Source organism: uncultured Clostridium sp., from assembly GCF_963527835.1.
Lineage (GTDB): Bacteria > Bacillota > Clostridia > Clostridiales > Clostridiaceae > Clostridium.
Genome location: NZ_CAURTC010000004.1, coordinates 1 through 57671 on the forward strand (window position 1 = coordinate 1; position 57671 = coordinate 57671).

Consider the following 57671-nt stretch of genomic DNA (forward strand, 5'->3'; position numbering starts at 1 on the left):
GAAGAACTGTAGGATCAGGAGTTGTTACTAAGATTAACGCTTAATCTTAATAATAATTATAAATTCTAATTAGAATAATAAATAAGGTAGGGGAAAGACGTTTTCTCTACCTTATTTTTATATTTAAAGATAAAAAAATAAAAAGACTAATATAAATAATAAAATACAATAAATATATTGAAATTTATAAGAAATACTATTAGAATAATAAAAGAAACGGAAACGAAAAAAAGCAAAAATATTAAATGAGTAAAAACTTGAAGAAAAGTATAAAAAAAACTTGAAAAATATTTTTAATGATAGTATAATGAAGAAGTTGCATAGCATACAGCGATGAATCAAGAGGTTGCCGGACTTCCGGGTAATTCTTGATGAGTAGTTTGGATCTAGAATCCGACGACAGGGATTGTATAATTTTGTGGCGAGTGATGAAACACCCGGTGCAGTTTATAGAATGACCGCTGTTGTGCGTTAGAAGTAAAGCGTACATGAAAAGGAGGGAAACCATAATGTCAAAGCAAAAAATAAGAATCAGATTAAAAGCTTTTGATCATACAATATTAGATCAATCAGCTGAGAGAATTGTAGAAACTGCAAAAACATCAGGAGCTAAAGTAGTAGGACCAGTTCCACTACCAACTGAAAAAGATGTTGTTACAATATTAAGAGCGGTTCACAAATATAAAGATTCAAGAGAACAATTCGAAATAAGAACTCATAAGAGATTAATCGACATAGTTAATCCATCACCTAAGACTGTTGATGCGTTAATGAGATTAAATCTTCCAGCAGGTGTGGATATAGAAATTAAATTATAAGCTGGAAAATAAAAAGAATGAACTATTATGATTGGAAACAGTCCGCTAATTAGTTTGGGAGGTGTAAATACATGAAAAAAGCTATAATGGGTAAGAAAATAGGGATGACTCAAATCTTCAACGAAGCAGGAAAGGTTATTCCAGTTACAGTAGTAGAAGCTGGTCCATGTGTTGTTGTTCAAAAGAAAACTGTAGAAAAAGACGGTTATGAAGCAATACAAGTTGGTTTTGGTGATATAAGAGAAAAATTAGTTAACAAGCCAGCTAAAGGACATTTTGAAAAAGCAGGAGTTGTTTTAAAGAGAACTTTAAAAGAATTCAAACTTGAAGATGTAAGCCAATATGAAGTTGGTCAAGAAATCAAAGCTGATGTATTTGAAATTGGAGACAAAATTGATGTATCTGGAGTTTCTAAAGGTAAGGGATTCCAAGGTGTTATCAAGAGATGGAACCAACAAAGAGGACCAATGACTCATGGTTCTAAGTTCAAAAGAGCACCAGGTTCAATGGGAGCTTCATCAGATCCATCTAGAACATTCAAGAATAAGAGAATGCCTGGACATATGGGTTGCGTTAATACAACAGTAATGAACTTAGAAGTAGTTAAAGTAATAGCTGAAAAGAACTTATTATTAATCAAGGGTGGTATCCCAGGACCTAACAAAGGTACAGTAGTAATAAGAAACGCAGTTAAAGCTTAATTTCTAAAGGAAAGGAGGAGACATGATGCCTACAGTAGGGTTATTTAATCAAGAAGGAAAACAAGTTGGAGATATCCAATTAAATGCAAATATATTTGAAGTAGAAGTAAACAAACACGCATTACATCAAGTAGTAGTTGCTTTATTAGCTAATAAGAGACAAGGAACTCAATCAGCTAAGACTAGAACTGAGGTAAGAGGAGGCGGAATCAAACCTTGGAGACAAAAAGGTACTGGTAGAGCAAGACAAGGTTCTATTAGAGCACCTCAATGGATCAAAGGTGGTATTGTATTCGCACCAAAGCCAAGAGATTACAGAGTTTCAATTCCAAAGAGTATGAGAAGAGTTGCTATGAAGTCAGCATTAACTAGCAAAGTTAACGATGGACAAATGGTAGTTTTAGAATCATTATCTTTTGAAGCACCAAAGACTAAGCAATTTATAGAAATGTTAAATGCATTCAATGCAAAGAAAACATTAATAATAACTGCTGAATCAAATGAAGCTGTATACAAATCAGCAAGAAATATTCAAGGGGTTAGTGTTATCCCAGTAAACAACATCAACGTATATGATTTATTAAAGTTTGAAAAATTAATCATAACTAAAGATGCTGTATCAAAAATTGAGGAGGTGTACGCATAATGAAATTAACAAGCCATGATATAATAAGAAAGCCTGTTATCACTGAAAAGAGCATGGCCGCTATGGCAGAAAAGAAGTACACTTTCATAGTTCACGTAAATGCTAATAAGTCTCAAGTAAAGAGAGCTGTGGAAGAAGTTTTTGATGTTAAAGTTAAAGACGTTAACACTATAAACGGTTTAGGAAAAACTAAAAGAATGGGCGTACATGTAGGAAAGAGATCTGACTACAAAAAAGCTATTGTTACATTAACTGAAGAAAGCAAAGCTATAGAATTCTTCGACGGATTACAATAGTATATTAAGGCCATTATTGGTGAAATGCCAGAAAAGCTGAAAAAAAGGAGGGAATTGTAATGGCAGTTAAAAAGTTTAACCCTATTACACCATCAAGAAGACAAATGACTATGCCAACATTTGAAGAAATAACTTCACAACAACCGGAAAAGTCACTTCTTGTATCATTAAAGAGTAAAGCGGGTAGAAATGCTCAAGGTAAGATTACTGTAAGACACCGTGGCGGCGGAGTTAAGAGAAAATACAGAATCATAGACTTTAAAAGAAATAAAGATTCAATTCCAGCAAAGGTTGCAACTATAGAATATGATCCAAATAGATCAGCTTATATTGCACTTGTTGTTTATACAGATGGAGAAAAAAGATACATAATCGCTCCAGCAGGATTAAAAGTTGGTGATGTTATAGTATCAGGTCCAGATTCTGATATCAAACCAGGTAATGCTCTTCCATTAAAGAACATACCAGTTGGTACAGTTATTCATAATATCGAATTACAAAAAGGTAAAGGTGGTCAATTAGTTAGATCTGCTGGTAATTCAGCACAATTAATGGCTAAAGAAGGAAACTACGCAACTTTAAGATTACCTTCAGGCGAAATGAGATATGTAAGAATAGAATGTAGAGCAACAATCGGAACTGTTTCTAATCCAACAAACGATATAGTTAATATCGGTAAAGCTGGTAGAAAGAGACATATGGGATGGAGACCTACAGTTAGAGGATCTGTTATGAACCCTAACGATCACCCTCACGGTGGTGGTGAAGGTAAATCACCAGTTGGTAGACCAAGTCCAGTTACTCCTTGGGGTAAACCAGCACTTGGATACAAAACAAGAAAGAATAAGAAATATTCTGACAGATTTATTATCAAGGGTAGAAACGCTAAGTAGTTTGAAGAGAAATTTTTATTCTCTTCTAGCTTATTGTTACTAAGGTTTATGAAGGGAGGCAATATTAGTGAGTAGATCAACAAAAAAAGCACCTTTTGTGCATGAAGGACTTTTAAAGAAGATAGAAGAAATGAATGCAAGTGGAGATAAGAAAGTTGTTAAGACTTGGTCAAGAAGTTCAACAATCTATCCACAAATGATAGGTCATACAATTGCAGTTCATGACGGAAGAAAACATGTTCCAGTTTATTTATCAGAAGATATGGTTGGACACAAGTTAGGTGAGTTCGTATTAACTAGAACTTATAGAGGTCATGTGGCAGATAAAACATCAAAAAGAAAGTAGCCTGGAAAGGAGGAACATAAATGGAAGCTAGAGCTATAGCTAAATATATTAGAATGTCTCCAATGAAAGTTAGAGTAATTCTTGATTTAATAAGAGGAAAACAAGTTAAAGAAGCTTTTGCTATTTTAGAATATACTCCAAGAGAAGCAGCAGTAGTAATTAAAAAGGTTTTAAAATCAGCTGTTGCTAATGCAGAAAATAATTTAGAATTAAATGCTGACAACTTATATGTTTCAGAAGCTTATGTTGGTGAAGGTCCAATACTTAAGAGATTCAGACCAATGGATCACGGTAAGGCATTCAGAATCAACAAAAGAACTAGTCATGTAACAGTAGTTGTAAAAGAAAGAGCTTAAAGAAGGAGGGAAAGTTAAGTGGGTCAAAAAGTACATCCTCACGGTCTTAGAGTAGGCGTTATCAAGGGATGGGACGCAAAGTGGTATGCTAATAAAAAGGACTTTGCTGACAATCTTGTAGAAGATAACCAAATCAGAAAATTTGTTAAAAAAGAACTTTTCTCAGCTGGGATTTCTAAAATAGAAATCGAAAGAGCTGCTAAAAGAGTTAAATTAAATATATATACTGCTAAACCTGGTGTCGTAATAGGAAAAGGTGGATCAGGAATAGAAAGTTTAAAGAAGAAATTAACTAACTATATTAGTGGAAAAAACATACTAATAAATATAGTTGAAGTTAAAAGTGTAGAAGCTGAAGCACAATTAATGGCTGAAAATATAGCTGCACAATTAGAAAAGAGAATTTCATTCAGAAGAGCTATGAAGCAAACAATGCAAAGAGCTATGAGACATGGAATAAAAGGTGTAAAAACTGCTTGTTCTGGTAGATTAGGTGGAGCTGAAATAGCAAGAACTGAACACTATCATGAAGGAACAATCCCACTACAAACATTAAGAGCTGATATCGATTATGGATTTGCTGAAGCAAATACAACATATGGAAAAATCGGAGTTAAAGTTTGGGTTTATAAAGGTGAAGTTCTTCCAACAAAGAAAGTAGAAAAGGAAGAAGCTAACGCGTAAGAAAGGAGGAATAGATCATGTTAATGCCTAAAAGAGTAAAGCATCGTAAGGTACAACGTGGTAGAATGAAAGGTAGAGCTACAAGAGGTAACTTCTTAGCTTATGGAGATTTTGGTCTTCAAGCTACAACTTGTGGATGGATAACAAGTAATCAAATCGAAGCTGCCAGAATTGCTATCAACAGATATATAAAAAGAGGAGGAAAACTTTGGATAAAGATTTTCCCAGATAAACCAGTAACAGAAAAACCAGCTGAAACAAGAATGGGATCAGGTAAAGGATCACCAGAATATTGGGTAGCTGTTGTTAAACCTGATAGAGTAGTTTTTGAACTATCTGGAGTTACTGAAGATGTGGCAAGAGAAGCAATGAGACTTGCATCACATAAACTTCCTGTAAGAACTAAGTTTGTTACAAGAAGAGATTTTGAGGAAATGGGTGGTGAAAAATAATGAAGGCTAGAGAATTAAAAGAATTAAGATCAAGCAATCCTCAAGATTTAACATTAAAGTTAGGAGATCTTAAAGCAGAGTTATTCAATTTAAGATTTCAATTAGCTACAGGACAATTAGAAAATCCTATGAGAATTAGAGAAGTAAAGAAATCTATAGCCCAAATAAAGACCATCTTAAGAGAAGACGAAATGAGGGCATTAGAACAGTAAATCTGGAAGGAGGGTAAGCCCGAATGGAAAGAACGTTAAGAAAGAAAAGAACTGGTAGAGTTGTTTCAGATAAAATGGATAAAACAGTAGTAGTAGCTGTCGAAACTAAGGTTAGACATCCACTATACGGAAAAACAATTAACAAGACTACAAAGTTTAAGGTTCATGATGAAAAAAATGAAGCTAAAATTAATGATAGAGTATTAATAATGGAAACTAGACCTTTATCTAAAGATAAAAGATGGAGACTTGTTGAAATAGTAGAAAAAGCTAAATAGGCTGTAATACTGAAAGGAGGGTAATTGTATGATACAACCACAAACTTTACTTAAAGTTGCAGATAATTCAGGTGCAAAAGAAATTATGTGCATAAGAGTACTAGGTGGATCAAAAAGAAAATTTGGTAATATAAGTGACGTTATTGTAGCTAGCGTTAAAAGTGCAACACCAGGCGGAGTTGTTAAAAAAGGCGAGGTTGTTAAGGCTGTTATAGTTAGATCAGCAAAAGGATTAAGAAGAGCGGACGGTTCATATATTAAATTTGATGAAAATGCTGCAGTTATCATTAAAGACGATAAACAACCAAGAGGTACTCGTATCTTTGGACCTGTTGCTAGGGAGCTAAGAGATAAAGAATTTAATAAAATTCTATCATTAGCACCAGAAGTTCTATAAGAGGAGGTGTCTTACTTGAAGGTACATGTAAGAAAAAGTGATACAGTTGTAGTTATATCTGGTAAAGATAAAGGAAAAACTGGTGAAGTTTTAAAAGTATATCCAAAGACAGGAAAAGTTCTTGTTCAAGGAATTAACATAGTTAAAAAGCATCAAAAAGCTAATAAGAGCCAAGTTGAAAGTGCTATAATCGAAAGAGAAGCAGCTATCAACAGTTCTAAAGTTATGTTATATTGTAACAAATGTAAAAATGCTACAAGAATAGCTAACAAAATATTAGATGATGGTACTAAAGTTAGAGTATGTAAGAAATGTTCAGAAACATTCTAAATTCTGAAAGGAGGTAACTATAAATGACAAGACTTCAAGAAAAATATTCAAAAGAAGTAATTCCGGCGATGATTGAAAAGTTCGGATATAAGAACGTTATGGAAATTCCAAAGCTAGAAAAGATCGTGATCAACATGGGTGTTGGAGAAGCTAAGGAAAATCAAAAAGTTTTAGAATCAGCAGTTAGTGATTTAAGTTTAATAGCTGGTCAAAAGCCAATATTAACAAGAGCAAAAAAATCAGTTGCTAACTTTAAAATAAGAGAAAATATGGCTTTAGGATGTAAAGTTACATTAAGAAAAGCAAAGATGTATGAATTTGCTGATAAGTTAATGAGTATAGCATTACCTAGAGTAAGAGATTTCAGAGGAGTTTCAGCTAAAGCATTTGATGGTAGAGGAAACTATTCTTTAGGAATAAAAGAACAATTAATATTCCCAGAAATAGAATATGATAAGATTGATAAAGTTAGAGGGATGGATATAATCTTCGTTACAACAGCAAATACAGACGAAGAAGCAAGAGAATTACTTAGATTTCTTGGAATGCCATTCGCTCAATAATAAGGAGGGAAACATATTGGCACGTAAAGCTATTATTGAAAAGTGGAGTAAAGCTCCTAAATACAAAACTAGAGCTTATACAAGATGTAGAATATGTGGAAGACCACATGCTGTATTAAGAAAATACGGAGTATGTCGTATTTGTTTTAGAGAACTTGCTTATAAAGGCGAAATTCCTGGTTGCAGAAAAGCAAGCTGGTAATACATGATGTAATGAAAGGAGGCACAAAAAATGGTTATGACAGATCCAATAGCAGATCTACTTACACGTGTAAGAAATGCTAATGCTGTAAAACACGAAGTTGTAGAAGTACCTTCTTCAAATGTAAAGAAGGCAATTACAAATATATTATTACAAGAGGGTTATATTAAGAATATTGAAGAATATAACGACGGAGTAGTACCAATGTTAAGAATTAGTCTTAAATATGGTGCAAATAATGAAAGAGTTATAACTGGTATTAAGAGAATTTCTAAACCAGGATTAAGAGTATATTGTAAAAAAGATGAAGTACCAAAAGTTCTTAATGGATTAGGAGTTGCAGTAATTTCAACATCTAAAGGACTAATGGTTGATAGAGAAGCTAGAAAAGATGGTTTAGGTGGAGAAGTTCTTTGCTACGTTTGGTAGTATTTAAATTTTGAAAATAAACAAGAGATAGTTTCACATATAGAATTTAGAAATAATACAGGAGGTGTACTTATGTCAAGAGTTGGTAGATTACCAATAGCTGTTCCTGCTGGCATAACTGTAACTGTAACACCAGACAACGTTGTTACAGTTAAAGGTCCAAAAGGTGAATTAGTTAAAACTATGCATAAAGACATAAATATAGCAGTTGAAAACAATGAAGTAGTTGTTACTAGACCAAGTGATCAAAAAGCTCATAGAGCTCTTCATGGTTTAACAAGAGCGTTAATTAATAACATGGTAATCGGAGTTAATGAAGGTTACCAAAAGACTTTAGAATTAGTTGGTGTTGGTTATAGAGCTCAATTACAAGGCAAGAAACTTGTAATGAACCTTGGATATTCACATCCAGTTGAAATCGAACCTATTGATGGAATCACATTTGAAACTCCTGCTGCAACTAAAGTAATTGTTAAAGGTATCGACAAAGAAAAAGTTGGTGCTGCTGCAGCTGATATAAGAAAATGGAGATTACCAGAACCATATAAGGGTAAAGGTATCAAGTTCGAAAACGAAGTGATCAGACGTAAAGAAGGTAAGACTGGTAAGAAATAATAGGAAGGAGTGAGCTGTATGTTCAAAAAGGTAGACAAAAAAGCAAGCAGAACTAAGCGTCACCTTAGAGTTCGTAAGAAAGTTTTTGGTACTCCTGACAGACCAAGACTTTCAGTTTTCAGAAGTGAAAAGAATATATACGCACAAATTATAGATGACGTAAATGCTGTTACAATAGTAGCTGCTTCAAGTTTAGATAAAGAATTTTCAACTAATGGTGGAAATAAAGAAGGTGCTAAACTTGTAGGTGCAGCTGTAGCTAAGAAAGCTATAGAAAAAGGAATTACTGAAGTAGTATTCGACAGAGGTGGATATGTATACCACGGAAGAGTTCAAGAATTAGCAGAAGGCGCTAGAGAAGCAGGCTTAAAATTCTAATATACAAGGAGGGAAATACATGAGAATCGATCCTAGTACACTAGACCTTAAAGAAAAGGTTGTTGATATAAACAGAGTTACTAAGGTTGTTAAAGGTGGTAGAAACTTCAGATTCAGCGCTCTAGTTGTTGTTGGAGACGAAAACGGACACGTTGGCGTTGGAATGGGTAAATCTATCGAAATTCCTGAAGCAATCAAAAAAGGAATAGAAGATGCTAAGAAAAACTTAGTAGAAGTTGCGATGTTAGGAACTACTGTTCCTCATCAAATCAACGGAAAATTTGGAACAGGTAATGTTCTAATAATGCCAGCTAAACAAGGTACAGGAGTTATTGCTGGAGGTCCAGCAAGATCTGTATTAGAATTAGCAGGTTTAAAGGATGTAAGAGCTAAATCATTAGGTTCAAATAATCCTAAAAACATGGTTAAAGCTACAATAAACGGATTAGCAAGCTTAAGAACAGCTGAAGATATAGCTAAATTAAGAGGAAAATCTGTAGAAGAAATATTAGGTTAGGAGGTATTGCAATGGCTAAACTAAAAATTACTTTAGTAAAGAGTTTAATAGGTAGAAAAAAAGAACATATCGCTACTGCAAATGCTCTTGGACTTAGAAAGATTCGTGCTACAGTAGAACATGAGGGAACACCTCAAATTAAAGGTATGTTAAAGAAAATTGATTACCTGTTAAAGGTAGAAGAAATATAAGAAAATAAGGAGGTGTGCTTAAGATGAAACTTCATGAATTACAACCAGCAGCTGGAAGTAGGAAAGCTCCTAAAAGAGTTGGTAGAGGTACAGGTTCTGGTTTAGGAAGAAATGCTGGTAAAGGTGAAAAGGGTCAAAATGCAAGATCAGGCGGTGGAGTAAGACCGGGTTTTGAAGGAGGTCAAATGCCTTTATATAGAAGACTTCCAAAGAGAGGTTTTACAAATATATTTGCTAAAAAATACATTAGTATTAATGTTGATAGATTAAATATATTTGAAAATGGTACTGAGATAACTCCAGAAGTATTACTTGAAAGAAGAGTTGTAAGTAAGGTATTAGACGGAGTAAAAATACTTGGTAACGGAAATTTAGAAAAATCTTTAATAGTAAAAGGATGTAAGTTCTCAAAGTCTGCAATAGAAAAGATCGAAGCAGCTGGAGGAAAAGTTGAGGTGATTTAAAGTGCTTCAGACTTTACGTAACGCATTTAAGGTTTCTGAACTAAGGAAGAAATTTTTTTGGATAATCTTATTGGTTGCAGTTTTCAGGATGGGAAGTCATATTCCTGTTCCTGGAATCAATGCTGATTATCTAAAAAGCATATCCCAATCAGGCGGTTTACTAAGCTTTTATGATTTATTATCAGGAGGAGCTTTTAGTAGATTCAGTATATTTGCATTAGGTGTTATGCCTTATATTAATGCATCAATCATAATGCAATTATTAACTGTTGCCATTCCTCAATTAGAACAACTTTCTAAAGAGGGTGAAGATGGAAGAAAGAAAATTCAAAATGCTACTCGTTATGTATCACTTGGAATATCATTTATTCTAGCTTTTGGAATATATGCAACTATTTCTAATAGTGGAGCTACAGCAGGAATAAAGACTAGTGAAATGTTAGTTATAATATTCGCACTAGTTGTAGGATCAACTTTTTGTATGTGGTTAGGTGATCAATTAACTGTTAATGGAATTGGAAATGGAACTTCAATATTAATCTTTGTTAATATAGTTTCAAGAATTCCAATGACTATGGGTTCAATTGCTGCTTCTAAACAAGCAGGAAATGTGAGCATAATAGAAGTCGCATTATTTGCAGCATTCTTTGTTGCATTGTTAGCTATTGTACTTTATTTCTCATTAGCTGAAAGAAGAATACCTGTTCAATATGCTGGTAAAGCTGTTGGCGGAAGTAAAATGATGAGAAATCAAACAAGTCACATACCATTAAGTATTATAGGGTCAGCAGTTATTGCAATAATATTTGCAATGTCTGTTATGGATTTCCCTAGAACAATAGCTACTTTTGTTCCAAACAAAAGTTGGGCAATGTGGATTTTAACTAATAAAACATGTGTTTTTAATTCTGAAAGCTGGATGTATATAGTGTTATACGCTATACTTACATTATTCTTCACATGGTTCTATACACAAATAACGTTTAAGCCAGATGAAATGGCTGAAAACTTGCATAAATCTACAGGATTTATACCAGGTATAAGACCAGGAGAAGCTACAACAAGATATTTTGAAAGAATTCTTAATAGAGTTTCAGTAATAGGTGGAATATTGGCAGCTATTTTAGCTGTAACACCAACTATAGTTCAAAATTATACGGAATTTAAGAATATATCTTTCTCAGGAACGGCACTTTTAATCATTATAGGTGTAGCATTAGATTTCAACAGACAAGTTGAATCACAAATGACAATGCGTCACTATAAAGGATTTCTAAAATAGATTAAGTAAATGGAGATGAAGCCCGTGAAGATAGTATTACTAGGTCCTCCAGGAGCAGGAAAAGGAACACAGGCAAAATCAATTAGTAATAGATATTCAATACCACATATTTCTACTGGTGATATTTTTAGAAAAAATATTTCTGAAAATACTCCACTTGGTATGGAAGCAAGAAGCTATATGGATAAAGGTTTATTGGTTCCAGACGAAGTTACTATTAATATGGTTAAGGATAGATTACAACAAGATGATTGTTTATCAGGATATCTATTAGATGGTTTCCCAAGAACTGTAGCACAAGCTGAAGCTCTTAATGAGTTCCTTGAAAATAGAAACGAACAATTAGATACAGCATTATTAATTGATGTACCTAGTGAGTTTATATTAGAGAGAATGACAGGCAGAAGAGTTTGTACATCATGTGGAGGAAGTTTTCATATTAAATTTAACCCACCAAAAATTGATGGAAAATGTAACTTGTGTGGAAGTGATATTGTACAAAGAAAAGACGATACAGTTGAAACTGTAAAGGAAAGAATCGATGTATATGATAAACAAACACAACCACTAATTGAGTTTTACAAGAGTAAAAATTTACTTTCAATGGTAGATGGTACAAAAGTTATTAATCAAGTATTTGAAGAAATTTGCAAATTATTAGGAGAGCAATAAAACATGATTATTATCAAAAATAATGATGAAATTGCTTTAATGAGAAAAGCAGGTAGAATAGTAGCTGAAACATTATTACTATTGGAAGAAAATATAAAGCCTGGTATAACTACTGCAGAATTAGACAGGGTAGCAGAAGAATTTATAACTAAGCATGGAGCGAAACCTTCCTTTAAAGGATTATATGGTTTTCCTTCGTCACTATGTATTTCTGTGAATGAGCAAGTAGTTCATGGAATGCCAGGAAATTATAAAATAAAAGATGGTGACATAGTTAGTATTGACTGTGGAGCTTTCATTGATGGTTTCCATGGAGATGCAGCAAGAACCTTTCCAATTGGAGAAGTTACAAATGATGCTAAAAGATTAATAGATGTAACAAAAAAAAGTTTCTTTCAAGGTATAAAATATGCTAAAGAAGGAAATAGATTAGGTAATATATCACACGAAATACAAAACTACATTGAGGCAGCAAGTTTCTCAGTAGTAAGAGACTTCGTAGGTCATGGGATTGGAAGGAAACTTCATGAAGATCCCGAAGTGCCTAACTTTGGAAGAGAAGGCAAAGGAACTAAATTACTTAATGGAATGGTATTAGCCATAGAACCTATGGTTAATATGGGAAACTGTAAAGTTAAAACTTTAAGTAATGGATGGACAGTTGTAACGGCAGATGCTACTTTATCTGCACATTATGAAAATACAGTTGCAATTTTGCCAGATGGACCAGAGATATTAACACTTATTAAGTAGAAACAGAGTGTTGCTTAGTTATAAATTTGCATGATACCATTTAGTTAAGTGCTAATTTATTACTAAGGTAATCATCGAGGTGAAAATTTTGCAAAGCAATGACTTGATTGGGAAAATAGTACTTTCAAAAGCAGGAAGAGATATAGAACATTTATATGTTATTGTTAGGCAACTAGATGACGATTATGTTTTGTTATCTAATGGAAATACAAAAACAGTAAATAAGCCTAAGAAGAAAAAACTTAAGCATTTAAATATATTAGAAAAAGTAGATGAAGAACTTGAATCATCTATACAAGTATGCGATAAAAGTACTGATTTAAAAATTAAGAGATTTCTAAAACTTAGAAGCATTGTTAAGGAGGGTTGATTACCTTATGTCAAAAGATGATGTTATAGAAATGCAAGGTACAGTACTAGAATCTTTACCGAATGCCATGTTCCAAGTTGAACTTGAAAGCGGTCATAAAATTCTAGCACATATATCAGGAAAATTAAGAATGAACTTCATTAGAATTCTACCAGGCGATAAGGTTACAGTGGAGCTTTCTCCATATGACTTAACTAGAGGAAGAATTACATGGAGAGCAAAATAAGATAGAGATAATTAAATTATATCTATCATCAGAAATATGAGGAGGGTTAGCTATGAAAGTAAGACCATCAGTTAAGCCTATTTGCGAAAAGTGCAAAGTAATAAAAAGAAAAGGAAGAGTAATGGTTATCTGTGAAAATCCTAAGCACAAGCAAAAACAAGGTTAATGATCAATTTTACAATAAACTTACATTATAAGGTTAAATAATATTGACATTTTCTTAAAAGTCAAATATGATTATATAGTCGTTTAATTAATTGCAATAGATTTTTAGGAGCGGCTGCAATAGAGAAGTCTATTGGCCTAAAATTTTTATATAATTTTTAAATCAAACTTTTATGCATTTCAATTATCAGGAGGTGTAATTTTTAATGGCAAGAATATCAGGTGTTGACCTACCAAGAGAAAAAAGAGTTGAAATTGCTTTAACTTATATCTATGGGATAGGTTTATCAACTTCACAAAAAATCTTATCTACAACAGGAATTAGTCCTGATGCTAGAGTAAAAGATTTATCAGAAGACGAAGTAAATGAAATCAGAACTTATATAAATAAGAACTTAATGGTTGAAGGTGACTTAAGAAGAGATGTTGCTTTAAACATTAAGAGATTAGTTGAAATAGGATCATACAGAGGAATAAGACACAGAAGAGGTCTTCCAGTTAGAGGTCAAAAGACTAAAACTAACGCTAGAACTAGAAAAGGTCCTAAGAAAACAATGGCTAATAAAAAGAAATAGTAAGGAGGGAAAATAACTAATGGCTCAAAAAGTTAAGAAAACTAGAAGAAGAAAAGAAAGAAAAAATGTTGAGCATGGCGCAGCGCACATAAAGTCAACTTTCAATAATTCAATAGTTACTTTAACAGATGCAGTAGGTAATGCTTTATCATGGTCAAGTGCAGGTGCACTAGGCTTTAGAGGATCAAGAAAAAGCACTCCATTTGCAGCTCAAATGGCAGCTGAAACAGCAGCTAAATCAGCTATGGAACATGGATTAAAAAGTATAGAAGTTTATGTAAAAGGTCCAGGTTCAGGAAGAGAAGCAGCTATAAGATCTTTACAAGCAGCTGGGTTAGAAGTAACTTTAATAAAAGATGTTACTCCGATTCCACACAATGGTTGTAGACCACCAAAGAGAAGAAGAGTTTAATTTAACGTAATAGGAGGTGTAATTTAATGGCAAGATATACTGGAGCTACATGCAGATTATGTAGAAGAGAAGGTATGAAATTATTCCTTAAAGGGGATAGATGTTTTACAGATAAATGTGCTTTTGTTAGAAGAAGCTACGCACCAGGACAACATGGAGCAAGCAAGAAGAAAATGTCAAACTATGGCATTCAATTAAGAGAAAAACAAAAGGCAAGAAGAATATATGGAATTTTAGAAGGCCAATTCAGAACATATTATGAAAAGGCTGAACACATGAAGGGTATAACAGGTGAAAACCTACTTAAATTACTAGAAATGAGATTGGATAACGTAGTTTACAAACTAGGTTATGGTGCATCAAGAAATGAAGCTAGACAATTAGTTACTCATGGACATTTCTTAGTAAATGGTAAAAAGGTTGACATTTGTTCATATCATGTTTCAATTAATGATGTAATTACTGTATGCGAAAAAAGCAGATCAAGTGAAAAGTTTAAGACTTTCGTAGAAAATCCAAAAACTTTACCAAAATGGTTAGAAGCTAATGTTGATAACTATGAAGGAAAAGTTGTTGCAGAGCCATCAAGAGAAGATATAGATGTGCCTGTTAACGAAACACTTATTGTTGAGTTATATAGTAAATAATATATTGAATAAAGTTATATTTGTTAGGCAAATCTATCAAATGATATGCAAATATAGAATCAGTTGCCCTCAAAATAAGGTTGCCATTTATAATATAAGGAGGGTTCGTGGATGTTAGAAATCGAAAAGCCAATAATAGAATGTATCGAAGCTAGTGAAGACGGAACTTATGGAAAATACGTTGTTGAACCACTTGAAAGAGGATATGGTATTACATTAGGAAACGCCCTAAGAAGAATATTATTATCATCTCTTCCAGGAGTAGCAACTAGTTCTGTTAAGATCGATGGAGTTCTTCATGAGTTTTCTACTGTTCAAGGAGTTAAAGAAGATGTTACAGAATTAATTCTTAATATTAAATCTTTAGCTTTAAGAATGAATGGTGAAGGCCCTAAAGTTATCTATATTGATGCTAAAGGACCAGGAGAAGTTACTGGAGCAGATATAAAGACTGACGGAGATGTTGAAGTTGTTAATAAGGATTTACATATAGCAACTTTAGATGACAATGGAAGACTTTATATGGAGTTAACAGTTAATAGAGGAAGAGGATACGTTACTCAAAACAAAAATAAGAGTGATGAATTACCAATTTCATCAATAGCTATTGATTCAATTTATACACCAGTAAAAAAAGTTAATTTTACAGTTGACAATACGAGAGTAGGTCAAATTACTGATTATGATAAATTAACTTTAGAAATATGGACTAATGGTACTATAAAGATTGATGAAGCTATAAGTTTATCAGCTAAAATCCTTATAGAACATTTTAAATTATTCATGTCATTAACTAATAACACTAATGACGTTGAAATAATGATAGAAAAAGAAGAAGACAAAAAAGAAAAAGTACTAGAAATGACTGTAGAAGAACTTGATTTATCAGTTAGATCATATAACTGTTTAAAGAGAGCTGGAATTAACACAGTACAAGAACTTGCTACTAAATCAATGGATGATATGATGAAAGTCAGAAATCTAGGAAAGAAATCTTTAGAAGAAGTTGAGAGAAAACTTAAAGAGTTAGGTTTATGCTTAAAACTAAACGATGAGTAAGGAGGTAAATCCATGGCAGGTTATCGTAAGTTAGGTCTACCTACAGACCAAAGAAGAGCTATGCTAAGAAATCTTGTTACAAGTTTATTAAAACACGGCAAAATCGAAACAACTGTAACAAGAGCTAAGGAAACTAGATCTCTTGCAGAAAAAATGATTACTCTTGGAAAAAGAGGAGATCTTCATGCTAGAAGACAGGCATTAGCTTTTATACAAGAAGAATTAGTTGTTAAAAATTTATTTGATAACGTAGCTCCTAAATACGCTGAAAGAAATGGCGGATATACAAGAATGTATAAAAAAGGTCCTAGAAGAGGAGACGGAGCTGAAGTAGTAATACTTGAATTAGTATAACTAATAAGGGGATTAAGTTTAAACTTAGTCCCCATTTTAACATATAAAAATATAAACATAATATATTATAGAGCACTTTTTGTAAAATCATAGAAAAATTTCGGATTTTTTTATTGAACTTATAATATTTTATTATATAATTAACTTAGCTAATTTTATGTATATACACTGAGGTGTAATATTATGTAAAAATGATTATATTTAAAGTTTTGTATAATGTATTAGTAAGTATAATTTATGGAGGTTAAACAATGAATCAGGAAATGGTTAATTGCACTGATGTATCCTTCAAATATATCAGAAATGAAGAAGGTGCAAGAGAAGAAAAATATGCACTTAAAAATGTTAACCTTAAAGTTAAAAAAGGAGAATTTTTAGTAGTATTAGGTCATAACGGATCAGGAAAATCCACTATAGCTAAACATATGAATGCATTACTTACTCCAAGTAGTGGTACTGTAATTGTAGATAATTTAAGTACTAGTGATGAAAATAATCTATGGGAAATAAGATCTAGAGCAGGAATGGTTTTTCAAAATCCTGATAATCAATTAGTTGCAACAATTGTTGAAGAAGATGTAGCTTTTGGACCTGAAAATCTAGGAGTAGAATCAAAAGAAATAAGAAGAAGAGTGGATGAGAGCTTAGAAAAAGTTGGAATGAGTGAGTATAAAAGACATGCACCACATCTTTTATCAGGCGGTCAAAAACAAAGAATTGCAATAGCAGGAATATTAGCAATTCAGCCTAAATGTATAATTTTTGATGAGCCAACAGCTATGTTAGATCCATCTGGTAGAAAAGACGTTTTAAAAACTATAAAAGATATTAATAAGAATTATGGTATCACTATAGTTTTAATAACTCATTATATGGATGAAGCAGCTCAAGCAGACAGGATTGTAGTTATGGATGGTGGGGAAGTTAAAATGGAAGGAACACCTAAAGAAATTTTTCCACAAGTTGAAATGATGAAGAATATAGGATTGGATGTTCCACAAGTTACAGAGTTAACTTATGAACTTAGAAAAGAAGGAATAGACATTCCAAAAGAAATATTAAATGTAGATGAGATGGTGAATGCGATATGTCAATTAAAGTAGAAAATTTAACACATATATATATGCCTAAAACACCTTTTGAAAAAGTTGCTTTGGATAATGTTAACATAGAAATAAAAGATGGTGAATTTGTAGCATTAATTGGACATACAGGTTCTGGAAAATCTACTTTCATTCAACATTTAAATGGTTTATTAGAAGCTACAAGTGGAACTATAATTGTTGATGGACTTGATATAACAAAAAAACAAATAAATCTAACTGATGTAAGAAAAAAAGTTGGACTTGTATTTCAATATCCAGAATATCAAATATTTGAAGAAACTATAGCTAAAGATATAGCTTTTGGACCTAAAAATTTAGGATTAACTGAAGAAGAAATAAAAATTAGAGTAATTGAATCTATGAACATGGTAGGATTAGATTATGATACTTATAAAGATCAATCTCCATTTGATTTAAGTGGAGGACAAAAAAGAAGAGTAGCTATAGCTGGTGTTATTGCCATGAAGCCAACTACGTTAATATTAGATGAACCAACAGCTGGATTAGATCCTAAAGGAAGAGATGATATATTAGAACAAATTTCTAAACTTCATAAAGAATATAATATGACTATTATATTAGTTAGTCATAGTATGGAGGATGTAGCTAAGATAGCTCAAAGAATAGTTGTTATGAACCATGGTAAGGTTGAATTACAAGGTAAATCTTCAGAAGTATTTAAGGAAGTAGATAAATTAGAAAAGATAGGATTAGGAGTTCCTCAAGTTACATATTTAGTAAGAGAACTTAGAAAAAAAGGTTTTGAAATATCAGATGATATTTTTACAATAGAAGGAGCTAAAAAGGAATTACTAAGAATTTTGAAAGAAAAAAATTAAATATTTATAAATTAATATTACTCTTAAATTAAGAGGGGAGGAATTTTGCCAAAACACATATTAAGCAAGTGTTTGTTGGCAATAATTAAATTGTTATGTTAAAGGATATTACTATAGGACAATATATACCAGGGGAATCTTTTATTCATAAATTAGATCCAAGAACTAAAATAATGATATCAATGCTTTTTATTGTATGTTTATTTATAATAAATAAGTTTGTTGGATATACTTTTGTATTTTTATTTTTAGCATCAATAATATTAATTGCAAAAATTCCATTAAGATTCATTTTTAATGGATTAAAACCGGTATTTTTATTGATTGCATTAACAGCTGTTCTGAATGTTTTTATGATTAAAGGTACTCCGGAAACATTAATATTTAAAATGGGATTCTTATCTGTATATGTAGAGGGTCTTAGATTAGCAGGATTTATGGCATTAAGATTGATATTTTTAATAGTTGGAACATCAATTCTAACATTGACTACATCACCTATAGAACTAACTGATGGAATAGAAAAGTTAATAAGACCTATAGGAAAAGAAATGGCACATGAGCTTGCTATGATGATGACAATAGCATTGAGATTTATTCCAACACTTATGGATGAAACAGATAAAATAATGAAAGCACAAAAAGCTAGAGGTGCTGACTTTGAATCTGGAAATATAATAAATAAAGCTAAAAGCTTAGTTCCATTATTAGTTCCATTATTTATAAGTTCTTTTAGAAGAGCAGATGAATTAGCTATGGCTATGGAAGCTAGAGGATATAGAGGTGGAGCTGGAAGAACAAGAATGAAAGTATTAAAGTTTACTTCTAAGGATATAATAGCTTTTGTTGTATTTTCATTGCTTATATTATGGAGTATAGTTGTTAGGTTTATTTTATAATTTAAAGAGGAAACATATGAGAAATATAAAATTAATAATTGAATTTGATGGTACAAATTTTTGTGGCTGGCAAAGGCAAGTTAAAGATAGGACTGTACAAGGGTGCTTAGAAAATGCTATTTTGAAAATCACAGGAGAAAAGAGTTTAACTAATGGAAGCTCTAGAACTGATGGTGGAGTTCATGCCAAGGCTATGGTAGCTAATTTTTTTACTGATAGCAGTATACCAGGAGAAAAGTTTAGAGAAGCATTAAATACTAAATTACCAGATGATATTTCAATAATAAGATCTGAAGAAGTAGATATGGATTTTCATGCACGATATTCTTCTAAAGGAAAGATGTATTCTTATACTATTGTTAATCGATATGAAAAGTTATCTTTTGGAAAACAATATGTACATCATGTTAGAAAAGAATTGAATGTTGAAGATATGAAAAAAGCTTGTGAATGTTTCATAGGTAAACATGACTTTAAGGCTTTTATGTCGCCAGGCAGTTCAGCCAAAACAACAGTTAGAACTATAACTAATTTTTACATAGAAGAAAATAAAAATGTTATCAAAGTTTTTATAAGTGCTGATGGCTTTTTATATAATATGGTAAGAATAATAGTGGGTACATTAATTAATGTTGGAACAGGAAAAACAAAACTTGAAGATGTTGATAATATAATAAATGATGGAATCAGGAAGAATGCAGGAATGTGTGTACCACCTAATGGTTTAGTTTTAGAAAAAGTTTTTTATTAAATATTACAAAAAACATTGACACGCCCGTAAGCGTGTATTATAATAAGTTTGTTTGTTAAAAGATTTATGTATATAAGATCCACTAGCCCCGGGTCTTGACATAAAAGTGCATACTAAAAATAATAGTATGCCATAATGTAAGTTCAGGGAGGGAAAGAGATGAAATCATACATTGCGAAAGCACAAGAAGTTGAAAGAAAATGGTATGTTGTTGATGCTGCTGGTAAGCCACTAGGAAGAGTTGCTAGCCAAGTTGCTTCAATTTTAAGAGGAAAAAATAAACCAACATTTACACCAAATGTTGACTGCGGAGATTTCGTTATAGTAATCAATGCAGAAGAGGTGGTTTTAACTGGTAAGAAGTTAGATCAAAAAATGTTAAGAAAGCATAGTTTTTATCCAGGTGGATTAAAGGAAACTCCTTATAGAGAAGTATTAGCTAAGAAGCCTGAATTCGCTTTTGAAGAAGCAGTAAGAAGAATGCTTCCAAAGGGAGTACTAGGAAGACAAATGCTAAAGAAATTAAAAGTATACAGAGGTGCTGAACATGATCACGCAGCTCAAAAACCAGAAGTACTAGAATTAAAGTACTAATAAGATCTCGGGAGGAGGAAATAGAAAATGGCAAAAGTTCAATACATGGGTACTGGAAGAAGAAAGAAATCAGTTGCAAGAGTTAGACTTGTACCAGGAAATGGTAAAGTTGTTATAAATAAAAGAGAAATCGAAACATTCTTCGGTTTAGAAACTTTAAGAGTAATAGTTAACCAACCATTAGTTTTAACTGGAACTAAAGATAAGTTTGATGTTTTAGTAAATGTTCACGGTGGTGGATTTACAGGTCAAGCAGGAGCTATTAGACACGGTATAACTAGAGCATTAGTTAAATCTGATGAAACTCTAAGACCAGAATTAAAGAAGGCTGGATTCTTAACTAGAGATCCTAGAATGAAGGAAAGAAAGAAATACGGTCTTAAGAAAGCAAGAAGAGCTCCACAATTCTCAAAGAGATAGGAATTTATATCTTGCAAAAAGGGGGAGGAATTATTTCTCTTCCTTTTTTTTATCTTCATTAATAAATTATAAGTAAAATCTTACAATAAAATTTTATGGCAATAAAGTATATCATAGTATTTTATGATATACATAAAGATATCTTTGTTTGAAAATTCCAAAAAGATTCAATATTATATATAAATTTTAAATTTTATGCTAGTTTTAATAAAAAAATCAATTTTATATTAAAACTAGGTTAAAAATCACTCTAAAATATTAACATAATGTAAAAAATCATGTAAACTAAAAATGTTGATAAATAAAATAAGTGAAGGGGACAAATAATTTGGAATCTATAATAATGGTTATAATAAAATTAATGGGTGGCTTAGGCTTATTTATTTATGGTATGAAATTAATGGGCGACGGGTTAGAAAATGCAGCAGGAGATGGTCTTAAAAAGATTCTTGAAAAAGTAACAAGTAATCCAATGTCAGCTGTTCTTATTGGAGCAGTAGTTACTGCTGTAATTCAGAGTAGTAGTGCAACAACTGTTATGGTAGTTGGATTCGTTAATGCAGGACTTATGAACTTAGCTCAAGCAGCAGGAATTATAATGGGAGCTAACATAGGAACAACAATAACAGCTCAATTAGTATCATTCAAATTAGATGAAATAGCACCTATATTTGTATTTATTGGAGCCGCTATGGTTATGTTTGCAAGAGGGAAAAAGAGAAAAGATATTGGAAACATAGTTTTAGGATTTGGTATACTATTCACAGGAATGGGCATAATGAGTGCCTCTATGAAACCATTAACAAATACTCCTTTATTTTCAGATGCTATAGCATCTATTGGAGATAATTGGTTTATAGGAGTAATTGCGGGAACAGCAATAACAGCAATACTTCAAAGCTCATCAGCAACAACAGGAATATTAGTAGCATTAGCTGCTGCAAACGCTATAGATATAACAATAGCTTTACCTATTATATTTGGATGTAATATAGGAACATGTATAACAGCAATGATTGCAAGTGTTGGAACTAATAAGACAGCACATAAAGCTGCAATATTACATTTGATATTTAATATTGCAGGTACAATTATATTTCTACCGTTTTTAGGTGTACTTGGAAAATTTGTAACAACAACTAGTCCTGATGTAAGTAGACAAATTGCTAATGCACATACAGTTTTCAACTTAGTGAATACAGCAATACTATTACCACTTAATAAATACATAATAATGTTTATAAATAAAATAATACCAGGTGAAGATGAAATAGAGAAAAAAGGACCTAAATACATAGATAATAGACTTTTAGAAACTCCTGTTATTGCAGCAGGACAAGTTATAAAAGAAACTATAAGAATGGCTAATAAGGCTAGAAAAAATTTAGAATTATCTATGAAATCATTTATTGATAATGATGATACATTAGTTAAGCAAGTATATGAAAATGAAGAGATAATTAATATTTTGGAAGAAAGTATAACGGCATACTTAGTTAAACTTTCTAAGTGTGATTTATCAGACAAGGAAAAAGGTATAGTAGCATCTACTTTCCATGTAATTATAGATATAGAGAGAATAGGTGATCATGCTAGAAATATTGCAGAATTAGCTAATCAAAAAATACATAAAAAGCTTAAGTATAGTGAAGAAGCTATGGGAGAATTATACGATATATATAATACTACAGTTGAAGCATTAGAAATTGCAATTGATTCATATGCTTCAAGAGATTTCGAAAAAGCAAAAACTATTATTGAAGTTGAAAGAAAAATAGATACTTATCAAAAAACTTATAGAGATAAGCATATAAAGAGACTTTATGAAGAAAAATGTAATGCATATGCAGGAGCTATTTTCTTAGATTTAGTCAATAATTTTGAGCGTATAGGAGATCATTCGACTAATATTGCTGAAAGTGTAATAGAAAATTATAAATAATTTATAACACATCAAATAATAAACTTAAATATTATTTGATGTGTTTTTTTTATGCTATTTTTTAGAAGAATATTCATATATGTATAAATAGAGTGGAGTGAGTAATTGAATTTAAAAATACTAATTAGAAATTCTTAAAGTCAAATTAAAATACCAATTTACCTATTAAATATATCAATATGTTTAAAGCATATATTAAAATAAAAGCATTAACACAAAACTATTAGGGTATAAATTTTATATATTACTTGAATAAATAAAATTCATGTAACAAATAATACTTTGTATAAGAGTCTTTATTTAATGGGAGGTATCATCTATGAATATGAAAAGAGCGTTATCGATATTTTGTATAATATTCCTTATACTTGGAATACCAACAAGAGTATTGGCTGAAGAGAATAAATCAAAACATGTAATTGTAATAGATCCAGGTCATGGAGGTATAGATGGCGGAGCACAATCTAAAAATGGAACTGTTGAAAAAGATATAAACTTATCTATAAGTTTAAAATTAAAAAATCAATTAGAGGAGTTAGGATATAGTGTTTATTTAACAAGAGAAGATGATTCTGAATTAGATAAGAAGAAAGTAAATGATTTAAATGCTAGATGTAATATGAAAAAAGATAAAAATTGTGAAGTATTTATATCTATTCATCAAAATATGTTTCCACAACCTAATTGTTTTGGAGCACAAGTATGGTATTCAAATAATGAAAAGAGTAAAATTTTAGCTGAGAGCATACAAAATTCATTAAAAACCAATATAAATGACGGAAATAAAAGAGTTGCTAAAGCTGCAAAAGATCAATATAGAATATTAAGAGATGGTTACGATGGAGCATGTGTATTAGTAGAGTGTGGTTTTTTATCGAATAATAAAGAGGAACAAAATCTAAAAAGTGATGAGCATCAAGAAAAAATAGCTAAGAGCATTTTAGATGCAGTTAATTCTTATTTTGAAAACACTACTAAATAAGTTAAATATCTCAAAATGATAAAATAGTCGTTTTGAGATATTTTATTTAAAAATTAAATTTGTTAATTATTACAATGTTAGTTAACTTGTTTTTAAAGTTTACTTTCTACATCAGAAAAATTATAGGTTATTTTAGAATCGTTATTTAAAGTCATCCAAAAAGTTTTTCCTTTTGTTAAATATATAAAAGAATCTTTTTGAAATTCTTTAAATAAACCTCCAGAATATACATAGAGAGTATTTTCTTTTTGAGAGCTAGCATCTATTACAATATTTTTATATGTTATGGGAAGTTTCGTAGATGAATCAATATTTTGAACTCCATTATTAAAATGATGATATTCATTATTGTAATAAAGAAAGTTTGAGAAACTAAAGTTAATATCTACTATGGATATAGCATCAATGTAGTTATTATTAAATTCATTTTTTAATTTTTCATATTCTAAAAAAGTTATATTAGGAAAATCATTTTCATTAATGTAGGATATAATTTCCATAGATGAATCAGTGATAAAGTCATTGTTAAAAAATATAGCAGAGTAGTTAGGTTGGCTGGTTATTGGATCATAATTGATCATCAATATTTCAGCTTTTGATATTGAGGGCAATTGGCTTATATCTTTCTCTTTAAATTTTATTTTATATGATGAATTGATGTTAAAAGCATTATAAACATCATCTTCTACTATTTTTTCAACACGAAGACTATTTTTATAAGAAGTTTTATCAAAAGGATTATTATTTAATAATAAAATACAATTGTATAAAATAAGGACAATTAAAAATATAGTTAGAATATAAATAACATTTCTAATTATTTTATTTAAATTAATATTATTCATTTTATAACTCCTTAATAAAGTATTATGTTTAATTATAGTAATGTAAATTTAGAAATATGAGATTTTTATTCTTGTAAATAAATAAAAATAAAATTAAACTTATAATTAATAAAAGAGTTATAGGAGTTGTGATTATGAGAGAAGTTAATGTAAATTGCATTATAGACGCTGTAAAAGAATTGTCTATTAAAGCAAATTATTTTCTAGGGAAAGATATAAGACAAGCATTGGAAGATTCTAAAGATAAAGAAACTTGGAATTTAGCAGAAGATATTTTAGACAAGATAATTATAAATTCGCAAATAGCAGATAAAGAATATATGCCTATGTGTCAAGATACTGGAATGGCATGTGTTTTTGTAGAATTGGGTCAAGATGTTCATTTAATTGGAGGCAATTTAAGTGAAGCTATTAATGAAGGGGTAAGAAGAGGATATAAAGAAGGATTTTTAAGAAAATCAGTAGTAAATGATCCATTAAGAAGAATTAATACAAATGATAATACTCCAGCTGTAATTTATTATGATATAGTGCCTGGAGATAAAATAAAGATAACTGTTGCACCAAAAGGATTTGGATCTGAGAATATGAGTAAAATAGCTATGTTAAAACCATCAGATGGAGTAGAAGGTGTTAAAAAGTTTATATTAGAAGTTGTTAGACAAGCAGGACCTAATCCATGTCCTCCAATGGTAATTGGTGTTGGAATAGGTGGAACATTTGATAAATCAGCTTATTTAGCTAAGAAAGCATTATTAAGGCCTATAAATATAAGAAACAATGATGAATACTACAAGGAGTTAGAAATAGAACTATTAGAAGAAATAAATGAACTAGGAATAGGACCTCAAGGATTTGGTGGAAAAACTACGGCACTTGGATTAAATATAGAAACATACCCAACTCATATTGCAGGACTTCCAGTTGCAGTAAATATAAATTGTCATGCAACAAGGCATAAAGAAATAATAATATAAATATTGAAAATTAAAATATAGAAATATGTTAGATTTAATTTGGTAAGGAATTCAATTAGTTTTAGATATAAAAGTGTTTAATTTTAGAATTCTGCTCATGAGCTTTATCACAAATCTAGTATCCTTAGTAATTATAACGCCTTCATGCTCATGGATAGCAATTACTAACTTTCAGTTGTAAACACTTAATTTGAAGTTAAGAACTTAGTTTATACTATAATATTAACACTATTTCAAAACATAGAGTTATTTTTAAATATTATAATTAGATATTATATAATTGGGGGAGAAAAAATATGGAAATCAAATTACACACACCTCTTACATCAGAAAAAACTTTAAAATTAAAAGCAGGTGATACTATTTTATTAAGTGGAATAATTTATTCAGCTAGAGATGCTGCTCATAAAAGATTAATTGATTTATTAGATAGAAATGAAAAATTACCATTAAATATAGATGATGAAATAATATATTATGTTGGACCATCGCCAGCTAAACCAGGAAAGGTCATAGGGTCAGCAGGACCTACAACTAGTTATAGAATGGATTCATATGCACCAAGACTGTTAGACTTAGGATTAAAAGGTATGATAGGGAAAGGTGCAAGAAATAAAGAAGTTATAGAATCTATTAAAAAAAATGATGCTATATACTTTGGTGCAATTGGAGGAGCTGCTGCATTAATAGCTAAAAGTATAGTAAAGTCAGAAATAATTGCTTATGAAGATTTAGGTGCTGAAGCAATAAGAAAAATGGAAGTTAAAGATATGCCATTAGTTGTTATTGTTGATTCTGATGGAAATAATCTTTATGAAATTGGTCAGAAAGATTATTTAAGTACTTTAAAATAATGTTTTGCTTTAAGACAATGTTGATATAAGCAATAGGAAAAGGCATTGTAATTGAACTTTTAAAATTCTGTACGCTTTGCTTAGGTATATATTCAACAGATATTTTAAATATAGTATTTGTCAATCGCTAATGGATTATAGCGTGGAGTGGATATATTAATATATATTTAAAACATAGTTTAAGATAAAAAATAATAGACAGGATTAACTAAAAGTAAGCATCCTGTCTATTTTATATTATAAATTTTTAAAGCCTCTACCTTTAACTTCAGATATATCTACTATAGTAATAAAGGCTGCTGGATCTATGTAATGAATAGATGTTTTTAAATCAAGCATTTGTCTAGTTGTAACTATGCAGTAAAGCATTTTCTTTTTATTGTGAGTATATTCTCCTTCAGCAAATAAAGAGGTTATTCCTCTATGTAAATCACTTATAACGTAGTTTATAACTTCTTGCTCTTTTTCAGTTAAAATAAGAAGTAATTTTTTACTGCTAAATCCTTTTAACATTTTATCTAACACAATACTTTGAGTAAATAATGATATAAGTGTATAAAGTGCTTGAGGCAATCCAAATATTATTGCTCCAATTATAATGATAATACAGTTTAATGCAAAACCTAAACTACCAATATTGAAATTGGAGTATTTTTTTCTTATAAGCATAGTTATTACATCAGTTCCACCTGTAGAACCATGTCTTAGAAATACTAATCCATATCCTATTCCACATAAAACACCACCATAGATACAATAAAGAAGAATATCATTTACATAAATAATATTTGTAAATGGTCTTGTTAACATTAATGATAATGATAGAGAAATCATTCCTATTGTTGTGTATATAGTGAAATTTCTATCTAACTTTTTATAACTTAGTAATAAAAGTGGAATGTTTATAACAAAGACAACAATACCTGATGGTAATCCCATTGTATATTCTACTATAAGAGCAAGTCCTGTAGCCCCTCCACTTAATAGTTTAGCATGAGATAGGAACAAATTTATGCCTAAAGAGGCTATAAAACATCCTGAAAAAATAATTAAAGTATCAATGATTAGATTTTTATATTTGCTAATTTTACTCATCAAAATTACTCCTTTTAAATATATAAATTAAGTCCAATAAATATTAATACACTTTATTATAATAAAATCAAGTTATTTATATAAGATAACATATTTTTTACAATAATGCTTAGTAATAATTGAAAACATATATATTATGATAGATAATGTTTTTATAAATTGATTTGTTTTAAACTGATCTTTACGTTTTAATATAATGTAATATTAGGATTATACTAAAATATAAATATTTATTTAAAATATGGTTAGGAGAAAAAGATATGATAGAAATAAAATTGCCAGGAAGCAAAAAGCTTAAATTAACAATATTAATAATATTATTATCAATAACTTTATTAATATTAGGATTTGAAGGAATTAATAACAGGAAGAAAAGTGATTTTACTAATAAGGGAAGTATAGAAAATGCAGAATTTATTGATGGAGATAATGTAAATTTAAATAAAGAAAGTAAAGAAGATGAAAATAATAAAATAGAAAATGAAAAAGAATATAAATTATATAATGAAGCATATAATTTGTTTTTTTCAGGAGAATACGATAAATCTATTGAAAAATCAAATGAAGTAATAAGTGAATTTCCAAACAGTGCAAAAGGATACAATATAAGAGGAATAGCTAAATCTTATAATGAAAGTTTTGAAGCAGGTATGAAAGATATTAATAAAGCTTTAGAACTTGAACCTCAATATGGATATGCAGTTTTTAATAAAGCATTAACTTATGAATTATATGGAAAGTTAGATGAAGCATTATTGTGGTATAATAAAAATTTAGAGATAGAAAATTACATATGGACTTATTATGGTATAGCATCTGTATACGGAAGAAGAGGAGATGCCGAAAATACTATAAAATATTTAAGTAAAGCAATAGAAATAGATGAAGTTGTAAAAAAAGAAGCACAGAAAGAAGCAGATTTTAATCCAGTAAGAGAATCTAAAGAATTTCAAGACTTAATTAATAATTAGTAAACTCAGTTTATAATATATAAGCAGAGGTTTTAGTTTTATGTATAAATAATATTAATATTGGGAGTTGATAAATTATGTATAACGTATTGGTTGTAGATGATGAAAAGGAAATAAGAGATGCCATTGAAATATATTTAAGAGGAGAAAATTTAAAAGTTTTTAAAGCTGCAGATGGATTAGAAGCATTGGAAATTCTTAATAATGAAAAAATACATGTCATTGTATTAGATGTAATGATGCCTAAACTTGATGGAATAAGAACATGTTTAAAAATTAGAGAAACAGAAAATTTACCGATAATTATGTTGTCAGCAAAAGGTGAAGATTCAGATAAAATTCTTGGTTTAAATGTTGGAGCTGATGATTATATAATAAAACCATTTAATCATCTGGAATTAGTTGCTAGAGTAAAGTCTCAATTAAGAAGATATGATAAACCATTAAACATAGAAGATGAAGAACAGGTATTAACGGTGAAAGATTTAGTTATAGATGCAGTATCTAAGAGTATTACTGTACGAGGTGAAGAAATTAAAGTAACGGCTACAGAATATAAAATATTGCATCTATTGGCTTCAAATTTAGGCAAAGTATTTTCTATAAAAGAAATATATGAAAAAGTATGGGATGAACCATTTTATAAGAGTGAAAATACAGTTACTGTTCATATAAGAAGAATAAGAGAGAAAATAGAAATAAACACAAAAGAGCCTGAATATATTAAGGTGGTGTGGGGCATTGGATATAAGATTGAAAAAGAAATTTAAAACTCACTTAAAAAGCTATTTAAAGGGAATATATTTAATAGATATACTATTGATGATATTAATAACAGGAATGTTGTTTTCATCAGTTTTAGAATATAAAGATTTTATGAAGCAAAATAATAATGTAAGCTTCATTAAATCTATATTCAATGAAAAAGAATATGAAACAAAAAAGCTTCATGAAGATAGTAAAGGATTTTCTCAAATAATATATGAAACTACAGATGGATTATACGACTTACTAACTGGAAGTAATGAAATAAAAGAAAAAATAGGACAGTTAATGAAATATTTTAATAATGATGTAGAAGAATATACTAGTCATTTTAAATTAAAAGACAATATTTATTTTATAATTAGAAATAAACATACTAAAGAATTGTATACAAATGATCCTCTCTTAGATTCATCTATTAAATACATAAAGGAAAATCAAATAGATGATTTACTAAATAATAGATTTAAGAAACAGGGTGTAGTAAGTATAAAATTTGATAATGAAAAAGAGTATAATTACTTGGTTAGTAAGGGGTTAGTTAACTACTTAGATGATACGATTAAAAATTTTGAAGAAGTGTACTATACATCAACAGATACTTATAAACAAGAATTAATGAATATAAGAAAAGAAATAATAAGTTTATCTCTTTTATTATTAGTCTATGTATTTTTAATTGTTAAGACAGTATTTATAATAGTAAGAAGAGGAAACAAGGAAGAGAAAATAAAATCAGATATATTAAACAGTATAGTATTTGTTATTAAAAATGGATTTAAATATAAGGAAACAAGTAAAACATTATTACTATCCTTAGGAATAATAATAATAATATTAATTACTTATCTTTATTTTTTAGCAACTGGTGGATATGAAAATAATATGTTTGTTCGATTCTTTCAAACATATCCGTTTAAAGGAACTATTTTAATAATAACAGGGCTGATTTTAATGGTGATATTTACTGTTAAAAAAACATTGGATATTGCAATAATAAATGAAGGTCTTAAGAAGTTAAATGAGGGAAATTTAGATGAAGATATACCTGTTTTTGGTTCAATAACGATTAGAGAATTAATTAATAATATTAATTTAATAAAAGAAGGATATAAAAATTCTTTATATGAAAGAGTTAAGGATGAAAAATTGAAGACAGAACTTATATCAAATGTATCACATGATTTAAAAACTCCATTAACTTCAATAATAAACTATGTAAATATATTAAAAAATAAAGATATAACTGAGGATGAAAGAAAAGACTATTTAGCTATACTTGATTCAAAATCATTAAAATTAAAATCATTAATTGATGATTTGTTCGAAATGTCAAAAATAAATAGTGGAAAAATAATATTAAATAAAGATAAATTAGATATACTTTCACTGATACATCAAGGTATAGGAGAATATAGCTTCCTTTATGAATATAAGAATATAACTTTTAAGGTTATTAGCAATGAAGAGGATATATTTATGGAGTTGGACGGAAAATTAATTTCTAGAGCATTGGAAAATATAATAATTAATGCTTTAAAATATTCATTAGATAATACTAGAGTTTATATAGAAATAGAAAAGCATGATGAGCGTGTTGAAATTATAGTGAAGAACATAGCTAATTATGAAATGGACTTTGATGAAGAAGAGATATTTGAAAGATTTGCAAGAGCAGATAAATCTAGAAATTCAAGTGTGGAAGGTTCAGGATTAGGTCTTGCAATAACAAAAAGTATAGTTGAACTACATGGTGGTAAAACTAAAATAGAAAGAGAAGGTGATATGTTTAAAATATATATAATATTACCTTTGAATAATAAAAATTGTTAATAAATAAATTTTATTGATTAAGTGGTTAATTCATAGTAAATTAGAGATTAACCACTTTTTTTATAAATAAATATGATTTTTGGCATTTTACAATTATGATATTTGGAATTATACTATAAACATTGAAAAACGATATGTTGTATATTGAATTTGATTAATAAATAGATATACACTATATATAGTAGAGGAGCGGAAACATTGATGTTAAAGAAACTTTGTGATTTAGCAATAGAGGGAATTAAAGATAATGATGGTACGTATACGGAAGAAAAACTGTTGGAGGCATTAGAGCACATAATAAGAGATGGAATGGATATTAATGATATTAGGAAATCTTTAATTCAGGTTTCTTTAGACTTAACAAGTGATATGGAACCTAATTGGCAATATGCAGCATCAACAATATATATACATGAGATTTACGATAAAGTAAGAAAAAATAGAAATTTAGATGCTAATAAAAATTTATATGATAATTATTATGAATTTATTAAAGAATTAACACAGAGAAATCTTTATGGAGAGTATATTCTAGAAAATTATTCTAAAGAAGATGTATTAGAATTAGAAAAAGAAATTAAACCAGAAAGAGACTTTCTTTTTAACTATAGTGGAATAGATCTTGTAGCTAAAAGATATTTAGTTCAAGACTTTAATAGAAAGGTTATGGAACTTCCTCAACAAATGTTTATGGGAATTGCTATGCATCTTGCTATTCCAGAAGTTAAAGAAAAAAGAGTATATTGGGCAAAGAGATTTTACAATGTTTTAAGTGAGCTTAAAGCAACCATGGCAACTCCTACAATGTCAAATGCAAGAAAGCCTTTTTATCAATTAAGTTCTTGTTTTGTTGATACTGTTGATGATAGTTTAGAGGGAATATATAAGTCGTTAGATAACTTTGCTAAAGTATCAAAATTTGGTGGTGGAATGGGAATATATATAGGCAAAATCAGATCATTAGGTTCACCTATTAGAGGCTTTAAAGGAGCATCAGGGGGAGTAATTCCATGGGTGAAATTATTTAATGATACAGCAATTGCAGTAGATCAATTAGGTGTTAGAAATGGATCAGTTGCAATTTGGCTTGATGCTTGGCATAAAGATATACCTGAATTCCTACAAATTAGAACTAATAATGGTGATGATAGAAAAAAGGCGCATGATGTATTCCCAGGAGTTTGTTATCCAGATTTATTCTGGAAAATTGCTGAAGAAAATGTAGATAATGATTGGTATATGATGTGTCCACATGAGATAAAAAATGTAAAAGGATATTCTCTTGAAGACTTCTATGGTGAAGAATGGGAAGCTAAATATTTTGAATGTGTTGAAGATGATAGAATTGAAAAAAGAAGTATTAAAATTAAAGATTTAGTAAGATTAATAATTAAAAGTGCAGCAGAAACAGGAGCACCTTTCGCATTCTTTAGGGATAATGCAAATAAGATGAATCCTAATAAGCATAAAGGTATGATATATTCTTCAAATTTATGTACAGAAATTATGCAAAACATGAGTGCTATGAAAGTTAATGGAGATACTATTATTAAGGAAAATGATAAATATAGTGTAGTACAAAATATAGAAGCTGGAGATTTTGTTGTATGTAATCTTTCATCTCTAGTACTTGGAAATATAGATGTTCTTAATGATGAAGAATTAGAATGTGTTGTGGAAACACAAATAAGAGCTATGGATAATGTCATTGATCTAAATTATTATTCAGTTCCATTTGCTGAAATAACAAATAAAAGATATAGAGGAATTGGACTTGGAACTAGCGGATATCATCATATGTTAGCTAATAATAAAATACATTGGACAGAAGAAAAGCATAGAACATTTGTTGATAAAGTGTATGAAAAAATAAATTATTATTCAATAAAAGCTAGTATGAATTTATCTAAAGAAAAAGGAAAATACGAGCTTTTTGAAGGATCAGATTGGGATAATGGAGATTACTTTGAACTAAGAGATTATAATGATAAAAAATGGGTTGATTTAAAGCAAGAGGTTAAATCATTTGGAATGAGAAATGGTTACTTAATTGCCGTAGCACCAAATGGATCAACAGCTACTATTGCAGGAACTTCTGAAGGAATTGATCCTATAATGGCTAGATTTTATTTAGAAGAAAAGAAAGGAAGTATAATTCCTAAAACTGCACCAAACCTTTCTGAAGATAATTATTGGTATTATAATACAGCTTATAATTTAGAACAAGGCTGGTGTGTAGAAATGAATGGTGTTAGACAAAGGCATATTGACCAAGGCCAATCATTTAACTTGTATATAACAACTCAATATACAATGAGACAAATTATGAATTTATATATAAAAGCATGTAAGTGTGGAGTGAAATCTATATATTATGTAAGATCAAAATCATTAGAAGTAACAGAATGTGAAAGCTGTTCAGCATAAGTGAGAGTCAAAAAGTAAGTGTCTAAAAGTAAGTGTCCAAATTTTATATTTGGTTACACGAACTTTCACATAGCGCATTTTACATTTGATTACACGAACTTTTACACAGTGCATTTTATATTTGGCAACTCGAGCTTACTCAGGGAACGAAGTGAGTTTGAAAAATTGATAAAACTTAGGTTTGTAATTAAATATTAGTTGAGAATTAAGAGTGGAAAATTGATAGTAACGGAATAAATTCCTTAGTGGAATTTTAAAATATACATTTTTAGAAAGTCAAAAATATTTTCAACCAAAACTCTCAATTCTCATCTATTAACTATCAACTTTAAAACATGGTTTAATAATTTTATATTTAAGAAAACGGGAGAAATAATTATGGAAGTAAAAAAGAAACCACTATTTAATGAATTTGGAGATAGAGATCCAAGGTTAAAGAAAATTATAAATGGAAACACAACTAATTTAAATGACTTTAATAATATGAAATATACTTGGGCATCTGATTGGTATAGACAAGGAATGAATAATTTTTGGATACCAGAAGAAATAAATTTAGCACAAGATTTAAAAGATTATAAAAAACTTTTACCAGAGGAAAGAACAGCTTATGACAAGATATTATCATTTTTAATATTTTTAGATTCTATACAAACAGCTAATTTAAGTAATATAAATAGCTATATTACTGCAAGTGAAATAAATTTATGTTTAACTATTCAGAGCTTCCAAGAAGCCGTTCATTCTCAGAGTTATAGCTATATGCTTGACAGTATATGTTCACCAGAAGAGAGAAATAAAATACTGTATCAATGGAAAGATGATGAAATTTTACTAAAGAGAAACAAGTTTATAGGCGATTTATATAATGAGTTTATAAATAATCCTAATGAATATAACTTAATAAAAACGTTAATGGCTAATTATATATTAGAGGGTATTTACTTTTATTCGGGATTTATGTTCTTTTATAATTTAGAGAGAAATGGAAAGATGCCTGGTTCAGCTCAAGAAATTAGATACATAAATAGAGATGAAAACACTCATTTATGGTTATTTAGAAATATAATAAAAGAATTGCAAAGTGAAAATCCAGAAAGTTTTACAGCTGATTTAAAGAATGAACTTAAAGAAATGATGCGTACAGGTGTTGAAAATGAAATACTATGGGGACATTATGTAATAGGTGATAAAATTCAAGGTATAAATAAGAAGTTAATTGAAGACTATATAAAATATTTAGGAAATAAAAGATTAAGAGAAATAGGCTTAGACGTGGCATTTGAAGGCTTTGAAGAGAATCCTGCTGCTTGGGTTGACGTAGTTGCTAATTCGAATTCGGTTAAAACTGATTTTTTCGAAGCTAAATCGACAGCTTACGCAAAAGTTTCTACGTTAATTGATGATTTATAAGAATTTTTGAGAGTTTTTGAAATATTTTTTTATAAAGTTAGTAATAAGTTATTAAATATTTTAAAACTTATGTTATAATAACTAAAGTTAGAATTTTAAATCTAGAAGTTATCATGAAATAACATAATAGATTAACAATAAACAGATTAAGTTATAAAACAACAATTTTAAATATCGAGGAGGAGTTTTAGAGATGAGAAAAGGTATTGCTGCATCTAAGGGATATGCAATAGGAAAAGTGTTTTTAACTGAAAATGAAGAAATAATTATAACTGATGCGTCAGTTAGTGATATAGTGAGTGAAAAAGAAAAATTACAAAAAGCAGTAGATGATTCTAAATTGCAACTACAAGCTATTAAAGATAAAGCAGAAAAAGAAATGGGAGCAGAAAAAGCTGCCGTTTTTGAAGCGCACATTACATTATTAGATGACCCAGAATTTACTGGTGCAATGATGAGTGAAATAGAAACAAACAGCCTTAATGGATTAAAGGCTATAGAAAATGTTACAAATAGCTTTGTAACTATATTTGAATCTATGGATAATGATTACATGAGAGAAAGAGCTGCAGATATAAAAGACGTATCAAAAAGAATAATTTCTAATTTCGCAGGTAAAGGTGGAGATGCTTTTGCCATCAATGAAAACAATACCGTAATCGTTGCCCACGATTTAACACCATCTGATACTGCTCAATTAGACAGAAGCAAAGTAGTAGGATTTATTACTAATATAGGTGGAAGAACTTCACATGCAGCTATTATGGCTAGAACATTAGAAATACCAGCTGTACTTGGTTTAGGCGATATTACAAGTGGCGTTAAAAATGGAGATATGATTATAGTTGACGGATTAACTGGAGATGTAATTATTAACCCATCAGAAGACGTTTTAGCAGAATATAGAGCTAAGCAAGAAAAGTTCAAAGCAGAACAAGAAGAATTAAAGAAATTAATAGATGTAAAAACAACAACTAAATCTGGTAGAAGAATAGAAGTATGTGGAAACATAGGTAAGCCAGAAGACGTACTTAGTATTGTATCAAATGGTGGAGATGGTGTAGGATTATTCAGAACTGAATTCTTATACATGGATAGAGACAGTGCTCCAACAGAAGATGAACAATTTGAAAGTTATAAATTTGTTCTTGAAAAGATGGAAGGTAAGCAAGTTGTTATAAGAACTCTTGATATTGGTGGAGATAAAACTCTTCCATATTTACCATTACCAGAAGAAATGAATCCATTCTTAGGATATAGAGCAATAAGACTTTGTTTAGATAGAAAAGAAATCTTTAAGGTTCAATTAAGAGCATTATTAAGAGCTTCTACATATGGAAATTTATGCGTTATGTTCCCAATGATTTCAGGGTTAGAAGAATTCTTACAAGCTAAAGAAGTAGTTGAAGAATGTAAAGCTGAATTAAAAGCAGAAGGAAAAGAATACTCAGAAGTAATTCAATGGGGTATAATGGTTGAAATCCCTGCAGCAGCAGTTTATGCTGATGAATTAGCTAAACATGTTGATTTCTTCTCAATAGGAACAAACGATTTAATTCAATACACATTAGCCGCTGATAGAATGAGCGAAAAGGTTTCATACCTTTACAATCCAATGCATCCAGCTGTACTTAGATTAATAAAGATGACTATAGATGGTGCACATAAACATGGAAAATGGGTTGGAATGTGTGGAGAAATGGCTGGAGATGAAGCAGCTATTCCAACATTAGTTGAATACGGATTAGATGAGTTCTCAATGAGTGCTACATCAATATTAAATGCTAAGAAAATAATGTTAGAACAAGAATAATATTTTAACATATGATATATACGAAAAGGTGGAATTTTACTCCACCTTTTTTGTTATACAGAAAATTATAGGAATTTTTAAATTAATAATATAGTTTATTTAGTGATAAAATAATTAATAGTAAAATTTATAAGTGGAGGTTTTATATATGAATAAGGTTTTAGAAATGTTTATATCGTTTTTTAAAATTGGAGCTTTTACATTTGGTGGGGGATATGCAATGATCCCCTTAATCGAAGAGGAGGTTGTTAATAAAAAGAAATGGCTTACTAAAGATGAGTTTATGGATTTTTTAATAGTATCTCAAAGTTTACCAGGAGCTTTAGCAATTAATTGCTCTGCATTTATTGGTCAGAAAATAGGTGGGATATTTGGAGAGTTAGTAGCTATATTAGCAGTAACGTTACCGTCGTTTTTAATAATAATTTTAATTGCCGCCTTCTTTATGCAATTTAGAGATAACTATTTTGTAAATTTAGCATTTAAGGGAATAAATGCAGCTGTGCCTATGTTAATTCTGTTTGGTGTAATCAGTTTATCAAAGGGTGTACAAAAAAATGTAAGAACATTAATTATGATAGTAGTTGCACTTATAGCATTAATGGTATTTAATATTCATCCTGTAATTGTTATTTTAGTATCAGCAATATATGGAATGATATTTTTAAGAGAGAAGGTATAAAGGATGATATTATTAAAATTATTTATAGCCTTTTTTAAGATTGGAGCATTCAGTTTTGGTGGAGGATATGCAATGATTCCTTTCATCCAAAAGGAGATAATAACTAACAATTCATGGCTTACAGTAAGTGAATTTATGGATATTATAGGTATATCTCAAATGACACCAGGACCAGTTTCTATTAACTCAGCAACCTTTGTTGGATTTAAAGTATCTGGGGTTTTAGGGAGTTTAGCTGCAACTATAGGTATAATAACAACATCATTTATATTAGTCACTATATGTTCAAAAACATTAGAAAAGTTTAAAGATTCTAATTTAGTAAAAAGTGCATTACTTGGTATGAGACCAATATTAATAGCGCTTATACTCCAAGCATTTCTAGATTTAGCTAAAGAATCTTATGTAGATATAAAATCAATAATTGTTACGTTGATAATTGGTGGATTATTGTTATCTCATAAGGTACATCCAATAATATGTGTGCTTATATCAGCTCTGTTAGGAATTGTGTTTTGGAGTTTTTAATTCTTTAGAAGATTATAATAAAGTTAAATATTAGAAGTTAAAAGTATCTGTTCTATAGTTCAATTGATGATTTTTTTGTTAATGAATACTATATTATTGTTATGTTATACTTAAGATAACAATAATCCATAAATTTGTAAATGTATGCAATAAAGGGGAATAGTATGAAGAAAAAAAATAAAAAGTTTTATGATAAATCTATAAAATATTATCAGAACGGAGACTTATCTAAGTCATTAAAAGCATGTGAAGAAAGCTTATCGTATAGTTTAAAGAATCCTTCTATATTAAATTTAAAAGGACTTATATTATATCAACAAGGTAAATTAGATGAGGCTATTACAGTATGGAAAATTAATAAGGATTTTAATAATGATGGAATAGCTCAAAATTATATACACAGTGCAAAGGAAGATGAAGTTAGAGTAGAATTATATGAGCTAGGAGAAAAGAAGTTAAAAGAATTAAAGATAGATGAAGCAATAAAGATATTTGAAAAGTGCAAAGAAAGTGATTTTAACTGCATGAAGGTGGATACAGCTTTAGCATTATGTTATCAAAAAAAAGGTGAGGTAAACAAATGCATAGATTATATGAAGAAAGTTTTAGTTATAGATAAAAACTATAAAGTAGCTAATCAAATAAAAAGTCAACTGATAGAGTTGAAGGCTTATAAAAAGGAATCTAATAACTTTGTTAAATCAATGTTGGCTTTGGTTGGAGTAATATTTATATGTGGAACTGTCTATGTATTTAAAGATAATTTTAAGGGTATTAATAAGAATAATAATGTGTCAATGGAGTCACCAAATAAAGTGGAAGACGATGCGAGTAATTCAGAAAATGTAGTTATTGAAGAGAAAAAAGAAAGTGAGCCTGAAACACCAGACACAATCATTGATGAACAAAATAAAAAAGCTCTGTTAGATGTAAATAAATTAAATGAACATTTTGAAAATGGAGATGTTGATAACATTTATTATGATTTACAAAATGTGAATGAGCAGGATGTTTCAGATGAGTATAAAGGATTATACAGGAGATGTGTGAATCTATTAAAGACTTCAGGAATAGAAGTATTCTATGGAAAAGGTATGGAAGAGTTTAATATAGAAAATTATGAAAAAGCTAATGTAGAATTTAGTAAAGCATATGATTATTGTGATAGTAGTTATCTAAAAGAACATATTATGTTTTATAAAGCTGTAACATTAGAACAATTAAATAATTCTGATGAAGCAATAAAATTATATGAATTATATTATGAAGAATATCCTAAGGGTTCATATGCTGATAATGCATTATATAATCTTTCATTAATACTTAATAATACAGATAGAGAAAAAAGTATTTATTATGCTAATAAATTAAGAGATGATTTTTCAGGATCCATTTATTTTAATGATACAATTAATCAAATATTAAATAGTTAATTTAGGCTATAAGAAAAAATAAATTTAACATAGGATGTGATAACAATGATATCAATAATTAAAGATATTAAAGTATATTCTCCAGAATACATAGGCATAAAAGACATTGTAATAGCAGGAGGAAAGATAGAAGGAATCTATGAAAATTTAGATATATCAAATACTTTTATTGAGGTTAATGTGATAGATGGTAAAAATAAAATTATTTTTCCAGGATTTATAGATAGTCATGTACATCTTATTGGTGGCGGTGGTGAGGGTGGCTATAAAACGCGTACGCCAGAACTCCAGTTATCTAATTTAACATCTGTAGGAATAACAACAGTAGTTGGTTGTATAGGAACAGATAGTGAATGTAGAAATATAAAGTCTTTAATTGCTAAAGTAAAATCTTTAAAAGAAGAGGGGCTTTCATCATATTGTTATACAGGATCTTATGCTGTACCAGTAAAAACATTAACTGGACTTATTGAAAGGGATATAATGTTAATTCAAGAAATAATAGGTGTTGGAGAAATAGCATTATCAGATAATAGAAGTTCAGAACCAACTTATGAAGATCTTGCTAAATTAGTAGCTCAATCTAGAATTGGTGGGATATTATCTAGTAAAGCTGGAGTAGTAAATGTACATATAGGTGAAGGAAAAAGAAAATTAGATTATTTATTTAAATTAATTAACGAGTCTGACATACCATCATCTCAATTATTACCTACTCATATTAATAGAAATACTAATTTATTTATGGAAGGCTTAAAATATGTAAAAGAAGGCGGTCTTATAGATTTAACTACGAGTAGTGATGTTAACTTTTTAGAAGAAGGTGAACTTACAGCTTCAGAAGGTTTAAAAAAATATATTGAAGCTGGATTACCAATAGAGAATATAACATTTTCTTCTGATGGTAATGGAAGCATGCCTAAGTTTGACGAAAATAAAAAGATAGTTGGACTTGGAATTTGTTCTGTGGAATCATTGTATTTACAAGTTAAAGAAGGTATAAAGAAATATGGAATTCCAATTGAAGTTGCTATAAAAGTTATAACTTCTAATGTAGCGGATACATTAAAACTATATAATAAAGGAAGAATAGAAAAGGGAAAAGATGCTGATTTAGTAATAGTTGATGAGAACTCTTTAGATATAGATATAGTAATTGCAAATGGAATAAAGATGGTTCAAGATGGAGAGTGCATAGTAAGAGGTACATTTGAATAAAATGTTATTATGAGTTTTAGAAATACCATTTAAGGTATAGATAAAAGAAAATCTAAAAATAATGACCGATCTAATCAAGTTAGATTGGTCATTATTTTTATTAGGATTTAATTTTAAAAAACGTATGATGTCCTATTGTTTTAATATCTTGTTTTTGTGTTTGATGCATCCATGCGCAAGTTGCTGTACTAGGATTATAAAAGAATAAAGCTTCATTTGTAGGGTCATATCCTCTTATAGCATCGTAAACTGCATTATAACATGCTTGATTTGGAGTAGCTTTAATATCTCCATTTTTAACACATGAAAATGCATTTTTCTGAAAGATTACTTCTGTTATTGAATTTGGAAAGCTGGGATTTATAACACGATTTAAAACAACTGATGCTACAGCTACTTTTCCGTCATAAGGTTCACCGATACTTTCTGCATAAACTAATTTAGCCATTAATTCAATATCATTTTCCGTTATATAGAGCTTTTGAGTATCATAACTAAAAACCTCTAATGTAGACTCGTCAATATTTTCATTTGTAGTATTTTCATTTAGCTCTGCATTGCATTGAGTTGCAAGGTTTATATTATTTAAATAAGTTTCATTATTTTCCTTTTTAGAAATAAGATTAGTATGAAAGTTGTCACCTAATACTTGGGCATAAGCAACACTGTTATTAATAACGGAAAGATATAGCACTAAACTAATTATGAAAAGGCTATATATTTTTTTCATTAAAAATCCTCCTCTGGTATATTTCAAACCAATAATATTATTGCCCAAAAAGAGTCTTATATACATAAATTAATATTTATATGATAATATGGTTTTTTGTAAATTATCAAAACAACTTAAAAAGTAGTCATATTTATCAAAAGTATCAGTATATAATTCATCAATATTATCTAAAATTAATTTAGATTTATCGTGTAATTTCATTTCATTTTTAATGCTTTTTTCTAGAGAATTAATATAAGAATTATAAGATGAAATAATTTCTTCTAAAGTTTCATAGCATTCTTTACCATCAACAGGAATAGAAATTGATATAGAAGCCTCTTTTACTTTATTAAAATCTGAACGTTTTTCATTAACATCACAAATTAATATAGATAAATCTCTATTATCTTCTCTTATTTTTCCTAGAGCAGGTTTAACATCATTTTTTAGCTCAGAAAACTTATTTAGTAAGTCATTAATTTGTATAAAAAAATCTCGTTTTTGCTCGCTTATAATATCACTTTCTCTAATTGATTTATAAGATTCATTTAAAAATTTATTTAAGCTTATAAAAAATGTTTTTAAGTTTTTGGGAGTAGAAATTTTAATTCCAGATTCAGATAATTTATCAGTTTCTTTAATAAAAGCTTCTTCGTTTTTTACTAGGTCTTGATATAATAATTGAAAGTTTTCATTATTTTTATTATTTATTATAGAAATAATAGAGTTATATAAATTAATATTTAGTTTTAAGTAATTTGAAAGATTGCTTTTTAATTCATTAGAATTAGATTTTTTTAAAGTTAAATTAGTTAGGGTGTTATCTAATGCATTTAGTAGATTTAAATTTTCATCTAAAATTTGTTTTGTATTTTCAAAATCAAGATCAGCATCATTTTCATCGAATTTTAATGATGAATTTATAGTTACTATTGTCTTAGAAATTTTATTTATTTTATTTAGTTCAGTATTTTTTAAAAATAACGTTAATAATATAAGTATTAATATAAATAAACCACATAATAAACTTATGATTTTTAATGATTTTTTATTTATTGAAAAGTTTATCATAATCAGAGTCCCCCTTATTAAGTAATAATATATTTTTAGTTACTTAATATTACTTATATTATGTTAATTAGAAAATTATTATAAAAATAATGAATTTTTAATAAAATAGTAATTCTCTCTATATATAATAATTAAGGTTTTGATGTATAATTTTATATATATACAAAAGGTGGAGGTGATAGTGTTGCAAGATTTTATATCACTAATAATAAAAAGTTTAAGTAATATATCTTTATGGTCAATACTAGATATATTGGTAGTTTCCTATATATTTTATAAAGGGTATATGCTTATTAAAGAAACAAGAGCAGAACAATTATTAAAGGGTATAGCATTAATCATAGTGTTAATACCAATAAGTTATTTATTAAAATTAGATATGTTGTATTTTATCTTAAATAAGACACTTACAATTGGGGTATTATCTGTAATTATAATTTTTCAACCAGAGATTAGAAGAGGACTAGAGCATATAGGTAGATCAGCTTTTGAAGATGTACATTATGCTAATGACAAAGAAAGTATAAATATAGCTATAAATGAAATAGTTAATGCTGTACAGAATTTATCAGAAACTAAAACAGGATCATTAATAGTAATGGAACAAAAAACAGGTCTTGCAGAGATAGTTTCATCAGGAACAATATTAGATGCAAATGTAAGTTCAAATCTTTTAGAAAATATTTTTGTAGTGAATACACCACTACATGATGGAGCAACAATAATTAGAAATAATAAAATATTAGCCTCAGGATGTGTTCTTCCTTTGACTAATAATAATAATATTAATAAAAAGTTAGGTACTAGACATAGAGCAGGATTAGGACTTTCAGAAGTTTCCGATGCTTTAATAATCATTGTATCTGAAGAAACTGGAGTGGTTTCATTAGCTATAAATGGTAAATTAAGTAGAGGATACGATAAAGAAAGATTGAGAAATATATTATCAAATATAATTGAAAATAGAAATAAAAATAAAAAAAATGTAAAGGATGCTAAAGAGAGGGTGAGATCATGGGTAAAGGGAATAAAAATAAATCATTAGTAGCGAAGCTTATTTGTTTACTTTTATCTTTTGGTCTATGGCTGTATATATCAAATGTAGAAAACCCGGTAAGAACCTATGAATTAAAGGGAGTACCAGTAGAACTTATAAATAGAGAAAGTATTTCAACGTCTAATTTAGCTATAGTAGGGGATGAAAGTTTTACAGTTGATTTAACTTTAGAGGGAGCTACAAGTGAAATAACAAAAGCAAAAAAAGATTCTTTTAAATTAACAGCGGATATGAGTTCATATGCGTTAAAAAATGGAGAAAATATAATCCCTATTCAAATAGTAAGTTATCCTCAAAATATAAATATAAAAAACAATGGATTTTTAGGGATAAAGATAAAGCTAGAAACATTAATAACAAAAGACGTTGCATTAAAATCTCAAGTTAATATAACTTATAAAGAAAATATCTATAAAAAAGATTTAACTGTATCTCCACAAAAGGCAACTATATCTGGTCCAGAAAGCCAAGTGAATAAAGTTGATAGAGGCATTCTTGTAGGAAATATAGAAAATATAGAAAAAGATATTAATAAAAAATTCCCTATTAAATTTGTAACTAAAGATAATAAAGAAGTTAAAGGAATTACTTCTAATGCTGATGAAGCTGAGTTAAATATAAAAGTTAATAATGGGAAAACAGTACCTATAAATATAAAAACTACAGGAAATTCAAATGAGGGTATATCTATAGAAAGTATGGTTGCAGAACCTAAATCAGTTCATATTATAGGTGAGGATAGAATATTAAATAGTATAAATTCTATAGATACACAAGAAATTGATATAAGTAACATTACTGCTGATGCTGAAGTAAATACAAATTTAAACTTACCAGATGGGGTTACTATGCAAGAGAATAGCCAAAATGTTAAAGTGAAATTTTCAGTTAAAAAAGCACAAGAGGTAACAAAGAATATTTCATGTGCAGTTGAATACACTAACTTAAATCCTAATTTAATTATTGATTCTTCAAAATCCACGGCTAATGTAAGTATCTCAGGATTGGAATCAGTTATAAATGGTATAACGGAGACAGAACTTAAGGCTACGGTAGATTTATCAAATATAAGCGAAGAAGGTACGTACACTTATAAACCTTCTGTTATCAGTATTAACAATAGGACAGATTTTAATATATTATCAGTAGATGAGGTTCAGATAGTTTTAAAAAATAAATAATGAAAATAGCCACAACTTATTTAATTGTGGCTATTTTTTATGTTATAATCGGTTAAACTTGTAATTGAAATGTGTTTTAATAAATGGTTTATATATGCATAAGTAAAGTGGACTGAGTGATTAGAAGGTCACTTTGTATATTGCGTATATCAACATTTAACAAAACATAAATTATTAAAAGCAAAATAGGAGAATACATATGAGTATAAGAATAAATAATTTAACTTTAAGTATAGATGATAATAAAGAAGTATTAGTAAAAAAAATATGTAAAAAACTAAAAATATCTGATAAAGATATAAAAAAATTAACAATAATAAAAGAAAGTTTAGATGCAAGAAAGAAAAATGAAATAAAGTTTAATTATTGTGTGGATATAAAGTGCGATAATGAAAAAAAAATAGTATCTAAAATAAAAGATAATGATGTAAGACTTCAAGAAGATGACAAAGGCCTACAGATTGAAAAAGGTGATGCTAAGCTAAATCATAGACCTGTTATAGTAGGCTTTGGACCAGCTGGAATGTTTGCAGCATTAACTTTAGCTAAGAATGGATATAAGCCAATTGTATTTGAACGAGGAGAAGATGTTGATAGCAGAACAAATGCTGTTAAAAGTTTTTGGGAAAATGGAAAGTTAAATATTGAATCAAATGTTCAATTTGGTGAAGGGGGAGCAGGGGCATTTTCTGATGGAAAATTAACAACGAGAATAAAGGATCCTAAATGTGCTTATATATTAGATGAGCTTGTAAAGGCTGGAGCACCAGAAGAAATTAAATATTTAGGAAAGCCACATGTTGGAACAGATATTTTAAAGGGCGTTGTAAAAAACATAAGAGAACAAATCAAGGAACTTGGTGGAGAAATTCATTTTAATTCTAAATTAGAAGATATAAGATATGCAAATAATAAATTAAAAAGTATAACTATCAATGGAAAGGAACTAGATTGTGAAGCTTTAGTTTTAGCCATTGGACATAGTCCAAGAGATACATATGAAATGCTATATGAAAGAGGAGTTTCCATGGAAGCTAAGCCTTTTGCAATAGGAGTTAGAATAGAACATCCTCAAGAGTTAATAAATATTAGTCAATATGGAGAATATCATAATCATCCAAGGTTAGGTTCAGCAGAATATAGATTAACTTATCAAAGTGACAACTTAAAAAGAGGGGTATATTCTTTCTGTATGTGCCCAGGAGGAACTGTTGTAGCTTCAGCTTCAGAGGAAGGAAGACTTGTATCTAATGGAATGAGCTATCATGCTAGAAACTTAGCTAATGCCAATTCAGCATTAGTTGTAACAGTTTCTACAGATGATTTTGAGGGCGATTCACCTTTAAGAGGAATGGAATTTCAAAGACATTATGAAAGTTTAGCATTTAAATTAGGTGGAGGAAATTATAAAGCACCAATACAGTTGCTAGGAGATTTTATGAATGATAGACCTAGTACAAAGCTTGGAAGTGTTATTCCAAGTTATTCACCTGGATATGAATTTAAAGAATTAAAAGAATGTTTACCTAGTTATGTTGTAGAAGGAATAAAAGAAGGTATACAAAATTTTTCAAAAAAAATAGAAGGATACGGAATGGAAGATGCAGTTTTAACAGGAATAGAAACTAGAACATCAGCTCCAGTTAGAATTCACAGAAGCAAAACACTTGAAAGCATAACGGTGCAAGGCCTTTATCCAGCGGGAGAAGGAGCAGGATTTGCAGGAGGAATAGCTTCATCAGCAGTTGATGGAGTTAAGGTAGCACAGATGATAATAAATCAATTTACTTGTTAAATTTTCTAATTTAATTAAATAGTCTTAATATTCTAAAAAAGGGCAATATTAAGTTATTTTTTGTTACAATAAAGGTAATAAGTAAAAAATGTATTTTAATTAAAAACTAAGAAGAAAAATTAAAGTTAAATATAGACAGAATAATTATTATTAGAATAAGAGGTGCATGTATAATGAGTAAAAACTTTGATGATTTATTATCTAAATTAAAAGCAACTAAAAAGAAAAAGTTATCAGTAGCAGTAGCACAAGATGAACCAGTTTTAGAAGCAGTAATGGCGGCTAAGGAAAAAGGAATAGCAGATGCAATATTAGTTGGGGATCAAGAAAAAATAAGAGCAATAGCAGAAAAAATAAAAATGGATTTAACTCAATTTGAAATAATTCATGAACCAGATATTAAAAAAGCAGCATTATTTGCTGTTCAATTAGTATCAAGCGGAAGAGCAGACATGGTTATGAAAGGTTTAGTAGATACAGCAACATTCTTAAGAAGTGTTCTTAACAAAGAAATAGGTCTTAGAACAGGTAAAGTTATGTCTCACGTATCAGTTTTTGAAATTGAAGATATAGACAGATTAATATTCTTAACAGATGCTGCATTTAATACTTACCCTGATTTAAAAGCTAAAATTCAAATTGTAAATAATTCTGTAACAGTAGCTCATGCTTGTGGAATAGAAGTTCCAAAAGTAGCTCCAGTATGTGCAGTTGAAGTTGTTAATCCAGATATGCCTGCAACAATAGATGCATCATTATTAACTACTATGAATAACAGAGGACAAATAAAAGGTTGCATAATAGATGGACCTCTAGCATTAGATAATGCTTTATCAGAAGAAGCAGCTCATCATAAAGGTATTACAGGACCAGTAGCAGGAAAAGCAGATATCATATTATTACCTAATATAGAAACAGGTAATGTAATGTATAAATGTTTAACTTACACATCAAAGAGTAAGAGTGGTGGTCTACTAGTTGGAACATCAGCACCAGTTATCTTAACTTCAAGAGCTGATAAATTTGAAACAAAAGTAAATTCTATAGCTTTAGCAGCATTAGTTGCTGAAAACGCTAAATAAGATTATTTTGGGGGTATTATTTAATGTCATATAAATTATTAATTATTAATCCAGGATCAACTTCTACAAAAATAGGAGTTTACGAAAACGAAAAAGAATTATTTGAAGAAACATTAAGACATACTAATGAAGAAATAAAGAGATATGAAACTATATATGATCAATTTCAATTTAGAAAAGATGTAATATTAAATATTCTTAAGGAAAAAGAGTTCGATATAACTACTTTAAGTGCAATAGTTGGAAGAGGCGGAATGCTTAAACCAGTAGAAGGCGGAACTTATTCTGTTAATGACGCAATGATAGAAGATTTAAAAGTAGGAGTACAAGGTCCTCATGCTTCAAATCTTGGAGGAATAATAGCAAAATCAATTGGTGATGAATTAAATATACCATCATTTATAGTAGATCCAGTAGTTACTGACGAATTAGATGACGTAGCAAGATTATCAGGAGTTCCAGAACTTCCAAGAAAGAGTAAATTCCATGCTTTAAATCAAAAAGCAGTAGCTAAGAGATATGGTAAAGATAGCGGAAAAGGATACGAAAACTTAAACTTGATAGTTGTCCATATGGGTGGTGGAGTTTCTGTTGGAGCTCACAAACAAGGAAAAGTAGTTGACGTAAACAATGCTTTAGATGGTGACGGTCCATTTTCACCAGAAAGAGCTGGAGCAGTACCAGTAGGTGATTTAATTAAAATGTGCTTTAGCGGACAATATACTGAATCAGAAGTATACACTAAGATAGTTGGAAAAGGTGGATTTGTTGGATACTTAAACACTAATGATGTTAAGGGTGTTATAGACAACATGGAAGCTGGAGATAAAGAATGTGAAAAGATATATAAAGCATTCCTTTATCAAATAACAAAAACTATTGGAGAAATGGCAGCTGCATTAAATGGACAAGTTGATCAAATATTATTAACAGGTGGAATTGCATATTCACCAACACTTGTTCCAGATTTAAAATCAAATGTAGAATGGATAGCTCCAGTAACTGTATACCCAGGAGAAGATGAATTATTAGCATTAGCACAAGGTGCTATAAGAGTTCTTGACGGAGAAGAAAAAGCTAAGATTTACTAAGATAGATATTAAGAGGTCATATCAAAAGAAATTTTGATATGACCTCTTTTATGCTTTCGCTTAATGTTTGTATATACAATGTCAATTTACCTATTGTATATATATTTGAAACATGCTATTAAATTCATCACATATTATAATTTTAGATTTAAAGAAGTTGAGAACTGACTTTGGAATGTTATTGATCAAATCTATAGTATAAATGAATAATAAACGATAATAAAGTCAAGGTTATTAGATAATTATTATAATATTAAAGGGGGAACTATTTTGAGAAGTTCTTTAAATATAACTAACAAACTAACAATGTTAACTGAAATGGAAAATGATTCGAAATTTCAAATTTTAGAATATAACGATTTAAGCGGGGCAACAGATTTAGAAACAGCTTTTGGATTAAATGTAATTAATGAAAGTAAGATAAAGTTAAAACAAATAAGAATAATACTTGATGATAGCTCAGTGAAGCTAGAATCAGGTCTTTTGAGTTACATGAAAGGTAATATAGATATTAAAAGTGATATAGGTGGCGTATTTGGGTTAGGTAAGAAATTTATTACCAGTAAATTAACTGGTGAAACTATGTTCAAGCCAATTTATAAAGGTTCAGGAGAAATATTTTTAGAACCGTCATTTGGTCACTTTGCTTTAATAGAATTAGAAGATGATGAAATAATTATAGATGATGGATTATTTTGTGCTTGTGAAAATGGAATAGAAGTAGGAGTATCATTACAGAGAAATATATCTTCAGCTTTTTTAGGAAATGAAGGTTTATGTCAAACTAAAATAAGCGGAAATGGAATAGTAGCATTAGAAATTCCTGTTCCAGAGACTGAAATATTTAAATGTATATTAATAGATGATACATTAAAAGTAGATGGGAATTTTGCAATTTTAAGAACTGAAAATATTGAATTTTCAGTAGAAAAATCGTCTAAATCTATTACAGGTGCTATAACAAGTGGTGAAGGTTTTGTTAATGTATATAGAGGTACTGGAGAAGTGTGGCTTATTCCAACAAAATCTATATATGATGATATGAGAACTAAGAGCTTTAAAGAGATGACTAAGCCAAGTAGAGAAAGAAATACAGAAAGTTAATGCTTTTATATATTAAAGTTGTAAAGAAAAGAAGTTAAAGTTATAATATTTAAAGATGAAATAATTAAAGAGGTGAGAGATAATGAGTTCGTCAGATTCGAAAATCAAAAGTGAGGAATTAGACTTATTGTTTAAAGGAATTTTAGAACTTGAGAATATAGATGAATGTTATAATTTTTTTGAAGATGTTGCTACAATCAATGAGATAAAATCATTAGCCCAAAGATTTCATGTTGCTATGCTTTTAAAGAGTAAAAAAACTTATACTGAAATCGCAGAAGTTACTGGAGCTAGTACAGCTACTATAAGTAGGGTAAATAGATGTTTAAATTATGGCAGCGATGGTTATAAGACAATTTTAGGAAAATTAGAAAAATAAATTTATTGAATTATGCTATAAGTAATAAAAATTGCTTATAGCATATTTTAGTAGAATTTTAATAGAAGTAGAATGTTGATATATGTATAAACACATATTTAAAATAAAGCCTTTTAATTAAAATGTGGTTTATATACTTTTTATTATGAATACATATATCTGTCAACATAGGCCTAAAACATTGTCAATATTGATGAAAAACATTATACTATTATATATACAAAATTAAAAAAATTATCAACTTAAATAGATAATTATCAAATTTACTATTATTTCATAATAATATAGTAATTAGATATATGAGATAATAAAAAAAGCGAGGTAAAAATATGGATAGAATGTTTGGAACTGATGGAGTTAGAGGAATTGCTAATACTGAGTTAACAGCTCAAATGGCTTATAACTTAGGTAGAGCTGGTGCATACGTTTTAACAGAAGGCGCACATAAGCCAAAAATATTAGTAGCTAAGGATACAAGAATATCAGGGGACATGCTAGAGTCTGCTTTAGTTGCAGGTATATTATCAGTTGGGGCAGAAGCAGTAATATTAGGAGTAGTTCCAACACCAGCAGTTGCATATTTAACAAGAAAATATGATGCAGATGCAGGTGTAATGATATCAGCTTCTCATAATCCAGTAGAATACAATGGAATTAAGTTCTTTAATGACAAAGGATATAAACTTTCTGATGAATTAGAAGACGAAATTCAAAGAGTAATTGAAAGTGATTTTGAAGGAGTACCAAGTCCAATAGGAATAGACTTAGGAAGAGAAAGAATCGAAGTTGCTGCATTAGAGGATTATACAGAATTTGCAAAGCAAACAATTCCTTATAATTTAAAAGGAATGAAGATAGCATTAGATTGTGCTAATGGTGCATCTTATAAATCTGCTGTAAAGGCATTTAGAGATTTAGGTGCTGATGTTTTTGTGATTAACGATAATCCAGATGGAACTAATATAAATAAAAATTGTGGTTCAACACATCCAGAAGAACTTATGGAGTATGTTGTTAAAAAAGGCTGCGATTTAGGATTTGCATTTGACGGAGATGCTGACAGATGTTTAGCAATTGATGAGAATGGTAAATTAATAAATGGTGATTTTATATTAATGTTATGTGCAAATTATCTAAAAGAAATAGGAAAACTAAAAGAAGACACTTTAGTTGTAACTGTTATGAGTAACTTAGGATTAGATATTGCATGTAGAGGATTAGGAATAAAGCTTGAAAAAACAAAAGTTGGAGATAGATACGTTCTTGAAGAAATGATTAAGGACAACTATGTACTAGGTGGAGAACAATCAGGCCATGTTATATTCTTAGACTACAATACAACTGGAGATGGACTAGTTACAGCTCTTCAAGTTGCAGCAATAGTTAAAAAGAAAGAAAAAACATTATCAGAATTATGTTCTGTAATGAAAGAATTACCACAAGTTTTAGTTAATGCAACTGTTCCTAATGATAAAAAGAACATATACTTAGAAGATGCAGAAATAATTGAAGCTATTAAAGAAATAGAAGCAAAATTAAATGGTGTAGGAAGAGTCTTAATAAGACCATCAGGAACTGAACCATTAGTTAGAGTTATGCTAGAAGGTGAAAACCAAGCAGAAATAGACGAAATGGCTCATGGGTTAGCTAATTTAATTTTATCTAAAATATAAAGGATAGTTTATGTTGTAGCCACATGTTGATATATTTATAGGTAAAGCTGGACAGAGTAATTCGACTTAAGAACACTAAAATATATATAGTCCCATTTTAGCTTGTTACCAATGTAAAATTGTTACAAGCAGTAAATGGGACAATATCCATTAAGGGTTCTAAAAGTCAAATTACAAAGCCATTTTACCTATTTAATATATCAACATTTATTTGCAACACAAACATTAACCTAAAAAGCAAATTCCAATGCCATTTCTCATTATATTAAAACATAAACATTAATTCGATTTTAATATAAGGCTATATTTTAGTAGAGTGTTGATATATGTATAAACAAATTGGACAGAGTAATTGAACTTAGGAATGCTAAAATGAGTATAGTCCCATTTTAGCTTGCTCCCAATATGAAATTGAGACAAGCAGTAAATGTGAATATAAAAAGGAAACTCGACTGCGCTGAGTAAGTTCGAGAAACAAAATATAAAATTTTGACTCTCACTTAACTATTCTCAAAGCCCAATTCCAATGCCGTTTTGTCTATTACATATATCAACACATATTTAAAACAGAACCTAATAAATTTATAAAGAACCATCATAAGGTGATTAAGAATCATTTTGTGATGGTTCTTTTTTATTTTGATAATTATTAATTAGTTTTTTTAATAAATAGGTGAAAGTGAAAATAATAAAAAAATACAGTTATATTTAAGTTTTGTTAAAAAAACATAAGGAAATTTATTAAAAAAGTTAAAGAATACTATAAAAATACCGAAATGTAAATAAATAGATAAAATAATAAAAAATTCAATTTAAATTAATTGATAACTAAATATAGGAGGTTAAATATGAATGATGCTATAACTTATAATGAATTAAAGGTATCTACTTTTGAGTTACTTTATATTAAGGATTTAAAGATAAATGCTGAAATCAATAAACATAGTACATTAAATTTAGTTGGGATATTACCACAAGAGAAAGAAGATAAGGATATTAATACAAAGTGTAATACTCCAATTGAAGTTTATACATTAGAAGGAGAAGAAAGGAAACCTTTATATTTTGGAATAATCACAGAAATAAAAATTAAGAGGGTTTCAGAATATTTTGAATTGCATGTAAAAGCTAAAAGCTACACTTATTTAATGGACATTACAAGAAGAACACGTTCTTTTCAAAATAAAGATTTAAGTATATATGATTTTATAAAAAGTATCACAAATAAATATATTCACGGATCATGCAATATAAATATATCTTATCAAACAACAAATAGAGTATGGCTTCAATATAACGAAACAGATTGGGAGTTTGTAAAAAGGATTGCATCTTATTATAACGTTGGTCTTTTTCCACATAGCACTTTAGAAGGAGTTCATTATTATTTAGGCACACCAGATGAATACCCTAAAAGTATAGAAGCTTATGAATATACTGTTACTAAATTAATAAAGGAATATGAAAAAATTAAAGAAAATGATTTACCAGATTCTGATGAAAATCAATATATAAATTATAACGTAAAAAGTCATGATATTTTAGAATTAGGTGCTTGTGTTAATTTTAAGGGGCATTTTTTTTATATCTCTAAATTAACTTATGAAATAGAAGATGGAATATTAGAAACTACTTATGATTTACAAACTAGCCAAGGACAAAATCAATGCAGAATATACAATGAAAAATTACAGGGAATATCATTAGAGGGAACTGTCACTGATGTTTCAAGTGATCAAATAAAAGTAAAACTAGATATAGATGGAAAAGGTGAAAATAGTGATTACTGTTGGTTTAAATATTCAACTATAGCTGCATCACCTGATGGCAGTGGGTGGTATTTTATGCCTGAAATTAATGATAGGGCAAGAGTATATTTCCCAACTCATGATGAAAATGAAGCATTTGCAATAAGCTGTATACATAAGATAAATGCAGATCCATCTGTTAAGTATATAACAACTATAAATGGTAAAAAAATAATTTTTAGTCAAGATAGTATTACAATATCAGCTAATGATAGCGCAACAATTACTTTAAGTAGTGGAGGGGGAATAAGTATATCTGGAGGAAGTATTAGTTTAAATGCAAGCGAAAATATTTCTATTAGAGCAGAAGACAGTGTTGTTGTATCAGGTAAAGATAATGTAGAGCTTAGTTGTGATAAAGGTGGAAAAGTTACTTTAGATAATGGCGGAAATATAGTACTTAATGGAACAAAGGTGAAAATTAATTAAGGGGGCATGATTCATGGGAATATCATATGTCGTGGATAAAGCTAAGATAAAGTGCTCTAAGGCAATTGGAGAAAGTGTACTAAATAAATCACCAGATAATGAAAACTTAGAACTTCATGGAAAAGTAATGCTTACAATTGCAGATAATAAACCAGATATAAATATTACACCATTTCCACTATGCGAAAGCAAAAAAAATCCTGAAGTTATTAAGAATGGGATGAAGCCAGTACCATGTAAGCCATCCATATGTAATAAATGGATAAAAGGTGAAAAAGATGTGTATTTGAATGGAGAGTTGGCATTAAATAGTGGATGTGAATTGACTTGTTTATATGGTGGATTAATAAAGATATCTGATGATGGTCAAAGAAAGTAATAAAGGAGGTAGTTTAAATGATTATGAATTATGAAAATATACAGGTAGAACTACCATATGAAATTTTACAAATTGAAGATTTAAACTTTAAAGCAGAAATTAATGAACATCATACCTTTAATATTAAAGCACTTATAGATGAAAATAATGTGGATAAATACTTAAATGAAGATACAGAAAATAAACAAATTAAGCTTATTATAAACAACAATATAATTTATGTTGGAAAAATAATTGAACTTAAAATAAGCTGTATTAATCATTTATCATACTTAAGCATAAAATCAATATCTTATTCTTATAATTCAGATATAAAAAGAAATAACCATGCTTTTATAGATTTAAAATCTACATATGAGAATGTAATTAATGAAACATTGAGTAAATATAAAAATTATATCTTTAAAGACAATATAACAGATGGAAAAAGTATTGATAATTTAATTGTTCAGTATGAAGAAACAGACTTTGAATTTTTAAAACGCCTAGCATCACATTTTAAAAGTGTACTTGTAGTAGATAGTGGCAGTGATGTAATTAGATTTCATTTTGGCGTAGAAACTATAAGTAATAATTATGTTTTAGAAAATTCATTTAATGAAATAGAGAATAAATTTGATTTTTTTAATACTATGCAGAGTATCACAAAGGACTGTTTATATGAACAGAATTTTATAGGATGGAAGTTAGATAATAAAGAATATTTTCCATTAGGAACTGAGTTTACTTATTATGGTCAAAAGGTTTGTGTATATAAGGTAGAGATGAAAATTAAAAAAGGTGAAATCATTTATACATATGAATTGAAATTTCTAAAAGGAATAATTACAGAATATAAGATCAATCATAAGCTTAAAGGAGCAAGTTTGGAAGGTATTGTTAAGAATGTAAAAAATAATGAAATGCAAATTCATTTTTGTATAAATGATAATTATAAAGATGATGCAAGTAATAAGTGGTTTGATTATTGCAGAGAAACAAGCAATTTTTATGTTATGCCTATGGTAGGAAGTAAGGTTCACATTACTTTTTTTACTGGTGATGAAAGAAAAGTTAATGTAACTAATGCCATAAGAAGTGCTGGAAGTAATGCTAAATATTATAACAAAATATCAAATCCAAGTAATAAATCTTATTCTACAGAAAATGGACAAGAACTTTTAATGTCACCAGATATGATTCAAATAGCTCAAGATGACGGAAAAAGTATTCAGGTTACATTAAGTAGTAATGGAAGTGTGAGTATATCAGGAAGTAATATAAATTTATCTGCTAGTAAGAAAGCTGAGGTTGGAAGTAAAGCACCTTTCAATGCTAAGAAAAATCCAGTAAAACCTAAAAGTATAAGCATATCGGCAAAAAATTGTGTAACTATAACTAGAAGTGTAGGAAGTAGTGTAAATCCAAGTGAGGTTATCCAACTTAAAGAAGAAAATAATATAAAAGGTATCGCAAAACTAGGAAGATAAAATAAATTTTTATTAGGAGAGCAGTTATTTATGAAGTATTTTGAAATGATACAAGATAACAGAATAAGTTATGATTACAAAATTGAAAATTTAGAGTGGGAAAAACTAGATACAGATGAGGAAGAAAAAGAAATAGTAGGTATAGTTTCTTTTAAGGGAAAAGAAGAATCATTGCCATATTTCATAGCTTATAAAAAATATTTTTTTGTTTCTGCAGCGTTAAAAAAAGTCATGGAAATGTATAGTGAGGATTTAAAGTTTAATTTAGTTATGTTTAATAATATAGAAAATAAAATTCAAAAAGAATATTATGATGTGGAATCTCCATTAATAGAGGGTTTGAGTGATAACTCAACTTATCATAAAGATCATTCAGTAGATAAAAAAATAATAAAGTATGAAAAAGTTAAAGAATATCCTGCATTTAGATTAAAAGAAATGGAGACTACACAATTTTCACCAAAGCATATTTTTGTTCATTTAGATATTGTTGAAAGTGCTATTAGAAGAGAACTTTGGGGAATGATTTTTGAAGAAATTCAGGTGGAGGAATAGAAATGTCTTTTTTAGATGAAAAAATTGCTAAATTGCAAAAAATTAAAAAGGTAGCTAAAAAGAGAGAAATTTTAAAAGCCCAGCAAAAAAACATAGAAGAAGAAATATTGCCTGAAATACCTCAAGAAGAAGTTACTTTAGCTATAGAAAATGGAAAATTAGATTATAATGGTGTGGAATTTGAATTTGAAAATAAAGATTGCTTTGACGGAATGATTACTTTTCCTATAATTAAAAATTTTTTTGAGGATTATTTAGAAGATGAATCAAAATATTTATGGAATAAAGAAAAGAATTTAAATATTTTATTAAGCAAAATAAATATTGATGATAAAGATAGGCAGATGGTTGATTTTAATATAGTCCTTGAGCAGTTATTAAAGAAAAATAAACTTTATGTGGAATGTTCAAGTATTACAGAAGATTTATATATGAATTATCCAAGAAACATAATAAAGCTTAGGATGCCAACGGCTTATGATTACATGTATCAATACATTGAAATGATAGATTTAGGAAAGCAATGTATAATATTAGTTTTTTCATGTTTAGAAAAAGATAAGAATAAGTGGGAAAAAATCATGATAGGAATATCAGAGCTTATTAAAATTAATGAGGGAGATAAATAGATTCATGAAGGAAATTGAAGAAAAATTTTTAAAGGAAGAAGCGAAACCAGTTTTAGAGAAATATAAAGAAAAAGTACTTTTAAATATATTAGAAAATGAAGATAAACTAAAGAATCAAATATTAGAGGCTTTAATAAAAATAGCTGATAAATCAAAGAAAAATGAAGAATTTAAAATAAAATACATAGATTTTTCAATACTTAAAATAGGAATTTTAAATAAAACTTATGATGTAACAGCAATTGCTTATGGTAAAGAGTGGTATGCAGGAGACATGATATATGAAGTGTTTAGTATAGATTATATTTTTCAGGGGTTAGAAGAAATTAGAAAAAATTTACACCAAAAAATAAAGAAATATGTAGGAAAAATAAAAGCTTGTAGTGTAGATCAATATATTTTAAGGCAAGTTGCTGGTTACAATGAATACTTAACATATTATTTTATTAAATATCTTAAGCAATATGATGAAGAAATTAGCTTTAATGAAATGAATAAATACGAAACATTGAGGATTAGCTATGGAGACTATAAGGATTACTCCCAAACAGTATATTATTATGATGATTCTGAGAAAAATGAAG

General features: G+C 28.9%; 70 protein-coding genes (1 of these 70 running past the window's edge). 66 read left to right on the forward strand and 4 right to left on the reverse strand.

Annotated features, from left to right (window positions below):
• The first annotated feature begins 509 nt into the window (after positions 1–509).
• The 40 genes from rpsJ to cwlD all read left to right on the forward strand — a co-directional run bounded on the left by rpsJ (position 510) and on the right by cwlD (position 23816).
• Positions 510–818 (forward strand): 30S ribosomal protein S10, encoded by a 309-nt coding sequence (rpsJ, locus tag RYM86_RS03430; protein WP_315077798.1) that lies wholly within the window; start codon positions 510–512, stop codon positions 816–818.
• A 71-nt stretch (positions 819–889) separates the two neighbouring features.
• The gene (gene rplC, locus RYM86_RS03435; RefSeq protein ID WP_315077800.1) at positions 890–1519 is read left to right on the forward strand and encodes a 50S ribosomal protein L3; all 630 of its coding nucleotides are present in this window, start codon (positions 890–892) and stop codon (positions 1517–1519) included.
• Positions 1520–1544: 25 nt separating this feature from the next.
• Positions 1545–2165: a 50S ribosomal protein L4 gene (gene rplD, locus RYM86_RS03440; RefSeq protein WP_315077801.1), complete on the forward strand. Its 621-nt coding sequence runs from the start codon at positions 1545–1547 to the stop codon at positions 2163–2165.
• On the forward strand, positions 2165–2461 hold the full coding sequence (rplW, locus tag RYM86_RS03445) for a 50S ribosomal protein L23 (RefSeq protein ID WP_003371883.1): 297 nt from the start codon (positions 2165–2167) through the stop codon (positions 2459–2461). The genes rplD and rplW overlap by 1 nt, the downstream gene beginning before the upstream one ends.
• Positions 2462–2520: 59 nt before the next feature.
• Positions 2521–3354, forward strand: coding sequence for a 50S ribosomal protein L2 (gene rplB, locus RYM86_RS03450; protein WP_003369139.1), 834 nt, complete (start codon positions 2521–2523; stop codon positions 3352–3354).
• A 67-nt stretch (positions 3355–3421) separates the two neighbouring features.
• Positions 3422–3700, forward strand: coding sequence for a 30S ribosomal protein S19 (gene rpsS / locus RYM86_RS03455; protein WP_003373804.1), 279 nt, complete (start codon positions 3422–3424; stop codon positions 3698–3700).
• 20 nt (positions 3701–3720) lie between these two features.
• Positions 3721–4056 carry a 50S ribosomal protein L22 gene (gene rplV / locus RYM86_RS03460; protein ID WP_003374480.1) on the forward strand — a complete coding sequence of 112 codons (336 nt, stop codon included), beginning with the start codon at positions 3721–3723 and terminating at the stop codon, positions 4054–4056.
• 18 nt (positions 4057–4074) lie between these two features.
• Positions 4075–4740: a 30S ribosomal protein S3 gene (gene rpsC, locus RYM86_RS03465; protein WP_003372227.1), complete on the forward strand. Its 666-nt coding sequence runs from the start codon at positions 4075–4077 to the stop codon at positions 4738–4740.
• A gap of 17 nt (positions 4741–4757) precedes the next feature.
• Positions 4758–5192 (forward strand): 50S ribosomal protein L16, encoded by a 435-nt coding sequence (rplP, locus tag RYM86_RS03470; RefSeq protein ID WP_003372978.1) that lies wholly within the window; start codon positions 4758–4760, stop codon positions 5190–5192.
• Positions 5192–5404 (forward strand): 50S ribosomal protein L29, encoded by a 213-nt coding sequence (rpmC, locus tag RYM86_RS03475; protein WP_012423239.1) that lies wholly within the window; start codon positions 5192–5194, stop codon positions 5402–5404. The genes rplP and rpmC overlap by 1 nt, the downstream gene beginning before the upstream one ends.
• A gap of 23 nt (positions 5405–5427) precedes the next feature.
• A complete protein-coding gene (gene rpsQ / locus RYM86_RS03480; RefSeq protein WP_003369916.1) occupies positions 5428–5682 on the forward strand; it encodes a 30S ribosomal protein S17 in 255 nt (84 codons plus the stop codon).
• 28 nt (positions 5683–5710) lie between these two features.
• Positions 5711–6079: a 50S ribosomal protein L14 gene (rplN, locus tag RYM86_RS03485; RefSeq protein WP_003373072.1), complete on the forward strand. Its 369-nt coding sequence runs from the start codon at positions 5711–5713 to the stop codon at positions 6077–6079.
• A gap of 15 nt (positions 6080–6094) precedes the next feature.
• Positions 6095–6409 (forward strand): 50S ribosomal protein L24, encoded by a 315-nt coding sequence (rplX, locus tag RYM86_RS03490; protein ID WP_012449622.1) that lies wholly within the window; start codon positions 6095–6097, stop codon positions 6407–6409.
• A gap of 23 nt (positions 6410–6432) precedes the next feature.
• On the forward strand, positions 6433–6972 hold the full coding sequence (gene rplE, locus RYM86_RS03495; protein WP_003374539.1) for a 50S ribosomal protein L5: 540 nt from the start codon (positions 6433–6435) through the stop codon (positions 6970–6972).
• Positions 6973–6988: 16 nt separating this feature from the next.
• Positions 6989–7174 carry a type Z 30S ribosomal protein S14 gene (locus RYM86_RS03500; RefSeq protein WP_315077820.1) on the forward strand — a complete coding sequence of 62 codons (186 nt, stop codon included), beginning with the start codon at positions 6989–6991 and terminating at the stop codon, positions 7172–7174.
• 30 nt (positions 7175–7204) lie between these two features.
• On the forward strand, positions 7205–7603 hold the full coding sequence (gene rpsH / locus RYM86_RS03505) for a 30S ribosomal protein S8 (RefSeq protein WP_315077822.1): 399 nt from the start codon (positions 7205–7207) through the stop codon (positions 7601–7603).
• A 72-nt stretch (positions 7604–7675) separates the two neighbouring features.
• Positions 7676–8218 (forward strand): 50S ribosomal protein L6, encoded by a 543-nt coding sequence (gene rplF / locus RYM86_RS03510; protein WP_315077824.1) that lies wholly within the window; start codon positions 7676–7678, stop codon positions 8216–8218.
• An 18-nt stretch (positions 8219–8236) separates the two neighbouring features.
• Positions 8237–8596 carry a 50S ribosomal protein L18 gene (gene rplR / locus RYM86_RS03515; protein WP_003369785.1) on the forward strand — a complete coding sequence of 120 codons (360 nt, stop codon included), beginning with the start codon at positions 8237–8239 and terminating at the stop codon, positions 8594–8596.
• Between the two features lie 19 nt (positions 8597–8615).
• The gene (rpsE, locus tag RYM86_RS03520) at positions 8616–9113 is read left to right on the forward strand and encodes a 30S ribosomal protein S5 (RefSeq protein ID WP_003373238.1); all 498 of its coding nucleotides are present in this window, start codon (positions 8616–8618) and stop codon (positions 9111–9113) included.
• A gap of 11 nt (positions 9114–9124) precedes the next feature.
• Positions 9125–9304 carry a 50S ribosomal protein L30 gene (gene rpmD / locus RYM86_RS03525; protein ID WP_003372301.1) on the forward strand — a complete coding sequence of 60 codons (180 nt, stop codon included), beginning with the start codon at positions 9125–9127 and terminating at the stop codon, positions 9302–9304.
• Positions 9305–9327: 23 nt separating this feature from the next.
• Positions 9328–9768, forward strand: coding sequence for a 50S ribosomal protein L15 (gene rplO / locus RYM86_RS03530; RefSeq protein ID WP_315077827.1), 441 nt, complete (start codon positions 9328–9330; stop codon positions 9766–9768).
• A 1-nt stretch (position 9769) separates the two neighbouring features.
• Positions 9770–11050: a preprotein translocase subunit SecY gene (secY, locus tag RYM86_RS03535; protein ID WP_315077829.1), complete on the forward strand. Its 1281-nt coding sequence runs from the start codon at positions 9770–9772 to the stop codon at positions 11048–11050.
• A gap of 24 nt (positions 11051–11074) precedes the next feature.
• Positions 11075–11722 (forward strand): adenylate kinase, encoded by a 648-nt coding sequence (locus tag RYM86_RS03540; protein WP_315077830.1) that lies wholly within the window; start codon positions 11075–11077, stop codon positions 11720–11722.
• Positions 11723–11725: 3 nt separating this feature from the next.
• Positions 11726–12475 carry a type I methionyl aminopeptidase gene (gene map / locus RYM86_RS03545; protein ID WP_315077831.1) on the forward strand — a complete coding sequence of 250 codons (750 nt, stop codon included), beginning with the start codon at positions 11726–11728 and terminating at the stop codon, positions 12473–12475.
• A gap of 88 nt (positions 12476–12563) precedes the next feature.
• Positions 12564–12845: a hypothetical protein gene (locus RYM86_RS03550; RefSeq protein WP_315077833.1), complete on the forward strand. Its 282-nt coding sequence runs from the start codon at positions 12564–12566 to the stop codon at positions 12843–12845.
• 7 nt (positions 12846–12852) lie between these two features.
• The gene (infA, locus tag RYM86_RS03555) at positions 12853–13071 is read left to right on the forward strand and encodes a translation initiation factor IF-1 (protein WP_002582630.1); all 219 of its coding nucleotides are present in this window, start codon (positions 12853–12855) and stop codon (positions 13069–13071) included.
• A 52-nt stretch (positions 13072–13123) separates the two neighbouring features.
• Entirely contained in the window at positions 13124–13237 is a 114-nt protein-coding gene (gene rpmJ, locus RYM86_RS03560) for a 50S ribosomal protein L36 (RefSeq protein ID WP_003373491.1), read from the forward strand.
• Positions 13238–13442: 205 nt separating this feature from the next.
• Positions 13443–13811: a 30S ribosomal protein S13 gene (rpsM, locus tag RYM86_RS03565; protein ID WP_315077870.1), complete on the forward strand. Its 369-nt coding sequence runs from the start codon at positions 13443–13445 to the stop codon at positions 13809–13811.
• 19 nt (positions 13812–13830) lie between these two features.
• Positions 13831–14223 (forward strand): 30S ribosomal protein S11, encoded by a 393-nt coding sequence (rpsK, locus tag RYM86_RS03570; RefSeq protein WP_003374267.1) that lies wholly within the window; start codon positions 13831–13833, stop codon positions 14221–14223.
• Positions 14224–14249: 26 nt separating this feature from the next.
• Positions 14250–14870, forward strand: coding sequence for a 30S ribosomal protein S4 (gene rpsD / locus RYM86_RS03575; protein ID WP_315077873.1), 621 nt, complete (start codon positions 14250–14252; stop codon positions 14868–14870).
• 111 nt (positions 14871–14981) lie between these two features.
• Positions 14982–15929, forward strand: coding sequence for a DNA-directed RNA polymerase subunit alpha (locus RYM86_RS03580; RefSeq protein WP_003371007.1), 948 nt, complete (start codon positions 14982–14984; stop codon positions 15927–15929).
• Positions 15930–15941: 12 nt separating this feature from the next.
• Positions 15942–16283: a 50S ribosomal protein L17 gene (gene rplQ, locus RYM86_RS03585; RefSeq protein WP_252215042.1), complete on the forward strand. Its 342-nt coding sequence runs from the start codon at positions 15942–15944 to the stop codon at positions 16281–16283.
• A gap of 251 nt (positions 16284–16534) precedes the next feature.
• A complete protein-coding gene (locus RYM86_RS03590; protein WP_315077876.1) occupies positions 16535–17386 on the forward strand; it encodes an energy-coupling factor transporter ATPase in 852 nt (283 codons plus the stop codon).
• Positions 17371–18228 carry an energy-coupling factor transporter ATPase gene (locus RYM86_RS03595; RefSeq protein WP_315077878.1) on the forward strand — a complete coding sequence of 286 codons (858 nt, stop codon included), beginning with the start codon at positions 17371–17373 and terminating at the stop codon, positions 18226–18228. The genes RYM86_RS03590 and RYM86_RS03595 overlap by 16 nt, the downstream gene beginning before the upstream one ends.
• A gap of 95 nt (positions 18229–18323) precedes the next feature.
• The gene (locus RYM86_RS03600; RefSeq protein WP_315077879.1) at positions 18324–19127 is read left to right on the forward strand and encodes an energy-coupling factor transporter transmembrane component T; all 804 of its coding nucleotides are present in this window, start codon (positions 18324–18326) and stop codon (positions 19125–19127) included.
• Between the two features lie 16 nt (positions 19128–19143).
• Positions 19144–19878 (forward strand): tRNA pseudouridine(38-40) synthase TruA, encoded by a 735-nt coding sequence (gene truA / locus RYM86_RS03605; RefSeq protein ID WP_315077880.1) that lies wholly within the window; start codon positions 19144–19146, stop codon positions 19876–19878.
• A 159-nt stretch (positions 19879–20037) separates the two neighbouring features.
• The gene (rplM, locus tag RYM86_RS03610) at positions 20038–20472 is read left to right on the forward strand and encodes a 50S ribosomal protein L13 (protein ID WP_315077882.1); all 435 of its coding nucleotides are present in this window, start codon (positions 20038–20040) and stop codon (positions 20470–20472) included.
• Positions 20473–20499: 27 nt separating this feature from the next.
• A complete protein-coding gene (rpsI, locus tag RYM86_RS03615) occupies positions 20500–20892 on the forward strand; it encodes a 30S ribosomal protein S9 (protein WP_012425276.1) in 393 nt (130 codons plus the stop codon).
• A 343-nt stretch (positions 20893–21235) separates the two neighbouring features.
• On the forward strand, positions 21236–22834 hold the full coding sequence (locus RYM86_RS03620) for a Na/Pi cotransporter family protein (RefSeq protein WP_315078104.1): 1599 nt from the start codon (positions 21236–21238) through the stop codon (positions 22832–22834).
• Between the two features lie 319 nt (positions 22835–23153).
• On the forward strand, positions 23154–23816 hold the full coding sequence (gene cwlD, locus RYM86_RS03625) for an N-acetylmuramoyl-L-alanine amidase CwlD (RefSeq protein WP_315077883.1): 663 nt from the start codon (positions 23154–23156) through the stop codon (positions 23814–23816).
• Between the two features lie 92 nt (positions 23817–23908).
• Here cwlD and RYM86_RS03630 read toward each other — a convergent pair whose 3' ends face one another.
• On the reverse strand, positions 23909–24661 hold the full coding sequence (locus RYM86_RS03630; RefSeq protein WP_315077884.1) for a hypothetical protein: 753 nt from the start codon (positions 24659–24661) through the stop codon (positions 23909–23911).
• A 134-nt stretch (positions 24662–24795) separates the two neighbouring features.
• Here RYM86_RS03630 and RYM86_RS03635 point away from each other — a divergent pair, with 134 nt between their 5' ends.
• Both RYM86_RS03635 and RYM86_RS03640 read left to right on the forward strand, forming a co-directional pair.
• Positions 24796–25638: a fumarate hydratase gene (locus RYM86_RS03635; protein WP_315077885.1), complete on the forward strand. Its 843-nt coding sequence runs from the start codon at positions 24796–24798 to the stop codon at positions 25636–25638.
• A 296-nt stretch (positions 25639–25934) separates the two neighbouring features.
• Complete coding sequence (locus RYM86_RS03640; RefSeq protein ID WP_315077886.1) at positions 25935–26492, forward strand: Fe-S-containing hydro-lyase; 558 nt, start codon at positions 25935–25937, stop codon at positions 26490–26492.
• A 237-nt stretch (positions 26493–26729) separates the two neighbouring features.
• Here the strand turns inward: RYM86_RS03640 and RYM86_RS03645 are convergent, their stop codons facing one another.
• On the reverse strand, positions 26730–27587 hold the full coding sequence (locus RYM86_RS03645; RefSeq protein ID WP_315077887.1) for a YitT family protein: 858 nt from the start codon (positions 27585–27587) through the stop codon (positions 26730–26732).
• A 260-nt stretch (positions 27588–27847) separates the two neighbouring features.
• Here RYM86_RS03645 and RYM86_RS03650 point away from each other — a divergent pair, with 260 nt between their 5' ends.
• From RYM86_RS03650 to iadA, 10 genes are all read left to right on the forward strand, one after another.
• Positions 27848–28558, forward strand: a complete 711-nt coding sequence (locus RYM86_RS03650; RefSeq protein ID WP_315077889.1) for a TPR end-of-group domain-containing protein — start codon at positions 27848–27850, stop codon at positions 28556–28558.
• Positions 28559–28635: 77 nt separating this feature from the next.
• Positions 28636–29328, forward strand: coding sequence for a response regulator transcription factor (locus RYM86_RS03655; protein WP_315077890.1), 693 nt, complete (start codon positions 28636–28638; stop codon positions 29326–29328).
• Positions 29300–31156 (forward strand): HAMP domain-containing sensor histidine kinase, encoded by a 1857-nt coding sequence (locus RYM86_RS03660; RefSeq protein ID WP_315077892.1) that lies wholly within the window; start codon positions 29300–29302, stop codon positions 31154–31156. The genes RYM86_RS03655 and RYM86_RS03660 overlap by 29 nt, the downstream gene beginning before the upstream one ends.
• 201 nt (positions 31157–31357) lie before the next feature.
• On the forward strand, positions 31358–33583 hold the full coding sequence (locus RYM86_RS03665; protein WP_315077894.1) for a ribonucleoside-diphosphate reductase subunit alpha: 2226 nt from the start codon (positions 31358–31360) through the stop codon (positions 33581–33583).
• Between the two features lie 378 nt (positions 33584–33961).
• A complete protein-coding gene (locus tag RYM86_RS03670; protein WP_315077895.1) occupies positions 33962–34996 on the forward strand; it encodes a ribonucleotide-diphosphate reductase subunit beta in 1035 nt (344 codons plus the stop codon).
• A 193-nt stretch (positions 34997–35189) separates the two neighbouring features.
• Positions 35190–36809, forward strand: coding sequence for a phosphoenolpyruvate--protein phosphotransferase (gene ptsP, locus RYM86_RS03675; protein ID WP_315077896.1), 1620 nt, complete (start codon positions 35190–35192; stop codon positions 36807–36809).
• 148 nt (positions 36810–36957) lie between these two features.
• A complete protein-coding gene (locus RYM86_RS03680) occupies positions 36958–37491 on the forward strand; it encodes a chromate transporter (RefSeq protein WP_315077897.1) in 534 nt (177 codons plus the stop codon).
• Between the two features lie 3 nt (positions 37492–37494).
• Entirely contained in the window at positions 37495–38019 is a 525-nt protein-coding gene (locus tag RYM86_RS03685) for a chromate transporter (protein WP_315077899.1), read from the forward strand.
• A 164-nt stretch (positions 38020–38183) separates the two neighbouring features.
• Positions 38184–39452 carry a tetratricopeptide repeat protein gene (locus RYM86_RS03690; protein WP_315077900.1) on the forward strand — a complete coding sequence of 423 codons (1269 nt, stop codon included), beginning with the start codon at positions 38184–38186 and terminating at the stop codon, positions 39450–39452.
• 45 nt (positions 39453–39497) lie between these two features.
• Entirely contained in the window at positions 39498–40670 is a 1173-nt protein-coding gene (iadA, locus tag RYM86_RS03695; RefSeq protein WP_315077902.1) for a beta-aspartyl-peptidase, read from the forward strand.
• A 100-nt stretch (positions 40671–40770) separates the two neighbouring features.
• On the opposite strand, the gene RYM86_RS03700 is transcribed toward iadA, so the two are convergent.
• Together RYM86_RS03700 and RYM86_RS03705 are read right to left on the reverse strand one after the other, a co-directional pair.
• Complete coding sequence (locus tag RYM86_RS03700) at positions 40771–41400, reverse strand: cell wall hydrolase (RefSeq protein WP_315077904.1); 630 nt, start codon at positions 41398–41400, stop codon at positions 40771–40773.
• 69 nt (positions 41401–41469) lie between these two features.
• Positions 41470–42456 carry a hypothetical protein gene (locus RYM86_RS03705; RefSeq protein ID WP_315077905.1) on the reverse strand — a complete coding sequence of 329 codons (987 nt, stop codon included), beginning with the start codon at positions 42454–42456 and terminating at the stop codon, positions 41470–41472.
• Between the two features lie 184 nt (positions 42457–42640).
• Here RYM86_RS03705 and cdaA point away from each other — a divergent pair, with 184 nt between their 5' ends.
• The 14 genes from cdaA to RYM86_RS03775 form a co-directional block, all read left to right on the forward strand.
• Positions 42641–43501, forward strand: a complete 861-nt coding sequence (cdaA, locus tag RYM86_RS03710) for a diadenylate cyclase CdaA (protein WP_315078107.1) — start codon at positions 42641–42643, stop codon at positions 43499–43501.
• Positions 43471–44694, forward strand: coding sequence for a CdaR family protein (locus RYM86_RS03715; RefSeq protein ID WP_315077907.1), 1224 nt, complete (start codon positions 43471–43473; stop codon positions 44692–44694). Before cdaA ends, RYM86_RS03715 begins: the two co-directional genes overlap by 31 nt.
• 199 nt (positions 44695–44893) lie before the next feature.
• The gene (locus RYM86_RS03720) at positions 44894–46489 is read left to right on the forward strand and encodes an FAD-dependent protein (protein ID WP_315077908.1); all 1596 of its coding nucleotides are present in this window, start codon (positions 44894–44896) and stop codon (positions 46487–46489) included.
• A gap of 173 nt (positions 46490–46662) precedes the next feature.
• Positions 46663–47571: a phosphate butyryltransferase gene (gene ptb, locus RYM86_RS03725; RefSeq protein ID WP_315077909.1), complete on the forward strand. Its 909-nt coding sequence runs from the start codon at positions 46663–46665 to the stop codon at positions 47569–47571.
• 23 nt (positions 47572–47594) lie between these two features.
• Positions 47595–48662: a butyrate kinase gene (gene buk / locus RYM86_RS03730; protein ID WP_315077910.1), complete on the forward strand. Its 1068-nt coding sequence runs from the start codon at positions 47595–47597 to the stop codon at positions 48660–48662.
• 270 nt (positions 48663–48932) lie between these two features.
• The gene (locus tag RYM86_RS03735) at positions 48933–49766 is read left to right on the forward strand and encodes an AIM24 family protein (protein WP_315077911.1); all 834 of its coding nucleotides are present in this window, start codon (positions 48933–48935) and stop codon (positions 49764–49766) included.
• Between the two features lie 82 nt (positions 49767–49848).
• Positions 49849–50145 carry a YerC/YecD family TrpR-related protein gene (locus tag RYM86_RS03740; RefSeq protein WP_315077912.1) on the forward strand — a complete coding sequence of 99 codons (297 nt, stop codon included), beginning with the start codon at positions 49849–49851 and terminating at the stop codon, positions 50143–50145.
• A 329-nt stretch (positions 50146–50474) separates the two neighbouring features.
• Positions 50475–51818, forward strand: a complete 1344-nt coding sequence (glmM, locus tag RYM86_RS03745; RefSeq protein ID WP_315077913.1) for a phosphoglucosamine mutase — start codon at positions 50475–50477, stop codon at positions 51816–51818.
• Between the two features lie 848 nt (positions 51819–52666).
• Positions 52667–54055: a phage baseplate assembly protein V gene (locus RYM86_RS03750; RefSeq protein ID WP_315077915.1), complete on the forward strand. Its 1389-nt coding sequence runs from the start codon at positions 52667–52669 to the stop codon at positions 54053–54055.
• Between the two features lie 13 nt (positions 54056–54068).
• Positions 54069–54434: a DUF4280 domain-containing protein gene (locus RYM86_RS03755; RefSeq protein WP_315077916.1), complete on the forward strand. Its 366-nt coding sequence runs from the start codon at positions 54069–54071 to the stop codon at positions 54432–54434.
• A 17-nt stretch (positions 54435–54451) separates the two neighbouring features.
• Entirely contained in the window at positions 54452–55903 is a 1452-nt protein-coding gene (locus RYM86_RS03760; RefSeq protein WP_315077917.1) for a hypothetical protein, read from the forward strand.
• A 30-nt stretch (positions 55904–55933) separates the two neighbouring features.
• Positions 55934–56458, forward strand: a complete 525-nt coding sequence (locus tag RYM86_RS03765) for a hypothetical protein (RefSeq protein ID WP_315077918.1) — start codon at positions 55934–55936, stop codon at positions 56456–56458.
• A 2-nt stretch (positions 56459–56460) separates the two neighbouring features.
• On the forward strand, positions 56461–57087 hold the full coding sequence (locus RYM86_RS03770; RefSeq protein ID WP_315077920.1) for a hypothetical protein: 627 nt from the start codon (positions 56461–56463) through the stop codon (positions 57085–57087).
• 4 nt (positions 57088–57091) lie between these two features.
• Positions 57092–57671: the 5' portion of a pentapeptide repeat-containing protein gene (locus tag RYM86_RS03775; RefSeq protein ID WP_315077922.1), read on the forward strand. 371 nt of this gene lie beyond the right edge of the window; only the first 580 of its 951 coding nucleotides appear in the window; it begins with the start codon at positions 57092–57094; its stop codon lies beyond the right edge, outside the window.

Excerpts from the sequence above, each read along its gene's own strand:
- RYM86_RS03670 (WP_315077895.1), top strand. The coding sequence starts at position 33,962 with ATGGAAGTAAAAAAGAAACCACTATTTAATGAATTTGGAGATAGAGAT.
- iadA (WP_315077902.1), top strand. The coding sequence starts at position 39,498 with ATGATATCAATAATTAAAGATATTAAAGTATATTCTCCAGAATACATA.
- rplR (WP_003369785.1), top strand. The coding sequence starts at position 8,237 with ATGTTCAAAAAGGTAGACAAAAAAGCAAGCAGAACTAAGCGTCACCTT.
- RYM86_RS03645 (WP_315077887.1), bottom strand. The coding sequence starts at position 27,587 with ATGAGTAAAATTAGCAAATATAAAAATCTAATCATTGATACTTTAATT.
- RYM86_RS03635 (WP_315077885.1), top strand. The coding sequence starts at position 24,796 with ATGAGAGAAGTTAATGTAAATTGCATTATAGACGCTGTAAAAGAATTG.
- RYM86_RS03580 (WP_003371007.1), top strand. The coding sequence starts at position 14,982 with ATGTTAGAAATCGAAAAGCCAATAATAGAATGTATCGAAGCTAGTGAA.
- ptsP (WP_315077896.1), top strand. The coding sequence starts at position 35,190 with ATGAGAAAAGGTATTGCTGCATCTAAGGGATATGCAATAGGAAAAGTG.
- infA (WP_002582630.1), top strand. The coding sequence starts at position 12,853 with ATGTCAAAAGATGATGTTATAGAAATGCAAGGTACAGTACTAGAATCT.
- rplW (WP_003371883.1), top strand. The coding sequence starts at position 2,165 with ATGAAATTAACAAGCCATGATATAATAAGAAAGCCTGTTATCACTGAA.
- buk (WP_315077910.1), top strand. The coding sequence starts at position 47,595 with ATGTCATATAAATTATTAATTATTAATCCAGGATCAACTTCTACAAAA.
- rpmD (WP_003372301.1), top strand. The coding sequence starts at position 9,125 with ATGGCTAAACTAAAAATTACTTTAGTAAAGAGTTTAATAGGTAGAAAA.
- rpsD (WP_315077873.1), top strand. The coding sequence starts at position 14,250 with ATGGCAAGATATACTGGAGCTACATGCAGATTATGTAGAAGAGAAGGT.
- RYM86_RS03665 (WP_315077894.1), top strand. The coding sequence starts at position 31,358 with ATGTTAAAGAAACTTTGTGATTTAGCAATAGAGGGAATTAAAGATAAT.
- rplQ (WP_252215042.1), top strand. The coding sequence starts at position 15,942 with ATGGCAGGTTATCGTAAGTTAGGTCTACCTACAGACCAAAGAAGAGCT.
- rplN (WP_003373072.1), top strand. The coding sequence starts at position 5,711 with ATGATACAACCACAAACTTTACTTAAAGTTGCAGATAATTCAGGTGCA.
- RYM86_RS03655 (WP_315077890.1), top strand. The coding sequence starts at position 28,636 with ATGTATAACGTATTGGTTGTAGATGATGAAAAGGAAATAAGAGATGCC.
- RYM86_RS03750 (WP_315077915.1), top strand. The coding sequence starts at position 52,667 with ATGAATGATGCTATAACTTATAATGAATTAAAGGTATCTACTTTTGAG.
- rpsE (WP_003373238.1), top strand. The coding sequence starts at position 8,616 with ATGAGAATCGATCCTAGTACACTAGACCTTAAAGAAAAGGTTGTTGAT.
- rplP (WP_003372978.1), top strand. The coding sequence starts at position 4,758 with ATGTTAATGCCTAAAAGAGTAAAGCATCGTAAGGTACAACGTGGTAGA.
- RYM86_RS03705 (WP_315077905.1), bottom strand. The coding sequence starts at position 42,456 with ATGATAAACTTTTCAATAAATAAAAAATCATTAAAAATCATAAGTTTA.
- RYM86_RS03690 (WP_315077900.1), top strand. The coding sequence starts at position 38,184 with ATGAAGAAAAAAAATAAAAAGTTTTATGATAAATCTATAAAATATTAT.
- ptb (WP_315077909.1), top strand. The coding sequence starts at position 46,663 with ATGAGTAAAAACTTTGATGATTTATTATCTAAATTAAAAGCAACTAAA.
- RYM86_RS03755 (WP_315077916.1), top strand. The coding sequence starts at position 54,069 with ATGGGAATATCATATGTCGTGGATAAAGCTAAGATAAAGTGCTCTAAG.
- cwlD (WP_315077883.1), top strand. The coding sequence starts at position 23,154 with ATGAATATGAAAAGAGCGTTATCGATATTTTGTATAATATTCCTTATA.
- rpsQ (WP_003369916.1), top strand. The coding sequence starts at position 5,428 with ATGGAAAGAACGTTAAGAAAGAAAAGAACTGGTAGAGTTGTTTCAGAT.
- rpsI (WP_012425276.1), top strand. The coding sequence starts at position 20,500 with ATGGCAAAAGTTCAATACATGGGTACTGGAAGAAGAAAGAAATCAGTT.
- RYM86_RS03600 (WP_315077879.1), top strand. The coding sequence starts at position 18,324 with ATGTTAAAGGATATTACTATAGGACAATATATACCAGGGGAATCTTTT.
- RYM86_RS03650 (WP_315077889.1), top strand. The coding sequence starts at position 27,848 with ATGATAGAAATAAAATTGCCAGGAAGCAAAAAGCTTAAATTAACAATA.
- RYM86_RS03700 (WP_315077904.1), bottom strand. The coding sequence starts at position 41,400 with ATGAAAAAAATATATAGCCTTTTCATAATTAGTTTAGTGCTATATCTT.
- map (WP_315077831.1), top strand. The coding sequence starts at position 11,726 with ATGATTATTATCAAAAATAATGATGAAATTGCTTTAATGAGAAAAGCA.
- RYM86_RS03680 (WP_315077897.1), top strand. The coding sequence starts at position 36,958 with ATGAATAAGGTTTTAGAAATGTTTATATCGTTTTTTAAAATTGGAGCT.
- rplV (WP_003374480.1), top strand. The coding sequence starts at position 3,721 with ATGGAAGCTAGAGCTATAGCTAAATATATTAGAATGTCTCCAATGAAA.
- rplE (WP_003374539.1), top strand. The coding sequence starts at position 6,433 with ATGACAAGACTTCAAGAAAAATATTCAAAAGAAGTAATTCCGGCGATG.
- RYM86_RS03590 (WP_315077876.1), top strand. The coding sequence starts at position 16,535 with ATGAATCAGGAAATGGTTAATTGCACTGATGTATCCTTCAAATATATC.
- RYM86_RS03595 (WP_315077878.1), top strand. The coding sequence starts at position 17,371 with ATGTCAATTAAAGTAGAAAATTTAACACATATATATATGCCTAAAACA.
- rplO (WP_315077827.1), top strand. The coding sequence starts at position 9,328 with ATGAAACTTCATGAATTACAACCAGCAGCTGGAAGTAGGAAAGCTCCT.
- rplB (WP_003369139.1), top strand. The coding sequence starts at position 2,521 with ATGGCAGTTAAAAAGTTTAACCCTATTACACCATCAAGAAGACAAATG.
- RYM86_RS03770 (WP_315077920.1), top strand. The coding sequence starts at position 56,461 with ATGTCTTTTTTAGATGAAAAAATTGCTAAATTGCAAAAAATTAAAAAG.
- RYM86_RS03720 (WP_315077908.1), top strand. The coding sequence starts at position 44,894 with ATGAGTATAAGAATAAATAATTTAACTTTAAGTATAGATGATAATAAA.
- glmM (WP_315077913.1), top strand. The coding sequence starts at position 50,475 with ATGGATAGAATGTTTGGAACTGATGGAGTTAGAGGAATTGCTAATACT.
- rplD (WP_315077801.1), top strand. The coding sequence starts at position 1,545 with ATGCCTACAGTAGGGTTATTTAATCAAGAAGGAAAACAAGTTGGAGAT.
- rplM (WP_315077882.1), top strand. The coding sequence starts at position 20,038 with ATGAAATCATACATTGCGAAAGCACAAGAAGTTGAAAGAAAATGGTAT.
- RYM86_RS03620 (WP_315078104.1), top strand. The coding sequence starts at position 21,236 with ATGGTTATAATAAAATTAATGGGTGGCTTAGGCTTATTTATTTATGGT.
- rpmJ (WP_003373491.1), top strand. The coding sequence starts at position 13,124 with ATGAAAGTAAGACCATCAGTTAAGCCTATTTGCGAAAAGTGCAAAGTA.
- RYM86_RS03740 (WP_315077912.1), top strand. The coding sequence starts at position 49,849 with ATGAGTTCGTCAGATTCGAAAATCAAAAGTGAGGAATTAGACTTATTG.
- RYM86_RS03760 (WP_315077917.1), top strand. The coding sequence starts at position 54,452 with ATGATTATGAATTATGAAAATATACAGGTAGAACTACCATATGAAATT.
- rplC (WP_315077800.1), top strand. The coding sequence starts at position 890 with ATGAAAAAAGCTATAATGGGTAAGAAAATAGGGATGACTCAAATCTTC.
- rpsM (WP_315077870.1), top strand. The coding sequence starts at position 13,443 with ATGGCAAGAATATCAGGTGTTGACCTACCAAGAGAAAAAAGAGTTGAA.
- rpsJ (WP_315077798.1), top strand. The coding sequence starts at position 510 with ATGTCAAAGCAAAAAATAAGAATCAGATTAAAAGCTTTTGATCATACA.
- RYM86_RS03685 (WP_315077899.1), top strand. The coding sequence starts at position 37,495 with ATGATATTATTAAAATTATTTATAGCCTTTTTTAAGATTGGAGCATTC.
- RYM86_RS03630 (WP_315077884.1), bottom strand. The coding sequence starts at position 24,661 with ATGAATAATATTAATTTAAATAAAATAATTAGAAATGTTATTTATATT.
- rplF (WP_315077824.1), top strand. The coding sequence starts at position 7,676 with ATGTCAAGAGTTGGTAGATTACCAATAGCTGTTCCTGCTGGCATAACT.
- truA (WP_315077880.1), top strand. The coding sequence starts at position 19,144 with ATGAGAAATATAAAATTAATAATTGAATTTGATGGTACAAATTTTTGT.
- RYM86_RS03640 (WP_315077886.1), top strand. The coding sequence starts at position 25,935 with ATGGAAATCAAATTACACACACCTCTTACATCAGAAAAAACTTTAAAA.
- rpmC (WP_012423239.1), top strand. The coding sequence starts at position 5,192 with ATGAAGGCTAGAGAATTAAAAGAATTAAGATCAAGCAATCCTCAAGAT.
- rpsH (WP_315077822.1), top strand. The coding sequence starts at position 7,205 with ATGGTTATGACAGATCCAATAGCAGATCTACTTACACGTGTAAGAAAT.
- RYM86_RS03715 (WP_315077907.1), top strand. The coding sequence starts at position 43,471 with ATGGGTAAAGGGAATAAAAATAAATCATTAGTAGCGAAGCTTATTTGT.
- RYM86_RS03765 (WP_315077918.1), top strand. The coding sequence starts at position 55,934 with ATGAAGTATTTTGAAATGATACAAGATAACAGAATAAGTTATGATTAC.
- rpsK (WP_003374267.1), top strand. The coding sequence starts at position 13,831 with ATGGCTCAAAAAGTTAAGAAAACTAGAAGAAGAAAAGAAAGAAAAAAT.